The sequence below is a fragment of the Nostoc sp. EspVER01 genome, from assembly GCF_034530635.1.
GTDB lineage: Bacteria > Cyanobacteriota > Cyanobacteriia > Cyanobacteriales > Nostocaceae > Nostoc.
In genome coordinates this window covers 1-55,922 of the sequence record NZ_JAVRCS010000039.1, presented here as the reverse complement: position 1 = coordinate 55,922, position 55,922 = coordinate 1, and the positions used below count along the sequence as shown (strand labels likewise).

The following is a 55,922-nucleotide window of genomic DNA, read 5'->3' as shown; positions in this document are numbered from 1 at the left end:
ACCTGCAAACCCTCGACCTGGGCAGTAATCAACTGAGCAGTCTGCCACCGGAAATCCGAGAAAATGGGGTTAGAGCAATTCTGAACTTCTACAGGCAACAACTAGAACAAGAAACTGATCGCCTTTATGAAGCTAAATTAATCATTGTGGGAGAAGGAGGTGCAGGTAAAACTACGCTAGCCAAAAAAATTCAAGACAATCAATATACGTTACAACAAGATGAAAATACCACCGAAGGCATTGATGTTATTCAATGGAAGTTCTTGCTTGACAATAATAACAGAGAATTTCAGGTCAATATTTGGGACTTTGGTGGTCAAGAAATTTACCATGCTACCCATCAATTTTTCCTCACAAAACGCTCTCTTTATGTCTTGGTTGCTGATACTCGCAAAGAAGACACAGATTTTTACTACTGGTTAAATGTGGTTGAGTTGTTGAGCGGTAATAGTCCTTTGTTAATCGTCAAAAATGAAAAGCAGGAGCGCAAACGAGAAATAAACGAGCGGGAGTTACGGCGCGAATTCACTAATTTTAAGGAAACACTTACTACAAACCTGGCGACTGATCGCGGTCTGCCAGAAATATTAAATAAAATTAAGCATTATATTGCTAACCTACCTCATGTAGGAATAGAACTTCCTAAAACCTGGGTTAATGTGCGAGAAGCTTTAGAATGTAATCCTCACGAATATATTAGCTTGCAAGAATATCTAAACATCTGTCAAAAACATGGTTTTACTAAACAGGAGGACAAACTCCAACTCAGTGGCTATCTGCATGATTTAGGTGTATGCCTTCACTTTCAAGATGATGATTTGCTAAGAAAAACCGTGATTCTCAAGCCCATTTGGGGTACAGATGCCGTTTACAAAGTCTTAGATAATCCCCAAGTCATTAAAAAACTGGGTCAATTTGAGCGCAATGATTTAGAAAACATTTGGCATGAAGACAAATATGCCGATATGCGACCAGAACTATTGCGGTTAATGATGAAATTTAAACTGTGCTATGAAATTCCTAGTAGTCCCGGCACTTATATTGCACCTCAATTACTCTCTGTCAACCAACCTGATTTCAATTGGGATGAATCCAATAACCTAATCCTGCGTTATAAATATGACTTCATGCCGAAAGGTATTCTCACCCGCTTTATAGTCGAAATGCACTCCGATATTGAACAACAAACCCTAGTTTGGAAAACAGGTGTTGTTCTCAGTAAATACCAAAGCCATGCTGAAGTGATTGAACACTACAATCAACGAGAAATAAAAGTCCGTGTCGCAGGAAACCGCAAGAAAGAACTGCTAGTAGTTATTACCAATGAACTAGACAAAATCCATAATTCTTACGAACGCCTGAAATATCAAACACTTGTTCCCTGCAACTGTGAAAGCTGTAAGAATAGTCAAACGCCTTATTTTCACAGCCAAGACGTGTTGTACAAATTCCGGGAAAATAATCGCTACCAAATCCAGTGCCAAGATAGCGGTGATATGGTAGATGTCCGTAGACTGATTGACGATATTTTACCAACTCCACCAAGTTTGGAAATACCCATGTTTGAACCCATAACCAGAAATCTAGTTTTCATTAGCTATAGTCACAAAGATAAAAAGTGGTTCGATGACCTCAAAATTCATCTAGAACCATTAATTAGAGAACAAAATCTCAACCTCTGGGATGATACCAAAATCAAGCCTGGTGCTGTGTGGCGAGATGAAATCAAGGCAGCTTTGGCAGCTGCAAAAGTAGCAGTATTGCTGGTAAGTCCAAACTTCCTAGCGTCAAGCTTTATTAGTAAAAATGAGTTACCACCTCTGTTAGAAGCAGCGAAAGCAGAGGGAGTCAAAATTCTTTGGATACCTTTGCGTGCTAGCAACTACAAGGCAACAGCAATTGAACAATATCAAGCAACATACGCTACCGATCGCCCATTAAACACCATTGTGGCAGGAAGACGAGATAAAGCTTGGGTAGATATCTGCGAAAAAATCAATGAAGCAGCACTCCTTCGGTAAAAGAACCTCTCCCTGCCTTGAACTTTAGTTCAAGTCTGTCCCTCTGGGAGTCGGAGAGGGGCGGTTTTGCGTAGTAAAACTAGGGAAAGGTTTCTTTTGGGGAAGCGATCGCTGCGCCAACGTCTTCTCTTCGAGACGCTGCGCGTAGCTTGCTTCCACGAAGTGGTACGACGATCGCAGGTAAACTCTTAGTTATCGGTTAAAACTTCATCCAAGTCGAACATAACCTCACTAATTTTCGAGCGTGTATCTGCCAAGGCAGGAACTTTGACTTCTGTTTTGGCTTGTAAGTCAAAGTCATACCACTCGTTACGCCATTGCAGACGAAACTTCAAACGTGTCCAGTTAGGTGGAAGGTTGGGACAGGCAACGGGGCCAAATTGAGTCATCCGAATGCCGCCAAATCCAAAAACTACCGCTTGCCATACTCCTCCAGCACTGGCAGCGTGAATTCCTTCGGCTGCATTTAGTCTCACATCCTCTAAGTCTACCAAGGCCGATCGCAGAAAGTGGGTATAAGCTTCGGTTGGTTGATTGAGGTCGCAAGCTAAGATAGCGTTAATGGCTGGGCCTAATGAAGAACCAAAACTGTGGTCGGTGCGTTGGTTGTAATAGTCCCAGTTGGTGGCGAGGGTGTTATAGTCGTAGCAATCGCGCAGTAAATACAAGAGCATCAATACATCTGGCTGTTTGAGAATCTGCTTTTGGCTGGTGGCTTCAATTCCCAACAAACCTTGCAGAGATTTGCTACGCGGTTCGTAATCAGCGAGGTTAACGTCTTCTAGCTGGAAAAAGCCTTCAAATTGCTCAATTAAACCAGTTTGAGCATCTTCGTTGACAAATAGACGCTCTTGGATTTCTGCCCAATGGTGCAGACGCTCTGTGGTTAAGTTGAGTTTTTGCACTAGTTGTGCCGATGTTTCAGGATAAGCTTGTTTGAGCCAATCCCACAGTGCCAAAGCTGACTGCAAATGCCACTGTACCATGAGATTGGTGAAGGCATTATTATCGACGCGATCGTGATTTTCATCGGGGCCAATTACATCTAGGATGTCATAACTGTGGCGCTCTTGGTTCCACTGCACCCGACTTTCCCAGAACACAGCTGTATCAAGAATAATTTCCGCGCCATAATCACGCATCCAGTCGTCATCGTTGGTAGTCTGCCAGTAGTGCAAAATTGCATAAGCGATATCTGCGGTGATATGCACTTCAATGTCACCGCACCAGATGCGGATTAATTCACCGTTGGGAGCCGGAACCCAACGCGGAGTTACTTCATCGCCAGTAGTGGCACTTTCCCAAGCATACATCGCTCCTTGATAACCAGCTTCTTGAGCTTTGCGTCTGGCTCCTGGTAGGGTGTGGTAGCGGTAGGTGAGCAAGTTACGCGCTAGGGCTGGTTGAGTTAAGGTGAGGAAAGGCAGGATGAATATTTCTGTATCCCAAAAGATATGTCCGCTATAGGCAAAACCGGAGAGGGTTTTGGGAGGAATGCTCACGCTGTCATCGTGACGCGGTGTTACCGCTAGTAATTGGAAGAGATTGTAACGGACGCTCAATTGAGCCAAGCGATCGCCTTCTATTATAATGTCACTGTCTTGCCACACTTGCTCCCATGCAGTAATGTGAGCTGCCAATAGGGTAGTATATCTGGGTTCATCAGCAAGTCGTTGTAAAGCAGCAGCAATGGGGATTTCTGTCTCTCGTGAAGTAAACAGGGTGACAATCTTTTCTACAGTTACCGTTTTTCCGGGATATAACTCTAAGGTGGTTGTCAAAGTGGGAGAACTTGAAGCATTTTCGACGTTCACGCGTGCAGTCTCGTCACCATCTACCACTAACTTAGCTGCCATCCCAAGTTGAATATTTGAGTGGAGAGTTTTACTGTTGAGCCAGATAATCTGATTTATGCCACCTTGGTTTAAGGTTCGCCAATGTTTAACGCCTTGGGTATATGGTTCGCTATCAAATCCGGCTTCAACGGTAATTTCACCCTCAAAGTCTACCGATGTAATTTGAGCGCGAATCGCCAAAACGTGTTGGTCTGCTAAACTGGTGAAACGCTCGAAGTGAAAATCTAGGGTATGACCACTAGGACTACGCCAGCGTACATCACGGCTAACTAAACCTAAGCGTAGATCGAGCCGACGTTCGTAGTTAAGAATTTCACCACTGTCCATACTAAAGCGAACGCCTGCAACTTTTACCACCAATGGCAGCCAGTTGGGACAGTTGACTAGTTCGGTGTGAGCAATTGTCACATCATCATAAACACCGTGGATGAGTACGCCTGGAAAATCCTGTGGATACCCTTCCTCAAATGTACCCCGCACTCCTAACAACCCATTACCAAGAGTAAAGACGGTTTCTTTGTGATGTAACTGCGTCGGATTAAACTCCGTTTCAATAACGTTCCAGTCAGTATTGTCAATTAATTGCTGATTTTCTTGAGAATTGTGAGTGGATACGTTGAGCATGAGTGATAAAACCTATGTCTTGGGGGTTGCTGTGGGCAGAATGCAATAAAATTAGGAGCAATCTTTAAGTGATTGACTCCTTTTCTTGAGCGCCTAGACTGGAAGATTGTCTGAACGCCAAAAAACACGCTTCTGATAACAGTAACGCTTCAAATTTCATCTGTCTACAGTTAGATTTATTCAAAAATACCAGTTATAACTCATAAATCTGAACTAGCTACGAATTGATTCGGCTTTTCATCAATTTCTTTCATATTTATAATTAAGACAAAAAAGCGATTTATCGCTTTTTTGTCTTTGTGATGGACGTTAGTCATATTTTGGCTGGTAAAATCTACAGTGCAGTTAAGTAACGTTTTGTTCTTTTACCAAAGAATTGGGTCTAAAGCCCCGTCGTTCTACGACGGATTTTTCTTGATTATGTACAAGAACTCATAAATGTCACCATTGTGGGTTTGTTTTAGACAGAGACTGGAACGCCGCTCGGAACATACTTGGACTTGGACTTCGTACCGTGGGGCACACGGGAACGCTTAACGCCTCTGGACGACCTCTGCATTGGTGGGGAAACTCCTCAATCTAAGCCGAGTCGTGGAAAGAGGAAACCCAAAGAGTAATCTTTGGAATCCCCGACCGTTTACGGTGGGGAGGATGTCAACAGAAGTGGTATATTGGCACTTGACCCGACCGAGTACAAACTATGCATAAGCCCACAGGACAGCAAACTAGAGGTGTTGTACTCAGTAATACAGGACAGGAAGGGAAAGTGGGCGAATGAATAAAAATACTGGGCAAGGTAATGTTTTTTCTTTGTTTAAAGGCGTACCTCTAAGTCGCATTTTGGTAGCGTTGTTTCTGCTGCAAATCTTGCTAGCTGTGGGATTGACTGCATACTTATCAATCGGCAATGGGCAAAAGGCAGTCAATGAGGTAGCTAGCAAATTACGTCATGAAGTTGGCAATCGAGTTGAGCAGAATTTACAGACTTATTTAGCAACGCCGCGTCAGGTACTACGCAGTAATCAAAATGTGATTAACATGGGGTTGCTGAAGATAGAAAATCTTGCAACCTGGGAGTCATACTTAATAGAGCAATTAAAGATTTTTCCCGATGCGTTGGCAATAACTGCCAGCAATGAACAGCAAGAATATTTAGCGGTAGAGAAGCTCAACGATCGCCAATCTTTACTTAAAAAAGCCGATAAGTCAACTGGGTACGACCTCTACACTTACAGAATTGACTCTCAAGGTCAACGTACTCAATTACCAGAGGTAATCAAAAACTATGATGCGCGATCGCTTCCTGATTATCTCACAGCAGTTATCGCTAAAAAATTTAGCTTTAGTCAGATTTTTACACCCCGCACTGAACCAACACTCTTAATTAGTGCTTCTCTTCCCATCTATAACTCCCAAGGGGAATTACTCGGAGTCAACAGCACTCTCACTCACTTATCACAAATTGGGGATTTGCTACAAAACATCAAAGTTGGCAAATCTGGGCAGATTTTTATTATGGAGCGATCGGGGCTATTAGTTGCAAGTTCTACAACCGAAGAACCATTCCGCTTCCAAAATGGTAAGCCCATTAGGTTGAAAGCTTCCCAAAGTGGCAATTCTTTGACTAAAGCAACTGCTCAATACTTAAAAACTAAATTTAATAACTTTGACCAAATTCAAAGTTTACAACAACTAGATTTTTCCTTTGACGGCAAACGACAATTTTTAGAAGTTAGACCTTTACAGGGCGAACCAAATGTCAACTGGTTGATAATCGTAGCTGTCCCAGAAGCAGACTTTATGGGACAAATTAATCGCAACATTCAAACTACCATTTTTCTCTGTTTGGGAGCGTTGGGACTAGCGACTATATTGGGGATTGTCACCGCCCGGTGGATTACTGTGCCAATTTTGTACTTCAGCACGGCGACAAAAGATTTAACTGATTTTACCAACAGCGAAGACTCAGTGGTGAAATTACAAGGCATTCAAGAACTAGAGGTGCTGGGTGAAGCTTTGAATGAAATGGCGCAAAATTTACGCCAAACCTTTACTACACTGATTAGCAAAAATAAAGATTTAGAACTGCAAGTTAAGCAGCGAACTCAAGAATTACAGCACGAAGTTGAAGAACGCTATAATAGTGAACAAAAACTGGGGCAGCATCATCAAGTACTCACAGAATTGGCAAATCACAAAGTGGTTTTTGAAGGAAATTTAGAAACCGCATTCAAAGTTATCATAGAAAAAGTAGCCAATGTCTTAGAAGTAGAGCGAGTGAGTGTATGGTTATTCAATAGTGAGCGCACCAAGCTACAATGCATAAGTCTCTATGAACGTAGCAATCAAAAACATTCAGCAGGTTTTGAACGCAATCTTACAGATTATTTAATCTACTTTAAAACTCTAGTGGCTTCTCGTACCATTGCCGTCTCTGACACTCGTACCGATCCACGGGTACAAGAATTATGTGATAAATTGCTTGAACCAAATAATATTGTATCCCTAATTGATACCAGTCTTTGGGTTGGGGGGAAAATGGTGGGAACAATATTATTTGAACAGGTTGATATTCCCCGGAAATGGGAACAGAGTGAGCAAAACTTCATTAGCTCAATTGCGGAAATTGTCGCCCTAACTTTAGAAGTATGCGATCGCAAACGCGCAGAATCCGCTCTACGTGAGGCTAAAGAAATCGCCGAAGTCGCAAATCGTGCTAGAAGAACCTTTTTAGTAAACATCAACCACGATCTGAGGAATCCTTTAAACTCAATTTTGGGAATCACAGAGGCACTCAAAGATCAAGTGTACGGCCCTGTAAGTGAAGAACAGCGCCAATCGCTAGATATGCTCGAATCTAGCGGTAAGAACCTATTAGAATTAATTAATCAAATCCTTGATGTTACTGACACCGAATCTAGCAAAATAGAACTGCAATTAGCTGCTACTTCAATTCAAGGAATATGTGACTTCTGCTTGAGTTTTGTCAAAGATTTAGCCTTCCAGAAAAATATCCGGCTGAGGGCACAAATACCTGAAGAACTCGAACCAATCCAAGTCGATGAACGCCGCATTCGCCAAGTATTTATCAACTTATTGACTAATGCAATTAAGTTTACTAAAGAAGGAGGCGAAGTCTGGATTGAAGCCCAGCCAAGTTCTACCAATGAATATATCTTTATCAGTGTGGTAGATACTGGTATTGGGATGCTTTCTGATGACCTTTTTAAATTATTTCAACCTTTTGTGCAAGTTGAAACTGCCTCTAACCATCGTTCTTCAGGCACGGGTTTAGGATTAGTAATGGTGCAAAAAATTGTCGAGTTGCATGGTGGAACTGTCCACGCCGAAAGTCAGTTAGGCAAAGGTAGTCGATTTACTGTCAAGCTTCCTTGGAAAAAGGCGGGATAATCGAGAGTCTAAGAGGTTGTTTGAAAAGTGTTTGGCTATGATTTTAAGTACTTCTAGATCCCCCCTAACCCCCCTTAAAAAGGGGGGGAACTGGAATTAAAGTCCCCCTTTTTAAGGGGGATTTAGGGGGATCTAAAACTTTTTGTTACCGAGAAGAGGACTTTTCAAACATCCTCTAAGCGATGTGACGATAAGTATTAAACGGTAATCCAGTGCGTTGCTTCACATCAATCAATGATTTATACTCACCTCGTTGCTGCCTTTCGGCAACAATTTGTTGTGCGATCGCGCCATCTAATCCACAGGTAATTAATTCATCAGTGGAATATGTGTTTAATCGTTTCCAAGAAAAATCAGCTTCTTTTTTGTAGTTGTAGCTAAAAGTAATCAGTGGTGTAATTCGAGTTATTTGCTTTTCAGGAACTCCGGCTATTTCTATTAACTCTTCTGCATGAGTAAAAACATATCCCTCATTCAGCAATGATTCAATATTATTTGCATAAACTATCGGCAGCCCTAAATAATTAACTAATTCGTGTTTAGAGCATTCATTAATATCTATTTTATCACGAGTCCTTGCAACTAAATTTGCTAGCTCTTGTTTTTCAGGAATTGGTAAATTCTTTGGATAGGTTTTGACTAAATAAGATTTCTTGAGATAGAAGGCAGCACCAATTTGAGCCATCCAGACAGCAACCGCTAAACCATTTGCCGATAAAGCTAAAGCTAAAATAGAGGTGCTAATTCCTATAACAATCCAACTTTTAGTCTTAGATTTATAACCTGCATAGGCAATGGCAAATCCCCCCAATGTCGGAATTAATGATAACCACACCCAAGCAGGAGTTTGTTGAAACCAAGATTTAGATTGTGACACGGTAAATCAACCGATGATTTTAATTTACAAAGATTTCAGAAGCTTTTGCCGCTTTTCTTCATACTCTTCTGCGGTAATTATCCCAGAATCAAAAAGATTTTTTAAATCAGCTAATGCACTAGTTGCATCTTTTGCAGATACGGCTCCACCTGTGCTTGCTATGCCTTGATTATACTTTGTATTGAATTCGGTATCTGACATCAAAAGTAAGATAAAGAACTCAACAAAGGCTATTAAAGATGGAATACAAGTCCAAAAAAACAATAAGTACAAAATACCTGCTACATTTTGTCCTAAATAAAACTTGTGAATTCCCAGCCAGCCACCAAAAAAGCAAAGTATAATTGCTGTAGATTTAGTCTTCATAACGTTTACTTCCTTAATTAACTCTAATAAATATCTATTGGCATACAATATAACCAAACTTTTTGACCTTTTTTTGATTATTTATCTATTTTGCTAGTGAGTTTTGCCGTCAAAAAATAAATGACGATTATACATAGCTGACATTCCATCAAGACTAAATATCCTTTAACTATGTAATTTAAATCTAGATTGGAATTGAAATAAAAAATCAGAGAACCAATTGCTAGATATGAAACTAAACGCAACTGAGGTAATTTGAGGTTTAGTCTTTGGTTATTTAAGTCGCTCATTAGTGGATAAAGTTATGTTGAGCAATATTTGCTGATAAACAATCTATCGGTTATTACCGATTATTACAAACTTGTTTGGTTTAACAGATATTGACTGTTATTTAAAGCTAATCTTAGTTAATTTTTATCTGTTAAACCTCACGAATTTTACCGACTTTACTTATAGTTACATCAATAGAGTTACGTAAAGTTTCTGATGACTAAAGTAAAATACACAGCCGAAAAAATTACTTATGAAATGTTTTGGCTAGCTGTCTCATTGATTCTGGCTTCTGAGAGGATGTTTGAAAAGTCTTTTTCTTGGTAACAAAACATTCTAGATCCCCCTAAATCCCCCTTAAAAAAGGGGGACTTTGAAAGGTTTCGCTCCCCTTTTTAAGGGGGGGGTTGGGGGGATCAATAAGTGCCTAAAATCACAGCCAACCACTTTTCAAACAACCTCTGAATTCTGACTCCTGAATTCTTACGTGCAGATTTAAGTCTGAAGCGTTTTTATACAGTTGTGGCACTCTTAGTATTTACTTCCTCTGAAGTCGCTTTCAAGCGTGTTGCTGTGCTTTTACGGATGCGATCGCTTTTGCGAACACCACCTGCCATCTGATACTCATAGCTGTCTTTGCCGTATTTAAAAGCAACTCCAAGGAGCATTTTTTCCGTCAAGTCGCTCAAAGTTGTTTCCAAATCCTTCATCTCATTTTTGTAAGAGTCAATCAAAGCCAGAGTAGTATTATAAGCTTCTATTTTGCTACGATACTGCTGAATTATTTGTGTGATATTTTGCAAGTTGCGAGCATCCCCAAAATCCATACTCGGATCAATTGCTTTGAGTCCAGACATTCTCAATTCAGCTTTTTCTAGAACGCGATATGTACGCTTTTGACGAGGCATAATTATCTTATTTATATTGTGTTCTAGAACTAGCTTGCCTTACTTCAGCTTAAATTTGGTTGAGTAAAATCCACAAAATTGGTGTTTAATGTAACGATAGACTCAGCAATATCCACTAAAAATATGATGTTTGTAACGAAAATTGTAGTGGTGGTAACTAAACTCGTAACATTGTAACGAAAATAATCATGTTTGTAACAAAAATCGTAGCGTTAGTAACTATACTCATTATTTTAGTAACAAACTCGTAATATTGTAACGAAAATAATCATGTTTGTAACAAAAATTGTAGTGGTGGTAACTAAACTTGTTATTTTAGTAACTTAAAGCGCGATGTTAGTGGCGATGTTTAGTAACGGCAATTGGTTTCAATTCAAAAAGCGTAGATATCACACGCAATATATTGAGAAAGTAATGCTGAACTCTGCAAAATCTGTAACGCTGAGTAGAATATAGGTTTTTTAAGTTAATTACGGAATTTAGAACAGGAATGATATTGATTAGCGATCGCTTGTATCATTGCGTTAGTGGAGTGATTAATATATCTCAACGAACTTAGGTGCAATCGCTGTTCAATTAATACTGTGCTAGTTTAAGAAAAATAGTGCAAAAACTTAATCAGTATGACCAGTGCGATCGCTATCCTGTGACACTGATAATAAAAGTAAACGACTAAAAAAGGGAATGCGGTTGTATCTGTTGGCATCCCTGGTTTCATCCTGGCATATCTCAACGGACTTAAGTGCGATCGCTAAAAAAATTAACCAGATAACCTAACTTCTCAATAAATGCCAAAGCTATAACTTGTTAAGACCTAAAACAGCCAAAATAATTGACACGCTAAGTATATACGCAATACAATTATTATAGTTGAATCTAACAATAGAGTTAATCAAAATACTTTTCCCAGAGAATAATAGACAAGCAATATTCAAATAATTTGGATAAAACAAATGAACGCCAAAATTATTGCTTTCTTAGGGATTACGGCAGCCTTTGCAAGCTTAGGAAGCCAAGTTTACGCTCAATCACCAGCATCAAACTCAAATCCCGGACAATATAGATTAAGTGGTGATTCTCTACTTGGAATCGATAAGAAAACAGCCCAAGATGACTTTAGGAGTTTTTTTGAGCAAACTAATCCAGCAAGTCTTTCCAACAATAATAGAAGAGAAAATAATAAAACTCCAGCCAAAATCCGCTTTAACGAATCATTATCACAGCCAGACACTTCAGTTTTCTTAACACCGGCTCAGTCAGACAGTGACAATGATGGATTGCAAGTACAGTTAGATATAGGGAGAGAATAAGCAAGTATAAAGGCTGAGGTTGTAGTTTTAATTAATTATGCCTTGCCCAAAATCTTTGCTAATAATCTTTTAAGTTTCAATTAGTAAGGTAAACAAGTTCGTAGTAAGGACTTTAGTCTTTAATTTTTTAAGCACTAAAGTCCTTACTACAAACTTTTCATTACTAGCTTAGATATTGTACTAGGCACAATTACTCTTCTATTTCTACTTAAATCAAAACAGCTTTAATTAGAAAACATCGTTCAGACAACGGCAGTTTTAGCCAATCATCCTGTCTCCTCTACCAGAATAAAATTTTGCACCTGACTTAATCTGCCTTCCTGAGTCGATAATTATGCAATCGTTTTGCAGTAAAATTAATCGTCAAGATAAGAGGAGGGCTTTGAGATGACTCGTGTCATCATTGTGCGCCACGGTCAAAGCGGTTATAACACCGAGCGGCGTATCCAAGGACGCACTGATGCGTCAACATTAACCGAAAAAGGTCGTAATGATGCAAGTCTTGTAGGCAAAGCCCTCAGCAATATCTTATTTAATGCGATTTACAGCAGTCCCTTACAACGAGCGAAACACACAGCAGATATTATCCATAATGAGTTAGCTACTCATGCTAAACAATCTGCTGTAGTTCAAGTTTCTGATTTGCTGCTAGAAATCGACCTACCTTTATGGGAGGCATTGCTAACTTCTGAAGTCAAGCAAAAATTTGCTGAAGACTATCGCACTTGGCATCAACACCCCGACGAACTGCGGATGCTCCTTAATGATGCACAGGGGACAAGAGAACATTTTCCCGTTCTTGCTTTATACGAACAAGCACGGCAGTTTTGGCAAGAAATTTTGTCCCAACATCAAGGCGAAACCATTCTCATCGTGGGACATAACGGAATCAATCGCGCCCTGATTAGCACAGCGTTAGGCATCCCTCCCAGTCGCTACCACTCAATACAGCAATCTAACTGTGGCGTCACCGTATTAAATTTCGCTGGAGGATTGGGCGAACCAGTCCAGCTAGAATCCTTAAATCAGACGCAACACACGGGAGAAACTCTACCCTCATTGCGACCGGATCATCAAGGAGTACGATTGTTGCTAGTGCGTCACGGTGAAACCGACTGGAATCGCCAAACCCGGTTTCAAGGTCAAATTGATGTCCCCCTCAACGACAACGGTAGAAAACAGTCGCAAAAAGCAGGTGAATTTCTTCAAGAAGTAGCAATTGATAATGCTTACAGTAGCACCATGCTGCGCCCTAAAGAAACAGCAGAAATTATCTTAAAACAACATCCGAATGTAAAGTTAGAATTGCAAGATGGTTTAAGAGAAATCAGTCATGGTCTTTGGGAAGGAAAATTAGAAACAGAGATAGAGCAAGAGTTTCCGGGAGAATTGCAGCGATGGCGGCTGATACCAACGCAAGTACAAATGCCTGAAGGGGAGAATTTGCAACAAGTCTGGGAGCGCAGTGTTGCAGCTTGGCAATCAATTCTGCAAGCAGCATCAAATAATCAATTCAAAACTGTATTAGTAGTAGCCCATGACGCTACTAACAAAACCTTGCTTTGTCACATTCTGGGTTTATCGCTGGAAAACTTCTGGAGTTTTCGCCAGGGTAACGGTGCAGTAAGTGTCATCGACTATCCTGCTGGAATCGATGGTTTACCAGTACTGCAAGCGATGAATATCACCTATCACTTTGGTGGAGGCGTACTAGATAAAACAGCAGCGGGAGCGTTGTAAAAAAGTTAGGAGTTAAGAGTTAGGAGTAAAAAATTATGAGTAATGAATAAAGTTAGAAGCGATGAGCAAGGAATAAATAACTCATAACTCATAACTCATAACTCCTAACTCATAACGCCTAACTCCTAAATTTATTCTTAACTCATAACTAAAGACTTTTATGACTGAACTGCTGCAAAAAGTACGAGTGATTGACCCTGTTTCTGAAATCGACGAACTCTTTGATGTGCTGATTGCTGATGGTTATATCCGGGAAGTGGCTTCGCACATTTCTGACATCAGTTCTGATACTCAAATCAGAGATTGTCAGGGATTAGTTCTCGGCCCTGGATTAGTGGATTTGTACAGCCACTCTGGCGAACCTGGCTTTGAAGAACGGGAAACCCTCTCGTCTTTCTTACAAGCTGCTGCTGCTGGCGGCTTTACTAGAGTTAGCATTTTACCCGATACATCCCCAGTTATTGATAACCCTGCGCTTGTGGCACAGTTGCAGCAGAAGAGGGCAGAGGGGCAGAAAAGCAGAGGAGCAGAAAAGAGTTTGTCTCCCCTGCACCCCTCCTCCCCTGCTCCCCTGCTTCATATCTGGGGTGCAATCACCGTAGATGTTGCTGGGAAGCAGATGACGGAATTGGCAGATTTAGCGTCGGCTGGAGTTGTGGGTTTTACTGATGGTAAACCTTTAGAAAATTTGGCGCTGGTGCGGCGAGTGTTAGAGTATCTCCAGCCGTTGGGTAAACCAGTCGCATTTTGGCCTAGCGATCGCCAGTTAGCAGCAAATGGTGTAATGAGAGAAGGGACAAATGCTCTCCGTTTTGGTTTACCCCCAATTCCCGCCAGCGCTGAAACAACTGCGATCGCAGCTATGCTGGAATTGGTGGCAACCATCGGCACACCAGTCCATATCATGCGTGTCTCCACAGCTCGCAGCGTGGAATTAATCGCCTCAGCTAAAGCCGCTGGTTTACCCATCACCGCCAGCACCACCTGGATGCACCTTTTACTTGATACTAAAGCAGTTAAGAGTTATCACACCAGCCTGCATTTAGACCCGCCTTTAGGTAATCCCAGTGATATGGCGGCGTTGCGTGCAGGGGTACGCACGGGTGTAATCGATGCGATCGCGATCGATCACACACCCTACAGCTACGAAGAAAAAGTCCAAGCCTTTGCCGAAGCGCCTCCAGGAGCAATTGGTTTAGAATTAGCACTACCTCTTTTATGGCAATATCTCGTTGAAACTGAGGAATTTACAGCTTTAGAATTATGGCGGGCATTGAGTACCAATCCAGCAGAGTGTTTAGGGCAAAAAGTAAGTGCGATTCTACCTCATCAACCAGCGGAACTTACTTTATTTGATCCTCAGCAAACTTGGAAAGTTGAACGGAAAAGTCTTTATACACTTTCACAAAATACACCTTGGTTAGGACAACAGTTGAAGGGTCATGTTGTGCAAATCTGGTGTTAAAAAAACGTACTGAAAACTACTGAATATACAGCACTTCCAGCTATTATGCAATACAGCCAGCCAGGGAATAGAATTCCCTGTCTAATGGTGCAAGTCCTCTAGAAGAGGACTAGAAAAACTTGGGTTAAATTCAAGAATCTCCGGGCTGAAGCCTAGAGAGTGTCAAATCAGGCTATTGACACGATGGTATCGAGGTATAATTTTTTTGAAACGCGATCGCGTTTGTATTTATAACTTATGAGTCATCCTTCTTGCCTCACGATCTTGCTGATTGATGATTGCGCTGAAGATCGAGAAGCATATCGTCGCTTTTTGGAGCAAGACAGCCTGTATACCTACCGCACTTTGGAGTTTGAGACACCAACGCCAGCACTGAAATGGTGTCAACAGGAGATACCAGATATCATTTTGCTGAATTTTTTGTTACTCGATGGCGATGGGCTGAAGCTTATTCAGCAGTTTCGAGAATCCCATAGCAATACTCAAACTGCTGTAATTATGCTGACAGGACAAGGGGATGAAATTACTGCTGTCCGTGCAATGACAAGTGGTGTGCAAGATTATCTGGTTAAAAAGAAACTCACGGCTGAAGTTCTTCAAGGTGCAATTCATCATGCCATTGAACGGATAGATTTGACTCGACAGTTAAAACAAAGTCGGGAACAACAACAACTGATTGCTGCGATCGCCTTACGGATTCGTCAGTCTCTTAAACTAGAAGAGATTCTGCGTACCATAGCAACAGAAGTACGGCAGTTTTTGAAAGCAGACCGAGTAGTTGTCTATCAATTTCAGCCGGATATGAGCGGTACAATTGCGGCAGAGTCAGTGCTTCCAGGTTGGACAGTGGCTTTGGGACAGCAGATTTTGAACACCTGCTTTCAACAGGGAGCCAGAAGTGATTATTGCCAAGGGAAAAAACGAGCAATCGACGATATTTATCAAGCTGGCTTAACGAATTGTCATTTGCAACTTTTAGAACAATTTGAAGTCAAAGCCAATTTGGTAGTACCTATTTTAGTCAAAGAGCAATTATGGGGATTATTAATTGCTCACCAATGTAGTGCATCTCGCCACTGGCAATCAGTAGAACTAGATTTGTTGGATCAACTAGCGGTGCAAATAGCAATTGCCATTCAACAGGGAAGTTCTTATGAGCAACTACAGGCAGAACTGGCAGAACGCCAACGGACAGAAGCAGCGCTCAAAGCCAGTGAAGACAAACTTAAGCTTACCCTGAATTTTGCTGGTATTGGCTATTGGGAATTGAACCCAATCACCAATCAAATATTTGCTAGTGAGAACGCAATTCGCTGTTTTAGTTCCGATCTGAGTGATGTGAACTGGACTTATGAAAAGTGGCTTAATCAGTTATATCCAGAGGATCGAGAATGGGTTGAGCAGGAATTGAGGCAGGCGATCGCCACACAAACCGATTATGCTGTGGAATATCGAGTTGTCTGGCAAGATGGCAGCATTCATTGGGTATCGGCAAAAGGACGGGGAGTTTACGACGCAACCGGACAATTGCTGCAAATGCTAGGCGTGCTAATGGATATCACAGAACGCAAGCTCTCAGAGGCGGAGCGGCGACGCACCCAAATGCTGCGAATTGAATTACGTCTTTTAGAACAGATACTCGAAGTAGTTCTAGCAGGTTACTGGGACTGGGATATTCCCGGCAATCAGGAGTACTTGAGCTTAACCTTCAAGCAGATGTTTGGCTATGAAGATCATGAGTTGGCAAATACACCTGAGAGCTGGCAACGCTTGATTTTTCCAGAGGATTTACCAGGTGTTTTGGAACTTTTTGAGCAACACGTCCAAAGTCGTGGACAAATCCCCTTTTACAATGAGGTGAGATACCGACATAAGGATGGTTCTATCGTTTGGGTCATTTGTTCCGGTCGTGTTATTGCCTGGGATCGAGACGGCAATCCCTTGCGGATGATTGGTTGCCATGTTGACATTACACAACGCAAACAAGTAGAAGCTCAATTATTAGCGCTCGCTAATTTGCAACAAGCTATTTTAGATGGTACTGACTATGCCATTATTTTTAATAACTCAAATGGCATCCAAATTTTCAATGCAGCTGCTCAGAAAATGTTAGGCTACACAGCAGATGAGGTTATTCAGCAAATAAATCCAACTACATTTCACGACCCAGAAGAACTCAAACAAAGGGCAGCAGAACTCTCGTTAGAATTGGGTAGGGAAATTACACCCGGAAAAGATTTTTTTACTATCGTCACTCAAGACGGAAGCACTTATGAAAACGAATGGACTTACATTCGTAAAGATGGCTTTCGTTTCCCCGTATTTCTGTCGGTGAAAATCCTTCAGGATCTAGAAGGACAGAATATCGGATTTTTGAGTATTGCCAAAGATATTACTCAGCAAAAACAAATAGAAACAGCCCTTCGAGATAGCGAACTCCGTTATGCACATCTGGCAGAAGCTGCTCCTGTAGCTATTTTCCGGCTAGATGCCGTTGGTAAATGCATCTATGTCAACGATCGCTGGAGTGAGATGACTGGCAGACCAACACAGGCAGCATTGGGGGTGGGGTGGATACAGGCTTTGTACCCAGAAGACGGAGAGCGTTTGGGGAGGGAATGGTCTCTAAAATTTGAGCAAGGATATGTAAATCCAAAGGAATTTTATCAGAGTGAGGGTAGGCATCTACGCCCAGATGGCAGCATCAACTGGTTTTATGTCCAAGTGTTACCCGAAATCAACACTAACGATACCATTATCGGCTACATTGGCACACTGACAGATATTAGCAAACGCAAACAAGCAGAAGAGCAACTGCATCAACTCTCCGAACGGCTAACTATAGCAATCGGCTCTGGAGGATTTGGTATTTGGGAATATGATTTCGTCCAGGCAATGCAGATTTGGGACGATCGCATGTACGAACTGTATGGATTGAGCAGCACTGATTTTAATGGTTCTTTTGATGCTTGGTTAAACTGTCTGCATCCAGACGATCGCCTTTATATGCTAGGAACCATAGAGCAAGTTCTGCAAGGAAAGCAAGAATATAATGTCGAGTTCCGCATTGTCCAGCCGAGTGGAGAAATTCGTTATCTGAAAGGCTATGGTATTCTCAAGCGTGCCCAGCAGGGTGAGCCTATACGGTTAATTGGGGTTAATTATGATATCAGCGAACGCAAACAAGCCGAACAGGAACTCATCCACAATCGGGATTTGCGAGAAGCAATTTTTAACGAATCTGCCGATGCGATATTTTTGGTCGATCCGCAAACCCTGCTCACCCTGGATTGTAATCGGCGGGCGGTAGAACTGTTTGAAGCGGTTGACAAAGCTGAATTGATCGGTATCAATGGGCAGGTACTCCAGCAGCGTCCATTCACTACCAGCGAAACGGATGCGATCATCAGAGATATGCAGTCAAAAGGTTTATGGAGCCGAGAGATTGAATATATTACTCTTCAGGGTAGGATTTTTTGGGGAAACATCGCAGCGAAACCGATTACTATCGCCGGACGTACCATGAATCTAGTACGGATCACTGATATCAGCGAACGCAAGCAAACTGAAGCACAACTGCGACAGACTAACGAGCAGCTTGCTAACGCCAATATGGAACTTGCCCGCGCCACTCGCCTCAAAGATGAATTTCTCGCAAACATGAGCCATGAACTGCGAACACCTCTTAATGCGATTTTGGGTATGTCAGAGGGCTTACAAGAAAGTGTATTCGGCTCCATTAATGAAAGACAAGCAAAAGCGATCGCTACTATTGAGCGCAGTGGCAGACATTTACTAGAACTAATCAATGACATTCTAGACTTGTCTAAAATCGAATCTGGCAAACTGGAACTGCAACTAAGTGATGTTTCTGTTAAGAGCCTGTGTGATACCAGCCTTGCTTTTGTCAAACAGATGGCTTTGAAAAAAAGTATTCGTCTTAGTACTCATATTTATGACAATATTGGCAGCATCCAAGTAGACGATCGCCGCTTGCGTCAGGTACTCATCAACCTGCTAAGTAACGCTGTCAAGTTTACGCCAGAACGGGGATGTGTAACGCTAGAAGTCCGGCTAGAGGGAGCAGGGGGGCAGAGGGGCAGGGGAGCAGGGGAGCAGAGGGGCAGGGGGGCAGGGGGAGGGGGGGAAGTAGATTCTGCCTCGTCTTCCCCAAATCTTTGCTTTCATATCACTGACACCGGCATCGGTATCGCCCCTGAAGAAATTGGCAAGCTGTTTCAGCCTTTTATCCAACTTGACAGCAGCCTTAACCGCCAATACAGTGGCACCGGTCTAGGTTTGGCACTGGTACAAAAAATTATTAACTTACATGGAGGAACCGTCTTAGTTAACAGTGAAGTTGGAAAGGGAAGTTGTTTTACCGTCCGCATTCCCTACCATCGCAGCGACAATCTTCTAAGAACGCAGGTAACTACTTCATTACCCAGCTATCCCTTACTTGTTGAAAATGCTCAAGTTTTGATTATCGAAGATTCTGTGGCGGCGGCCGATCAGATTACTCGTTACTTGAGCGAGATGGGAATGCAACCCATCATCTATTCTCAAGGTGAAGGAGCCGTAGAAGAAGTTTTGCGAGTTCAACCTGCTCTAATCATTCTCGATCTGCAACTACCAAACCTATCGGGTTGGGAGGTACTAAATCAACTCAAGATCAACCCAAAAACTAAAGATATTCCAACGATCATCATTTCAGTTGTGGATGAGCATAGCAAAGGACTGGCTCAGGGAGCGTTTGAATATCTGGTCAAACCCATTACCCGCGCTCAACTTCAAGTAACTATAGAGAAACTACAACATCCTGCCCGTTCTAACTCGCCAAATTTAATTGTAGTGCCAGAAGTCTTTCTGGACGATCCTTTGATTTTGCTGGCAGAAGATAATCAACCAAATATTGATACGATGTCCGCCTATCTTGAAAGTCGAGGGTATCATCTGATTTTGGCAAACAATGGACAACAAGCTATCGATCTTGTCAGAGTTCAACGCCCTGACTTAATTGTGATGGACATTCAAATGCCGGGAATGGATGGGTTAGAAGCAATCCGCCGCATCCGTAACGATCGCCAATTTGTGCATATTCCCATAATTGCACTAACGGCATTAGCTATGCCCGGCGATCGCGAAACTTGTTTAGCAGCTGGGGCTAATGAATATTTGACCAAACCCATAAAACTTAAACAGCTTGTAACCACAATTCAACAACTTTTAGGAAGGTAGTGAAAATTCTCGATGGATAGTCAACCCTCTATTTTAGCGATCGATGATGAACCCGATAACTTTGATGTTATTGAAACTTTGCTGGATGGTGAAAACTACCAGCTATACTACGCTCCTAGTGGTCAACAAGCTCTAAACCGCCTCGATAGTTTTCAGCCCGATCTGATTTTATTAGATGTGATGATGCCCGATCTTGATGGGATGGAAGTCTGCCGACGCATCAAAGCCGATCCACAATGGCAAGCAGTGCCGATTATTATGGTGACAGCATTAACCGATAAAGAAGATTTGGCTCGATGTCTGGCGACGGGTGCAGATGACTTCATTAGTAAACCCGTTAATGGTGTGGAATTACGAGCCAGAGTTCATTCCATGTTAAGGATTAAGCAGCAGTACGACAGTATGCAAGTATTGCTCAAACTGCGAGAAGACATGGTAAACATGATTGTGCACGATCTGCGAAATCCACTTACCAGTATTGTTTTAGGCGCAGAGATTTTGCGGTTGTCAGGTTTGTCACCTGAACAACAGCAAGGCAAAGTCGATCAAATTTTAGTTGCTGGACAACAACTGCAATCGTTGATCGATAGCTTGCTAATCATGGCAAAGCTGGAATCTGGGAAAATGGTTCTCAACTATACAGAAGTAGACCTTTGTGCGCTGTGTATGTCAGCATTGGGAGATATTGAGGCGATCGCTAATCAAAAGAACCTGACCCTGATACGTGAACTACCCGAACCTGGTGGCATTTTTGCAGTAGATGCAGTTATCTTTCGTCGAGTGTTGGATAACTTGCTCTCCAATGCCATTAAGTTCTCCCCGTCCAAGTCTCAAGTTACCCTACGGGGAGAGTATTTAGCAGCAGGTGGTGTAAAAGTGCAAGTCGCTGATTCTGGTTCGGGAGTAAGTCTGGAGTTACGACAAATCATTTTTGAGAAGTATGAAATTGGAACTCCGATACCAGAAATTTCGCAAATTGGTTTAGGATTGGCTTTCTGCAAAATGGCGATCGAGGCACATTCTGGTACAATTACCATCGAAGATAATTATCCAAATGGTAGTGTCTTCACTGTACTACTCAAAAATGAATAATTAACTCTCAATTTACTGCATTTAAGAATTTATAGTATGCCCTTTCTGCTAATGTGACATCTAGCATGAATGGATTGTCATTACCTTGAAATTTAGCGATCGCACGACATTAACATCTAACATGACAAGCCCTTTAGTGAGAATAGAGGCACATCCACAGGAAGCAAAACGACTAATAGGAATAAATTACGAACACTTTTTAGCATTAGTAAGTTTAGCAGAAGAAAGACATAAGGAGAAACAAGTTGAAATCGAAAAAAATAGAATTCGTATCATTGCTAATATCTGTGAATGGAAACCACAGATGTCATAAAAAGAAGGAATATGTCTGTATTTAGTATATCTCAGACAAAAGCCAATTTTTGAGATGTTGGGGTTACTGTTTGATGTCTCTAAAACGAAAGTACTAGTTATCTTTGGGAATAAAAATAGCTTTATGCTCCTCATAAGCTAGCAATACTGACCCTGAAATAAAACGTAAATAAAAATGTGCCATATTTTTCATTTAATTCCACTTTTTTCTAAGTAATTCGATGTTTATCTCCCGTAATTTCCCCTTATAGCAAAGTTAAATGAAGTATTTTTTGTTCTTCAAGCTGCTGCACAGGTAGTAAGATAACATCACCTTGACGAATTGGTTGCATGGTTTTGCTTTCCTGACATGGGTACAAACCCCACTTCGCTTTTGCTCTCAAGTTTGATTTAATTTTGGCACAAGCTTTATTAGAGTGGGGCATTGTGTATTAGACCTGCCCTGAAAATAAGGCAGGAGGCAGGAGGAAAATACATTTTCATTGTTCCTTATGAGCGCAGCTCATGGAGTCTCTTGCAACAATGTATTTTTGCACTCTTAGGGAAAAGGGTAAAGCTTAAAGGGAAAGGATTTTGAGTTTCTTTACCCTTTTCCCCCGCCCCTTATCCCCGGAGGAGACCCCACCTTCCCCTTTACCCCGACAAATGCCAAGAAGTCTATTGATTGGGCACAAGAGGCAGAGGGGCAGAGGGAAAAACTGACTGCAACTTACTTCTTCTCTGCTTCCCACTCTCCACTCTCCATTCCCCAATTAAAGAATATTTTGAAAACTGTAGTCGCCAATTATGCGTTAGATAAGTTAAAGATTGAAATAGCTGGAAATTCAGACCCAGCGTATCCTCATTTATCCTCTGGGACAGACTGGGCATTAAGTTCAGCGGATTTTCTCCCAAGCAGGCAGTTTATGTGAGGATTAAATCACTGCCCTAAGCGTGACCATTTATCTTGACAATTTGCAAAAATTACCTCAACTTGACTGTTTAGCTTACTAGCTCTTCTTTTTATTGAAATTTCCATGTCAACTCTCGTCATCGTCGAATCTCCAACCAAAGCTCGTACCATTCGCAACTACCTGCCAGCAGGCTATCGGGTGGAGGCGTCTATGGGTCATGTACGTGACCTACCCCAGTCGGCTAGTGAAATTCCTGCTGCCGTCAAAGGGGAATCATGGGCGCAGCTAGGGGTAAATGTGGACGCCGACTTTGAACCGGTATATGTTGTCCCGAAAGACAAAAAGAAAATCGTCACCCAGCTCAAAGATGCCCTCAAAGATGTAGATGAACTGATTCTGGCAACGGACGAAGACCGGGAAGGTGAAAGCATTAGCTGGCATTTATACCAATTGCTGAAGCCGAAAGTTCCGACTAAGCGGATGGTGTTTCACGAAATTACCCAAGAGGCGATTAAAAAAGCTCTGAAAAACTGCCGCAATATTGATGAGCAGTTGGTTCGCGCCCAAGAAACGCGGCGGATTTTAGATCGGCTTGTCGGCTATACTCTGTCTCCTCTACTATGGAAAAAAATCGCCTGGGGATTATCTGCTGGGCGAGTGCAATCTGTAGCCGTGCGGCTTTTAGTCACTAGGGAACGCCAACGCCGCGCTTTCCATGAGGGTACATACTGGGATTTGAAAGCTAGTTTGTCAAAGGAAAAAACCCCCTTTGCTGCCCAGTTGGTGACACTGGGAGGAACCAAAATCGCTAACGGCAGCGATTTTGACGCCACGACCGGACAAATTACCGCAGGTCGCAATGTCTTGTTGCTCAATGAAGAACAAGCGGTAGCCCTCAAAGAACGCCTAACCGGGAAAACCTGGAATGTTAACGACATCGAAGAACGCCCTGTGACGCGCAAACCGTCGCCACCGTTCACCACCTCGACGTTGCAACAAGAATCTAACCGGAAACTACGCCTTTCAGCCCGTGACACAATGCGGGTTGCCCAGAATTTGTACGAGCAGGGGTATATTACCTATATGCGGACAGATTCGGTACATTTGTCAGATCAAGCGATCGCAGCTGCTCGCAGTTGTGTAGAAAAGCTTTACGGTCAACAATACCTTAGTCCCCAACCCCGGCAATACACCACCAAATCCAAAGGCGCACAAGAGGCGCACGAAGCAATTCGTCCAGCGGGTAGCAGCTTCCGCACCCCTCAAGAAACTGGTTTGGGCGGTCGAGAACTTGCCCTTTACGATCTGATTTGGAAGCGGACTGTTGCCTGTCAAATGGCTGATTCCCGGCAAACTCAAATTACCGTGCAATTGCAAGTCGAGGATGCTGGATTCCGTTCTTCTGGCAAACGGATTGAATTTCCAGGATACTTACGTGCCTACGTTGAAGGTTCAGACGACCCAGAGGCAGCACTGGAAGACCAGGAAGTAATTTTGCCGAATCTGAAAGTGGGCGATCATCCCAATTGTACAGAGCTAGAAGCAGTTGGGCACGAAACCCAACCGCCAGCTAGGTACACCGAAGCTTCTTTGGTGAAAACATTAGAAAGCGAAGGTATCGGTCGTCCCAGTACCTACGCCAGCATCATTGGCACAATCATCGACAAGGGTTATGCCCATTTGGTGACTAACGCTCTCATTCCCACCTTTACTGCTTTCGCCGTCACCGACTTGCTGGAAAAACATTTCCCAGACATTGTTGACCCCAGCTTCACCTCGAAGATGGAGCAAACCCTCGATGACATTGCCACCGGTGAAGCGAAATGGCTGCCCTACTTGCAGCAATTCTATCTGGGAGATAAAGGGCTAGAAACCCTGGTAAAAGAACGGGAAAGTCAAATTGATGCCACCAAAGCTAGAACTGTAGAACTTGAGAATCTAGATGCCAAAGTCCGCATTGGTAAATATGGTCCTTATATTGAAGTCGAAAATGGTGAAGGAGTTATCACCGCTTCAATTCCCAAAGACCTAACGCCAGCTGACCTCGACCCCAAGCAGGTAGAAGTATTGCTGCGGCAAAAAATCACCGGCCCTGACCAGGTAGGCCGCCATCCCGAAACTGGCGAACCAATTTATGTAAAAATTGGTGCTTACGGGCCTTATGTGCAATTGGGTGATAAAACCGACGAAAACCCCAAACCAAAACAAGCCTCCCTACTCAAAGGTGTCACTCCAGAAACCGTTACCCTGGAAATGGCTGTTGGTCTGTTGGCACTACCCCGGACATTGGGAGTTCATCCAGTTACTGGCGGCAAAATTCAAGCAAGTTTGGGACGCTTTGGTCCTTATGTGGTTCATGACCAGGGTAAGGAGGGAAAAGACTACCGCTCCCTGAAAGCTGCTGATAATGTATTGGCAATTAGCCTAGAACGTGCATTGGAATTGCTATCTGAACCAAAAAAGGGGCGCAGTTCCAGCAACAGCAAGTCCAAAGCAGCCTTACGCGAATTGGGTACGCATCCAGAGGACGGGGAAACAATTAACATCTACGATGGCCCCTATGGCCCTTACATCAAGTATGGCAAAACTAATGTCAGTATCCCAGAAGGTCAAACGGTAGAAGATATAACCCTAGCTGAGGCGTTGAACTTGTTAGCAGCTAAGGCATCGACCGGAAAATCGACTCGCAAAACAAGTAAATCAACGACTTCCAAATCTAAGTCAACAGCTAAATCCTCAACGACCGCTGCAAAGAAAAAGGGTACAGAAGGCTAGTGGTAAGTCAAACAATTTTGGATTTTAGATTTACGCTAGCGTAGCGTTAGCGACGGAGGAGTGTCTTTTAGATTTATTTCGCTCATAACGGGCGAGGCATAAAGCCTAAAATTCTCTTAATCCAGAATCTAAAATCTAAAATTCCTACTCAATAGTCTATCTAAAGTCCAATTTTTAACTCTTGACCCTTGATATCCATCCTTGATAGGATACAGTTCAGTAGGTTCAAGTGTGATACTCTAAAAAGTAAGGGAAAACACAACGCTAAATTTTAGAAGTGGCTTATGTCCCAAATGCGGGATTGTGTATCAGCCCGATTGGAAGCCAGAGGTGCGAAAGTATGTTTTTTTCTGCGTACCTGTTAATCAAAAATTGAGGTAGTATCTCAGGAGCGGTCAGTTCATGGACTATATAGAAAAGGTGCTGGAAAAGCTTAAGGAATTAGCTCGTAGGCTAATTGAAAGCCTATTAGGGCCAGAGGCTGAACCGGAACCGGAACTGATTCCGATTCCTGTAAATGATCGCTCGCGCCGTCGCCACTAACCCCACAGTGGTAAACCCGACGTTGCAACCCTTAAGTATTCTGGCACTGCATGGGCCAAACTTAAATTTACTAGGACAGCGAGAACCAGGAATTTATGGTTCGTTGACACTAGCCGAAATTAACCGCCTGTTAGAAGAAGAAGCATTCAAATTACAGGCGAAAGTTTTTCCTTTGCAGTCAAATAATGAAGGAATTTTGGTAGATACTATTCATGGCGCGTTAGGGCAACATCAGGGAATTCTGATTAATGCAGGAGCGTACACCCACACAAGTGTGGCATTGCGAGATGCGATCGCTGCTGTTAATTTGCCCACGGTGGAAGTACATCTGAGTAATATTTATCGCCGGGAAGAATTTCGCCATCATTCTTATATCGCCCCAGTTGCGATTGGCCAAATAAGTGGTTTTGGCGTTCAAAGTTACTTATTGGGCTTACAAGCTTTGATAGATCATTTAAGAGTTAGGAGTTAGAAGTTAGGAATTGGTAGTTGGTAGTAAAGTCAGGAATTAGTAATATTTCATTAACTCCTTACTTTTAACTACATAATTTATGCGTTACTCTCCTATAAGTCGGTTTAAAGGAACTTTGCTCGGAGCATTACTGGGGGGAAGTTTAGCTCCTAGTGGTAAAGTACACTTTGAGAATTACCTAGATTTAGGCAGAATGGCGGTTCTGGGTATCCAGAGTTTGATTGCGTTAGGTAGGTTAGATTTAGATGATTGGATAGAGCGTCAGCAAGAAGAATCTGCTCATTCAGCCGCAACTGATGACATCTCAATAAGAATAATTATTGCCACATTACCAGTAACACTCTTTTTTCACGAAAATCCAATTAAGCTCCGACAAAACTTGCTGCGTGTACTAAAAATCTGGGAGGATGATCCAGTAGTCAGGGATGGAACACTAGCAGTAGGATATGCGATCGCTCTTGCCCTAAATGAAAAACTCGACCCTCTAACTCTTATCCCACAAACAATTTCTTTTATCGGAGAAACACCGACATCAATACCAAAAAAATTATTAAGAGTCCAGAATTTATTAAAGCAAGGGGTTGGATTATCAACGGTGCAAGCTGAGTTTGCTAAAGAAGAAAAGCTCAGTAACACTATTGCTATGGCATTTTACTGCTTTTTGAGTACCTTAGAAGACTTTCGCCTGACAGTTTTACAGGCTACTCACAATGACAATCCTCAAGTGCAAGATGCTACGCTTCTAAGCTCACAGGCTACAGGTGCAATTACTGGTGCTTTATCGGGAGCATATAACGGTACAGGTGGAATTCCTGTAAATTGGCAAGTCTTGCTCTTGCGGAGCAATTCTCCAGTATGGGGACTAACTAGCTTTTCCCAAATGTTAGAATTGACCGATGCATTTGTGGGAGTGTGGTCAGGAGTGTATAATCTTACCTTAAACCCAAAAGAGTTAACAGAGGAGGGATGTGAGGTGGCTTTGCTTTCAGTTTACGCAGCTCCTCGCGTTATTCGGTCGCGTTAATCTTAAATTAACCAAATAAGGGGTTAAAGGTAGGCAAACTTCCGCAACAGTTGTATTAGTCTCATATACTAGAATTTTTCAGTAAACCCTTGGACTGATTCTGTAGCTAGGTATTGTGGCAAATCAGCAATAAAAAAGCCCCGCCACCGACTTGCAGCCGCAGATCGAACTTTCCTGATGATTGTCTTTTTTTGAACTATCAAAGTCGGCAATTGCAGGTAGAGATAATGAAAATGCATAAATTTTTGCAGTTCTTGAACCAGCAATTGACTCACTGGCGGCGACAGTACAAAACACTACGCCGAAAGGGAAAATTAATGAGAAGTCCCAAAGGTAAAACCCATAGAAGGGAACTTCTAAGGACTATGCTCAAGAATGTATTCCTGTTTTTATCAAAAACCAATGAGAAAAGCGAACGCCGAAAACAAGAAAGAGCGCTAAGGTTAAAGGCAAAATCGGTTAAAACTAAGAGTAGTATTTATGCAGTTGGTTTAGATTGGGCATATAAACAGCGTTACTCAGTGATTTTAGCGATCGCTGTAGTGTCCCTCACAGGTATTATTGGGCATAAATTATACAATCAGACTCAACTTCAAGTAGGACATCCCGCACCCCAAACGATTACAGCACCTTACACAGCTAGCATCGAAGATCAGAAAAAAACCGAAGCCGAGCGCAAAGCCGTCAGCACAAGCTCTTTACAGGTGTTGATGCTTGATGCGCGAATCAACGAAAAAATCAACGAAAATTTGCAACAACTTCTAGATGATGGCAACGAAATTCGCGCTGTTGCTGGAGCTTTTCCTTTTTTCGATCCTGTAGTTTTATCCATCTCTACCCAACGTTACCTCCGCTCTTGTTCTGAGTCGGAATGGCAAGCACTGCTATCGGCTGTAGAAAATAGTAAAAATCAGCAGCAGAAGGGAATCGGACAAACCACCCCAGCTGCACCCAATCAGAAACGCCAGCCGCGCATCATATCCAAATCTGATTCCCAGAATCTAGAAAAGACACAACCAGTAGATTTTTCTCAAAACACTGATTTTACTCAAGCTGTAGCAGAACTAGAATCTTACCGCCTCACAACTTCTGAGAAAAGCTTGTCCTTAGTGATTGCCGAAATTTCCCAAACACGTCAAAGATATATCCAAGCCACTGCCAAACTTTTAAAGTTAGAGACTGTTAGCCCCGAAGCAGTATATGAAGAATCTCTACTTTTGGATTTATCAGATGTGGAATGGGAAAAAACCCAAATGGGAATCCATGAAAGTATAGAGCGGATTCTCACCCAAGGCATCCCACAAGGACTGCCAAAAAATATCTTGCAAGATGCGGTGAGTTTACAATTACAGACCTTTGTACCAGAATCCGCTGAAACTTTGGCAAAAAATCTGTTGTTAGCTGTACTCAAGCCGAATCTGCAAAAAGATGAAGAACAAACCAGACAAAATGCTCAAAAGGCGGCGGCTGGTGTGCCACCCGTGATGGTGAAAGTACGGCAGGGTGAGGTAATTGTCAAAAAAGGAGCGCAGATTACTGCATGGAACTTTGAGGTGCTGGAGCATTATCGCCTGATTCGCCGGGAGGTAAAGTGGCAGGAGTTGGTGAAGTTAGGAGGTGTGATTGCGATCGCTATTGGCATTTTTGTCTGGGTAGAACGCCATATTGAGTACGAATTGCGACAACGCGATCGCCTGTTGGTGTTGTTGCTAACTCTGAGTGTGCCAGCAGTAATCGTCATCGGATTGCCCTATACCACCTGGAGCGCCCTTGGTTTATTGTTGGGAAGCTTTTACGGCCCCACTTTGGGGTTGACAGTTGTCGGCCTGCTGTGGCCGATATTAGGCATTAGCTTGGATATGAGCAAGGCTGCGCTTTTAGCTGGTGTTGGGGGAGGAATATTAGGTAGTTACATTGCCCAACGATTGCGATCGCGTGAAGAGTTGGCTTTATTAGGTGTTGCGATCGCCTTAACTCAGGGTGGTATTTACCTGCTTGTTAAAATCTTAATTGGTCAAGTATTTGGTTCAACCTGGTATATTGTTTTCCAAGAAGCGGGATTATTTGCCTTATCCGGCTTAGGGTGGAGTATTGTCGCCTTGGGTTTAAGTCCTTATCTAGAAAAAGTTTTTGATTTAGTTACCCCAATCCGTTTAGCAGAACTGGCGAACCCTAACCGCCCTTTATTAAAACGACTTGCGACTGAAACTCCGGGAACTTTTCAACATACGTTGCTTGTGGCTACTCTTGCTGAAGCTGCTGCCAAAGAATTAGGATGCAATGTTGAACTAGTCAGGGCTGGGACACTATATCACGATATTGGCAAAATGCACGACCCTCTTGGCTTTATTGAAAATCAAATGGGGGGGCCGAATAAACATGATACTGAGATTAAAGATCCTTGGAAGAGTGCAGAAATTATCAAAAAGCACGTAACTGAAGGGTTAGTAATGGCGCGTAAACACCTTTTACCTACGGCGATTCAAGCTTTTATTCCAGAGCATCAGGGAACGATGCTGATTGCCTATTTCCATCACCAAGCCCAGCAAATGGCTCAGTCAGATCCAAGTTTAACTGTAGATGACGCAGACTTTCGTTACGATGGGCCAATTCCCCAATCACGGGAAACCGGAATTGTCATGTTAGCAGATTCTTGCGAAGCGGCGCTGCGATCGCTGCAAGCATCGGCTAAATCTGTGGGAGAGAAGCGATCGGTTAAAGATGTCTCCACTGAACAAGCTTTAGCAATGCTGAATAATATTCTGCGTGCCAAATGGCAAGACAATCAACTCGTTGATTCAGGACTAAAACGGGAAGAGATGTCACAAATTGCTCAAATATTTGTGGATGTTTGGCAGCAATTTCATCATAAACGGATTGCTTATCCGAAGTTGAAGGCTAGTAGCACTGCACGGAATTTGTAATTTAACGATTTCCAAAATACTGAATTTTTATTTTCTAACTTATCAATCTTAAAAACTGAAGAAATTATGCCTGCGATCACATTTACTGATAATGTTGTTAACAGGTTTTTTAGAATGTGATGTAGTTGATCCTAGATTTATGCTGAGTGCCCAAATATAGCAGTCGCCAAAGCCGTTAGGACAGTTTGCGGGAAACGCGTCTTCAACAGCGTACTTTGTGATTTTATTGCTGTCCTAAGCTCCCTGTCCGTTGCTATAAATCAGTATTGAGGATTCAGCAAGGGCATTTTCCTGAAAATTGCAGATAAATTTTTACGAAATATCTATTTCTGGAGTTGAAGAATTATCTTAGTCAATTCAAAACATCACTTATAAAATACTTAAAAACATGACATCAAAGCCAGAAAAAGAGCGTGAACAGCAAATAGCATTTCTTAGTGAAACTATCAAAAAGTACCGTCATCACTTACCTAAAGAACGGAAGCCTAATATTCTTATCTGTGGAAAAACTGGCAACGGAAAGACATCTACTATCAATACTCTTTTTGGGCAAGAAGTTGGTAAAGTTGGTCATTTCAGTCGTGGCACAGACACTGATGAGGTTTATGAATGGGAAAGTAATGAGGAGAATATTAACATTGTTGACCTTCCTGGACTTGGTGATTCGCCAAAAAATGATAAAATTTTCAAAGAAATTTATCGGCGGCGAATTAAAGAAGCTGACGGATTTATTGTCATTGTCTGCCCACCAAGACCAGCAGAACTAGGTACACTAAAAACTGTAAATCTACTTATTAGTTCTGGAGTCTCTAGTAAGCATATTATTTTCGGTTATAACAAATTATCGGACATCAGGTATCAAGATAATGGTAAACTTTCTCAAGTTGAAATTGATGGGCTAATTGGCTCAACAAGTCCTAAACATACTCAGGCGATTGTAGATGCTAAGAAAGCATTTCTAGAAACTCTGCAAAGAGAAATTCCATGTGCTTCATTCTCTGAATATCAAATCATTGAGTATGACTCTCTTTCGGGTTGGAATCTTCACAAAATGCTCTTGGCTGTAGTTGAAATGCTCCCTTTCGAGGCACTAGTAAAGTTAAATCGAGCAAGAGAGGCAGCAGAAAGACAGGCAATAAAAAAAGAAAAAGATAGATTAAAAGAAGAAAGAGAATTTATACGACAAGAAGAAGAACGCCTAAAACAAGCTAATGCACAATCATTACGGGAAAAAGAAGTTCTAAAGCAACGGAGAAGACACATTGAGGAGAGGGAAGAAGCAGTAGAGAATTTCAGTAATCAGGGAGAACAGTTTAACACAAGTATACTTAATGTAATTATTAGTGGAGTTGAAGCAGTAATCACATTAATCGATCCAAGTGCGGGCGCAACTATAGGTGCTGCCCGGAAAGTTATTACTAGTGTTGGTAATGTTGCGAGTAAGGCTTGGAACGCAGTCAGCTCATGGTTCAGATGAAGTGGCACATGAAGTTCGCTATCATAAAGAGGGCAGTGGTATAGCAATCCAATTTGATTTTTGAAAAAATCTTGTTACGCAGCATTACCTCAGAGAAACGCTTGTGGTAAGTCCGTTACAATTTTGATACCGCAAGCGTTTCTTAATTTTTGCTTTTTACTTGTTAACAACTTACCCTTTGGGTTTTGCGATAATCTCAAGGCTTCTCTAAATTTAGGTTACTCCAAACGCTTGCTTTAGATGCGATCGCTTGATAGTAGCTAGAGTTAGTTAATTTGAGCATTCCTAAGCGATCGCTAGATTCAGTTTTAGTGAGTCAAGCTTTATCTTTATCAATAGCCAGTACAATTTCTTTTCGGGGACGACCGCCCTTTGTACCATTTAGTCGAGATGCCTCAGATTTTGCAGAAGAAGTTGAGCTTCCACCCTTTCTGGCAAGTTCAGCCATCCATTTTTTAGTTCCAAATATTCCATTCATCAAAGCAGGAATACTCAAATCTACATCTAGGGTTTTCCAGTGTAATCCTTCACCAGAAGGTGTTACCTCTACTTCTGTTAAGTCCTTGACCGAAGCACCTGCTAGCCCTTGCCCTGCATCTGAAGGGAACCCAAACATACATTTGTTGGACAAGATAACTATAATCATTCCTAAATAAGCGTCATAAAATGCACGAGTAGCCCGTGGTTCAGATGTGGCGATAGTATCTGAGTTTGCTCTGGCATTGGCTAGCTTCTCTTTTAATTCTTCTGTAGCAGCAATCTTCTTAACCATGATATTCTCGCCACTTTTTTAGTAGTTCCAATTGGTGATCCGCAACTAACTGTAAAGCTTTCACCGCATCTTTATCACTCATTCCTGGGGATACCCAAACCCACTCTGGAGCTAGGTTTTCATCTCCTATATTGATTTTTGCCTCTCCGCCCCCTTTAAAAACATGGACATGAGCAGGAATATGATCGTTAAGGTAGATACGAACCTCAAAACCGCCTTTTCTTAAAATTGTTGGCATTTAATATCTTAATTTTATCAGATATAACCTAAGCGCTTGGGTTTATCAATAGATTGAGTACCCAATATTCAATCCCTAATCCTCACTACGTCGCACACCAGCCAAGATAAAATTAACTGCTGCTTGAGTATGCTGCTCAATCATTTCTGGACTTAGCAGTTGCAAATCGGGTCTAGTATGCTTGATGTTTTCGTAAGCGTTGAAGTATAAATTACAAACCCCAATAATATGCAGGGTGGTGAAAAATGGATCGAGTTGACGGAAACAACCTTCCGCCATTCCCCGCTCTAAAATCTTGATGAGATAGCTAAAATTTTCTTGCCAATTCCCCTCTTTAAAATACTTCCCCTGATTTTGGTTTGCTTCTTGGAACCAAAGCATTCCTCTGTGCGGGTGAGCAGCTTCATAAGCGATCGCTTCTTTGACTAGCAGTTTCAAAGCTTCCTCTGGTGGGAACCGATCCAAATTTAGCTGCCCAAACCCTTCGTGCATTTCCACCGCCGGACGTTGCAGAACAGCTTGATATAGTCCTTCCTTGCTCTGGAAGTAGTAGTAAATCATCGCTGTGGTGACACCTGCACCTCTAGCGATCGCCCCTGTCCGCGCCCCTTGAAGTCCATTTCTGGCAAACTCCGCTTCCGCCGCATCGAGAATCTGCTTTTTTGTCGCTTCTGCATCGCGCACCTGGCGCGGCTTTTTAGATGAGAATTTTGACTGCGTTGAACGACCCACGTTACTCCATCATCATAACGAAAATATATTAACTAAAAACTTGGTTAGTAGTTGACATATAAGATGAAATTTATTAAATTAATACTCACTAACTAAAAAATTAGTTAGTTATCAAAATTATCCATGCAGTAGCCAAAGTTAGCCGAGCAAATGCTCGGTAGTATTAGTCTATTGCAGACAAGACTTTAGTTATCCCAATTTACATACCAAAAAGTGATGTAGAACAGGCGACACCAGCTTGTCTACAACTTTTAAGTTTTAAGATTGCGTTACCTTTTGCTAACGCATCTAGCGACTTTTCAAAAAATTACCAAGATTTTGGAGGGAAAATGGAACCAATTTTACCTGGTGCGCCTTGGTTAATCACGCACAAATCTACATTGGGAGTGAATAAACCAAATAAAATCACATTAAATGGACAGGATTATGTTATTTGGCAAAACCAAAAAGGCGAAGTGTTTGCCCTTGATAACATCTGTCCGCACATGCAAGCACCCTTATCAGACGGCTGGATTTGTCAAGAAAGAGATACTATCACTTGCCCTTTTCATGCACTAGAATTTGATGGACAAGGCAGACTACAGCAAGGAGATAAAAAAGACACTCAGTCAATTACAAAGCCATTAGAGTTCATTATTAGCAATGATTGTATCTGGACTTATGCTGGATTTGAGCCAAGATTACCCATCCCAGATTTGCATCAAAAAATTGTCGATGAATACGAGTTCCTTGGAGTAACTGGGGATAAAAGTATTCAGGGTGACTTTTTGAGTAACCTGATGGTTAACTATGACTATAATCACCAAAATGGTACTCATAAAGAACTATTTAAAATTACATCTTGTAATGTAAGTCATTTTGAAGAAAAAGGATACTATTCCACAGTTAAACAAGAACTGACAAGAGCCAACAACACGCTAGAAGAAATTCTCAAAAATCCTATTTTGGGAATCTTCCCTAAAAAGCTTGCTAACACACTCGAATATGCTTTTCCTTCAACTACAGCTTTTTTTGCTAAAACGCCTATTGGTGATATAGCTCAAATTCATATTCTCTACCCTGAAACAGAAAAAATCACCAAGACGTTTATTTTGATGTATGCCAAAGTCGTCAATCCTTTGATGAAATTTCTGTTTAAAAACTCAGTTTTACAAGCAGCGGCTACAGTTATTGATCAGGATACAAGTGCTGTCGAAACCTTGTATCCTCGACAAAAACCAAAAATCAGATTGCCAAATGAAGAGATTATGTTCTACGCAGAAAAACTCTACCACAATTGGTAATTTTGATTTGCAAAGCCTAACTGCCCTTTACAATTAAACTGTAGCTAATTCCTGCTGGAGGTACTCAAATATGCGGCAGCTAAAATCAGCCGATGAAATGCCTGGTAGTTATGGCTTGCCCATCTTGGGGGAGACTTTAGAAATATTTCGGGATTTAGAACTGTATCTATGGCGAAGATTCCAGCAGCATGGTTCAGTTTTTAAGACGAGCGTCATGGGATACAAACGTGCTTATCTAATTGGCCCTGATGCTAATCGGCTGGTGCTGGTAGAACAAGCTGAAAATATGTCGTCGCGGATCGGTTGGTATTTCTTAGCATCAACATTTGGCAACAATATTTTATTACAAGATGGGGAAGAACATCGCCTAACTCGTCGCTTGATGTATCCAGCATTTCATGGAAAAGCGATCGCTACATATTTCGACACCATCCAAAATATTGTGCAGGACTTCCTCAAAGATTGGGGAGAGCGAGGAACGATTCCTTTAAATTCTAGTTTCCGCCAGCTTACCCTAATGATTGCGACTCGCCTGTTCTTGGGAAGTCAGAACAAGACCGAAGTTGAGCAAACCAGTCAGTGGTTTACACAACTGCTAGATAGCAGTATGGCGATATTCAAATTGAATGTCCCTTTTACTTTATATGGTCGTGGTCAAAATGCTAGGGGTAAGTTAGTGGCTTTCTTACGTGAAGCGATCGCCCAACGTATCAAGCAGGGTAACTTAGAAGAATCAAAAGATGTTTTAGGATTACTGCTAGCCGCTGTTGATGAAGACGGCAATAAATTGAGCGAAGCACAGATAATCAATGAGGCACTATTATTACTATTTGCTGGACACGAGACGACAGCCTCCTTGCTGACTTGGGTAATATTTGAACTAGGTAATCATCCAGAGTGGCGAGAACGACTGCGCCAAGAACAATTAGCAGTTGTGGGAAATAATCCTCTTAACCTATCCCATCTCAAACAACTTCCACAGTTAACTAATGTGCTCAAAGAAGCAGAACGGCTCTATCCGCCAGTGTATGCCTATAATCGTGGCGTCCTCAAGGATATTGAGTATGGAGGCTATCGCATCCCTGCTGGTTGGTTTGTGACTATCTCGCCGATGTTGACTCACCGTTTACCAGAACTGTACACAGATCCCGATCGCTTCGACCCCGATCGCTTTGCACCACCTCGTGAAGAAGATAAGAAACATCCTTTAGCACTACTGGGTTTTGGTCATGGTTCGCACAGTTGTTTAGGCATGGAATTTGCCCAGATGGAAATGAAAATTGTGCTTTCCACACTGCTTCGCCATTACGACTGGACAGTAAAACCGGATTATTCTGCGATCGCTCCAGTTCGTCAACCTTCTAAAGTTAAAGATACTCTACAAGCATATATTGAGCCTTTGAATAGCAAGCTAAATTCCTGACATGATATAAAGTTCGATTCGGGGTATAAACCAAAAGTTAAGTATAAATTATACAGTTTTCAGGCAGTGTTATACCATTCAGTTTTTAGGGAATCCTATATCTGAAACTCTATAAATAATACTTGCCAGTTAAAAGGTATGAAAATCACAGGGACTATCAAGAGTATTAGTATCCGAGAAGGTAAAGCAGCTTGTGGCTTCATTACTCCTGATACAGCTATACCTGGTCACGAGGGGGACATACGTTTCTTCGCAGATAAACTGATTGGAATCGCGATTCAAGATTTAGCAAAAGAGAATTTAGTAGAATTTATTGTTAAAGAATGGAATAAAAAAGATGGCACTATAGAAAAAGTTGCTGAAGAAGTATATTTTTTGCATGAGTCTAACAGACTAACAGGGGTTATTAACTGGCTAAATAAAGAAGAAGGTAGAGGTTTTATTAAACCTGACAAACCTTTAAAAAATCAAGATAAAGATTTGCTATTCTTTCAGCAAGATTTAGAGGAAATTGCAATCGAAAATCTTTGTAAAGGAGATAAATTAGAGTTTACATTACAAAATATAAATTATAAAGATGGAAGAGTCGTAAAAGCTGTTAAGAAAATTCGTTTACTTTTTTCAAGTTTACCTAAAGCAACGGTATCTTTGAAAAAGAAAACTATTGATAATAATATTGACCCTTTAAATATTAAAGATATCAAAGCAAAAATTAGTTCATGTTTTGGTAATTGCATGAAGCTTTCAGACTCAGCAGAGTTTGAGGATTATGTATTTATGGTTCTCAGGCTTCTCGGTATCCATAACTTGTATCAATATGACAAAAAAAATCAAGCTGGTAGAGCGGATGGTTTCTTTATAATTGGAAGCCTTGCAGTGATGTATGATTGCACATTAAGAAAAAATTTTGATGAATACAAAAAAGACCAGATTGAAAACTATGTAAATAAATTAAAAAATTCTCAAATGACAATTGATATAAGGCTTACAGATGGCGGGGGAAAGAAAAAGACTCTCCAAATTCAAGGTAAAAATCGTCAGGTTTGGATAATTACCCAAGAAAATACTAGAGAATTATATGATGTTGATGGTATTCGTATTAAAGAAATTTCAGTACAAGATTTAATTCAGATATTTAATAAAAGATTGTACTCAGATGCATTTGAAGAAGATGATCTATCTGCACACCTTGCAGTAATTGATAAAACTTGATTTTAGTTGTTTATGACACTTACTCCAATTTCTATACTGGGCTAGAAGCTAATTTCCATAGATGGTTAACACACTAGGTTGACCAAGTGCTACGCTACAGTTAGCAAGATTAAGAGGCAACTATGACTGCCCTGATTCTAAACCTCAGTCCCACCATTGAACTAACAGATGAGCAGTTCTTCCAACTGTGTCAAAATAATCGAGATTTGCGACTTGAGCGCACCGCAGAGGGAGAATTAATTATCATGCCACCAACTGGATGGGAAAGCGGAAATCGAAATAGTAGACTGACACAGCGTTTAGGTAATTGGGCTGACGCCGATGGTACAGGACTGGCTTTTGACTCTTCAACGGGTTTCAAACTTCCCAATGGCGCAAATCGCTCTCCTGATGCATCCTGGGTGAGTCGCAAGCGATTAGAAGCTCTAAATCCAGACCCCGCCAGATTCCTACCAATGGCACCCGATTTTGCCGTAGAATTACGCTCTGCTTCAGACAGCTTAAAGACTGTGCAACAAAAAATGCAGGAGTACATTGATAACGGTGTGCGTTTAGGATGGTTGATTGATCCGCAAAACCAACAGGTGGAAATTTATCGCCCAGGACAGGATGTTGAGATCCTGCGTAGGCGTAGCCCGTCGGAGACATCGCCTACTAGCTTATCAGGAGAGGATGTATTACCTGGGTTTGTACTAGATTTAACACAGATTTTGAGTTAAGCGATCGCTCAATTTCACTCATTTCAAAATCGGCAGAACTTGCAACTCTAATTTAATACAAATTTGCAGAAAATTAATATTGACTTAATACTAAAAAGACTGTTTGCAATAACCCAATAACAAAACCTAAAACACCACCTAAAGTCACAATCGCTTGCAATTCGTTTTTGACAATTCCCTCAATTGCAGCTTCTAAATCAGCCGGTGAAGTTGATTTTACCCGGTCAACTATCACTTCATCTATCGATAAAATTGGAATCACCTGCGCCACAATTGCTTCTAAATCTTTTTCCAAATACTTCTCTAAAATTAGAGCCAATTCTTGACTCATGACTTCTAAAGAAGTACTGACAACTGGTGAAGTACTAACACGATTCAGTAGTACTACAGCAATATTTTCCCAATCAACAGAATCAGTTAATCCTTGTAAAAAATCGCTGCCACTATTTTGCAGGTAATGACGGACACTTTCACGGGTGGTTTTTCGGAGTTGGCGAACCGTCCCCATTGGCAAGTTTTGTAATGATAAATTTTGCAGCAATTTCCGAATGCGATCGCGGATCTGCAAATCTTGAGTCAATTCCTGCAAGCGACTATTAGCAGCCTCTTTTTCATCCAAACAAAAAGTTCGTAGGCGTGTCAGAGTATTACGTAAGCCAAACAAATTTGCTACTACCCAATAAGTACCACTGGTTTTTTCGCGGAAGCCTTCATCGATAATTTGAATGGTGCGATCGGTCAAGAAATCAACTATCGTTTGGCGGAGCAGATCCGGCGGTAAAACTATTTGCAACAACCAATCAGCAAGCCGCGTAGCTTGTTCTTCACTCAGTTGAAATTCCAGCAATATCTGGTCAAAAATTTGATTGATCTGCGCTTCTAAAAAATCTTCACGCCGCGCTAAAACCTTGAGCAATCGTGGCAAAGATTCCCCTAGTAAATCCCGCAAAATTCCCGCTACAATTTTGGCACTCTTCTCGTTTTTATCTGTTTTGATTTGTTCAATCGCTAACCGCAACAACCAGAAAATTGCTGATTGCACGCGTTCTGTTTGCAACAAACGGCGTGCCAGATTTTGCAATTCTTGTGGTGTCAACAGTGACCCCATGATTGTATTAGAAATGTTCTTAGCCAGACGTTCCTGATTGCGGGGGATCAATCCAGGGGTAAAGGGTACTCTTCGTCCAGCGATATAAATTGCTCGGTAAGGACGGAACAACATTTTGATGGCTATATCATTTGTGAAATAGCCAATAATTCCACCCAGTACCGGGGGAGACACATAAAGCCAAAGATGAGACCAGTCCAAGGGAAGAATTTAAAAAGTTAGGAGGTTAGAGCTTAGAGTTAGGAGTTAGGAGTTAGGAGTTAGGAGTTAGAAATGATAAATTTTAAATGAGAATTTATCACTACTCATAATTCATAACCCTTCGGCAGGCTCAGGGCATCGCTTTTAACTAATAACTCCTAACTTACTAAGCACTAGCACTCCCATCATACCGTTCGCAATGGGGTAGTGTGTGGCAACTGCAAAACCAACTTGATGAGCTAACTCTATTTGCTCTTTACCGATGGGAAAACGATCTAAGCTGGGACTGATGTAAGCATATTCTTCTTTTAAGCCTAAATAACTGGCAACTGGCACTACAAAACTGTCCAGATACAACTGCTGAAAAGCGCGTAGCTGAGGATTACTCGGTCGATGAAAGTCTAAAATTGCGGCTTTAGCTCCCGGTTTCAAAACCCGGTATAGCTCTTGGAGACTGCGGGGAATATCTTTAACATTTCTTAAACCATAGCCCATTGTTGCGGCATCAAACTGGTTATCGTCAAAGGGTAAATTGAGGACATCAGCTTCTACCCAGCTAATAGCGGGTTGGGGGTACTGCTTTTGGGAGCGTTCTTTAGCGTTTTCTAGCAGGTTTGGGGAAAAATCCACTCCATACACCTGTCCTGTTGCTCCGATACGCCGTGCCAAACGTAAAGCTAAATCACCACTACCGCAACACAAATCTAATGCAGTATCTCCTGGTTTAGCTGCACTCCATTTTACTGCCATTTCTTTCCAGATTCGATGCTGTCCCAGACTCAACCAATCGTTTAATTGGTCATAAACTGGAGCAATACGGTTAAAAATGGACTGAATTTCGTTAGTCATTGGTCAATAAGTCATTGATCATCAGTCATTCGTCATTTGCCAAAGATAAAGGACAAATGACTAATGACAACTACACAATACCTTAATGAGAGTGACTACTAGTCAGAGCGATCGCCACCAGTTGTGCTGATAAATTAATTAGCACTAATTCATCTTCTCGCAAAGTGCAAGGTTGTTTCCACTGGAGCGACAATACACCCAAAAGTTGATTGCGGTAGCTAATTGGGATCACTAAATGTGCTTGCACACCCGTATTTTGGTAGTGAATCGCATCAACTAATTTAGTGTCTTTAAGTACATTTAAGGAAACTTGCATTTGTCCCGTGGCGATCGCTTCCCTGGTTAGTGGATCTTGAGATAGCCAATTTTCTATTGTACCTGTGTCGCTGTAAGTTCCTTGAGTTGCAACCAGAGTATTTCCATCTGTAAGTTGTAAAATACAGCCGTCTGCTCCAAAAGTTTCACTCACAGCTCTAGCAATGGGAGCGAGAGTTTCTTCTAAGCTAGAAGCAGCTTGAGTTACCTGTACCAAAACACTCAGCAGCGCCATTTGAGCATGAGCACGGCGTAATTCTTCTGTACGTTGCTTGAGCAAGTCATAGGTTTCGGCTGCTCTTTGTACCACTGCCTTTAGTTCCCCTGGGTCCCAAGGCTTGGTGATATATTTGTAGACTTGCCCAGCATTAATTGCTTCTACCAAGTCTTCTATATCAGTAAATCCAGTGAGAATTATTCTTACTGTATCGGGAAACTGAGGTACAGTTTTGCTGAGAAATTCAGTTCCTTTCATTTCTGGCATCCGTTGATCGGAGATAATCACCGCTACCTCCCCTTCTGTTGCCAAAACTTGTAGAGCGTTCACCCCACTATCAGCTTTCAGAACATTAAAGTCGCGTCGAAATGTGCGATAAAGTAAATCTAGATTATCTGGCTCATCGTCAACTACTAGTATTTTCAGCTTTTTTGGTCGTTCGAGAGTCATAACTTGAGATTGGACTTTATCAATTTCGAGATTGGGTTTATCCATAAGATTTTCCTTTAAATATTCACTCTCTTGTTATATTCCATACCAAGTTTAGTTGAGAATAGCCGAAGAGCGCCAAGGGTTTATACTGAGTTATTTTGCATATTTGAGAATGCTAATAGTGAGCGCTACAGAGAAAATTTATTTGCCCAAATATCTGAATTAAAAATGTTGCGCTAGAAAAACCAACTAAATTAGCGAAACTATGGCAGTTTTGATCGTGGATGAGGTGTAGGTCTGGGTATAGATTAAAATAAGACTTGCTCATGAGGTATTAATTAACCTCTCAAGTTGAAGCTCGCACTCCGATTATGACTGATTTACCACCCAACACTCAGAATCCCGAAGATAATGCTAACAATGATGTAGCACAAGAGTTATTCCGAAAACTGAGGCAAAAACAAGGCAACTGGGTGGAATGGGGAGCCGCGATCGCCTCGTTGCTAAAAACCGGTTTCAACCCCCAAGAAATTTTTGAGGCGACTGGATTTGAGCCGATTCAACAAAATCAGGTGGTTGTTGGTTCTCAAGTTTACAATTCTTTGGAAAAGTTTGGAGTATCGGCAGAAACGCGATCGCACTATACTACACGTGGCAGCGATGTTTTATACGAGCTACGTTTACTTACTCAAGAAGAACGCGCCGCCGCCGCCGAACTAATCTTCGTCCACAATGTTGATGCTGATGAGGCACGAGATATAGCAAAAGCCCTGAAAGAGTTCTCTTATTACCGCACTTTACCAGAAGGATTTTCTGCCCATCCTGGGGATGCTGTTGCTCACCAAGTTTGGAAACTGGCACGCCAAAATGCAGATTTGCAACAGCGATCGCGCCTAATTGCCAAAGGTTTGCGTTTTGCTCACACGCCAGGTGCAAGGCAAAAAATCGAACAGTTACTAACTGATTTTACTACCGTTCCCCAGCGTCCAGCGCCAATTTTACCGTTTTACCGCCTGGAATTTGAAGAACAGTTACCCCGAATCTTGCCTGTAGTAGGCGAGTTGCCATTATCACGGCAAGACTTGCAAGCTGTGCCCATACTGACAGAAATTGAACCATTTCGCCTGGTTAAGTTTTCTGGAGAGCAAGCTTGGGTTCCCTTACCAGGTTGGCAAGTGCTATTGGCGGCAGAAGATCCAGTAGTGATTTTAGCGAATAGCGATCGCTTCCCCATCCAAACCCAAAGCCAAACAGGGCCAGTCGTAGTTGTGATAGATCGTGCCCAACGAGAATGGGATGCCTCCAGCTATTTTGTCGTTGAAAATGGTGGTGAATTAGATTTTCAATGGTTTGAAACTGAGCCAGAAATTCCTTTATTAGGACAAATTATTATCATCGTGCGTCCTAAGAAAATTCTGGATGAAGAATTAACTAAGGATTCATGGCAGATTGACGAATAAATTCAATTTTAGACGAGCTAACTGCGTAACACTCCCACGCCAGAAGGTGTGGGAGTGTTGAAGATTAAACTAACTGGAGCAAAAATTTCAACAAGGTTGAGTTAAGGAAAATCGGAGGTTGGCTTGAAGAACTAAATCCAACATTGTTTGGTCATTTGTTGGGTTTGTCTTGATACCATTACTAGATAAGCAAGCTACGCAGTTTACGGTTTTTGAAGCTAAGACCAACCGTATTGCAGCAACTATATTATGAGATCAAAATTATTAAAAAATTAAGTATTTTTCTTATTATTTTAAATTTTACTGTATTTTCATATCTTATCACCGCAATTAACTATTGAGAAAAAATTCCTATTTTTTTCAATTTAGTTTCATCACAAAATAAAGGCAATAGATTTTCTGTTGACAGCAATGACTTAAACATTGTGTAACGTAACTATCACTCATTTGTAGCGGAACAAGGAATTTTCCAAAAATGTCTCTCACAAAACGTTGCTTGGCAGAATTTATCGGCACATTTTGGCTTGTTTTAGGTGGCTGTGGTAGTGCTGTTCTAGCCGCAGCCTACACAGCAGATGCTGCAAAAATCAGCGAGAATACTTCTTTTCCATTAGGTATTGGATTAGTAGGTGTATCTTTGGCATTCGGGCTTACTGTCCTTACAGGGGCTTATGCTTTTGGTCATATTTCTGGTGGTCATTTCAATCCAGCTGTTTCCTTTGGACTGTGGGCAGGTAAGCGCTTTCCGGGGTCTGACTTACTACCTTATATCGCCTCTCAAGTAATCGGTGCAGTTGTTGGTGCGGGCATTATCTACCTGATTGCTAGCGGCAAAACTGGATTTGCCCTAAGTGGCTCCAACCCACTGGCTACCAACGGTTACGGTACTCATTCTCCAGGTGGTTACACGCTGTTTGCTTGCTTCATTAGTGAAGTTGTGATGACTTTCATGTTTCTGCTGATTATTCTGGGGGTGACTGATAGCCGTGCTCCTAAAGGATTTGCACCACTGGCAATTGGTTTTGGACTCACTTTAATTCACCTGATTAGCATTCCTGTAACCAATACCTCGGTTAATCCTGCCCGTAGTACTGGAGTTGCTCTATTTGCAGGTGTAGAACTCTTTTCACAAGTTTGGCTGTTCTGGATAGCTCCGATCTTGGGAGCTATTTTAGCAGGATGGTTGTACGCAGCCGTCTTTAGTGAATCAACTGTGGATGAACGGCAAAACGTCAAAGAGCTAGTGTAAAAGTCATTTTCTGTACAATTTGCCCCGGTATTTCTAGCTTTTATCGGCAGTTCATCAATGTTCAGTTGAAGTTGCGTAGGTGCAATCCACATTATATTGGTGTCAACTTAAGGCGAAACAACTCGTCCGTCGGGAATTGAAATTCCCGCCTCATAGATAAAGTCATCTGAAGATGACTAAATATCGCCAAAAATCTCCAGTCTACTTCAGCAGACTTAAGCTATTAGCTTGAAAATTTATTCCCTGGCGGGTGACAAAGCCAACAGTTAAGTTATTTCCAGCTTAAGTTGACACCAATGCCCACATTAGTCATCGCTTGACATTTCGTTTTGAGATTCCTTAATAATCCTCCGACTTAGAGAGCAAATGAACCAAGCAAAGTTTGTTTTGTCGGGGGATTATTAATTTTATTTCTAGCAGAAACGCTTAGATCGCCGTCTTAGTGCTTGACAGGATAATTAAGTGTATATACACTTAATTTATGCAAGACCAAACTACTCAATTAGCTCTACTTAAAAAAGTTGCAGCTACCTGTACCTGTTTTAATCTCCGCAAAGCATCTCGCACAGTTACACAACTTTTTGATGAGATTTTGCAACCAAGTGGGGTTTTGGCTAACCAGTTTACCTTGCTGACTGCAATCAACTTAGCTGGCTCAGTAACAATCACGCGCCTAGCTCAAGAATTAGTTATGGATCGAACCACGCTGACACGTAACCTCAAACCACTAGAAAAGCAGGGATTGCTCCAGATTCAGCCAGGACAGGATCAACGGATGCGGGTGATCAGTTTAACAGATAAAGGACAAGCCGCTTTGTCCGAGGCTTTACCTCTATGGGAAGTAGCCCAAACTCGTGTATTAGAACAATTAGGGCAAGAACGATGGAGTACTTTGTTATCAGGTTTGTCCGATACTGTATCCTTGCTGCATAAAGGCTAATTTTTTTCTCAAAAAGGTGTATATACACATATTTCTGAATTAGGAAACCTCTATGTCTAAATTTGACGATCATCCAACTGTCAGACAGTATCGCGAGCAAAGCACTATCGATGATTCCACGATCGCTTCTCCTTTAGATGCTGATTGGCTACGTAGTTTGTGCTTGGAGCTAGGAGCGGATGATGTTGGCTTTGTAGAGATTGATCGCCCAGAGATTGCTGCTCAACGCCAGGATATTCTTGTAGCTTTTCCACCGACGAAGACACTAGTTAGTTTCGTGTGTCGCATGAATCGGGAGAATGTTCGTAGTTCAGAGCGATCGCTAGCTAACGTAGAATTTCACACTACAGGCGATGAAGTCAACCAAATTTCTCATGAGATTGTTGCTACCCTTGAACAAAAAGGAATTCGAGCTTTAAATCCAGCAATGGGTTTTCCAATGGAAATGGATCGCTTTCCAGGGAAAATTTGGGTTGTTTCCCACAAACCTGTAGCTGTAGCCGCAGGTTTAGGTCACATGGGGATTCACCGCAACGTTATTCATCCCAAATTTGGCAACTTTATTTTACTAGGGACGATTTTGATCGAAGCTGAAGTAACTAAATATAACAGACCAATTGACTATAACCCCTGCCTGGAGTGCAAATTATGTGTAGTAGCTTGTCCAGTGGGAGCTATTGGTGGTGATGGACATTTCAACTTCTCAGCTTGTTACACTCACAATTATCGAGAGTTTTTGGGAGGATTCACCGATTGGGTAGAAGATATTGCCGAAAGTAAAAGTGCCCATGACTACCGTCAAAAAGTGAATGATTCGGAATCAGCATCAATGTGGCAGAGTCTTGCTTTCAAATCAAACTATAAAGCAGCTTATTGTGTAGCTGCTTGTCCAGCTGGGGAAGATGTAATTGGTCAATTTTTGAGGAATAAGAAAGGCTTTGTTAAAGAAGTAGTCCAACCCTTACAAGATAAAGAAGAAACTATTTATGTTGTTCCAGGTTCCGATGCCCAAGACTACGTAGCGAGAAGATTTCCACACAAAAAAGTTAAGCAAGTTAGCAACAGCCTTCGCCCTAATTCTATTCAAGGGTTTCTTTCCGGGTTGCCTCTGGTATTTCAAAGGAATCAATCAGTAGGACTGGATGCTATTTACCACTTCACATTCACTGGGAAGGAACAATGTCAGGCGACAGTCATAATTAAAGATAAGACAATTCAGGTGGAAAATAGTCATATTGGAACAGCCAATATTCACATTTCTGCCGACAGCTACACCTGGCTTCAGTTTCTAGCCAAGGAACAGAATATTGTTTGGGCGCTAATCAGGAGGAAGATCCGCGTTCGAGGATCGTTACGTTTACTTCAGGCTTTTGGAAAATGTTTTCCCTGATGAATTACTGTAATCGAATATTTACCAAGTTTTTGTCAGGTTTTGTAGTAAGCACTTTAGGAGTTAAAAAATAATGCCTGAACTTCTAACTACGAAATAACTTACTAATCCAATAAAACTAGACAGACTACTATCAACAATTTAGTAATTTGAGATTAATAATCACCTAATACCAATTTTTTATGAAGCTGCATAGAATTCGATCCCCCCTAGCCCACGCCAGTCGCTCCACTTGGGGAGACCCCAAGACCGCGCTGGCTCCCCTTAATAAAGGGGGAACCGGAAAAACATCTATCAAAGTCCCCCTTTTTAAGGGGGATTTAGAGGGGGATCAAGATATGTGCAACTTCACATTAAATTGCTATAAAATTATTTATATATGTGATTTTGAATTAAATCCAAAATCTCAAATCTCAAATTTTATAAGAAGAATTCAGAACTCAGGAGTCAGAATTCAGTATGAATTCTGTACGAGTGGGTGATGAATATTGGTTAAAACCTCGCCCCTGGTGGGCGAAACTAGGATGAAATTTTTTTCACTAATTTAAAACTCTATCCCTTCATGGGTAGAGTATTCTGAATTCTGAATTCTGACTCCTTTTTATATGTCCGACTCTAAATTTACTATTCCTGTTGTTCAAGAATTACTTGACTCAGAATTGTCTGAGCGATCGCCTATTCCTTCTTTGCAGGAAAAGATTCTCAAAATCCGCAACAGTCTTCGCCCTGGACAGCAGCAAATGGCTGATTGGCAATCTGGGCCTTTGGCTATTTCAGCCGTTCCAGGTGCAGGCAAATCTACTGGGATGGCGGCGGCGGCGGCGATCGCGATCGCCCGTCAATATGAACGTTCATCTTCCCGCCGTCAGTTGGTAGTCGTTACTTTTACTCGCTCCGCTGCTGCCAATATTAAAGCGAAGATTCGGAAATTTTTAAGAGATGATTTACGTCTACCCCAGACGGGCTTTTTTGTCTATACCCTACACGGTCTAGCGTTGAACATTGCCAACCGCCATTCTGATTTATCGGGTTTGCAGTTAGAAAATGTCATATTAATTACACCAACCCAAAGTCACCGCTTTATCAGAACTGCTGTAGAACAATGGATTGTAAATAATCCAGATGTATATTTGCGGTTATTGGAAGGTCATCAATTTGATGGAGAAGAGACAGAAAGGTTGCGTCGTCAATCGGTGCTGCGAACAGAAGTATTACCAGAGTTGGCTAATACGGTAATTCATGAAGCAAAAAGTTCTGGGATATCGCCAGAATTGTTGCGGGAGTGGAGTAAACAAACCACAGACGAATATGCAATTTTAAGTGTAGCGGCGGGGTTGTACGAGCAATATCAAAACTTGATGCGATCGCGTGATTTTATCGATTACGACGATATGATTTTAGCCGCACTACGCGTTTTAGAAAACGACAGTGCCCGTCACGTTGAGCAAAACCAAATATTCGCGGTCTTTGAAGACGAAGCCCAAGATTCTAGCCCTCTTCAGACGCAGCTATTAGAAATTTTGGCAAGTAATGGGGGAGAGGCAGGGGGCAGGGGGCAGGGGGCAGGGGGCAGGGAGAGAATAATAACTCCTCAATCATCAGTCATCAGTCATCAGTCAACACTCAATTTAGTGCGAGTTGGCGATCCTAATCAAGCAATTAACTCTACCTTTACTCCAGCCGATCCGATTTATTTCCGGCAATTTTGTGAAGAGTGCGATCGCATCGAACGATTGGCAACGATGGATCGAGCTGGTCGCAGTACTAAAATTATCATTGAAGCCGCTAACTTTTCCCTCAAGTGGATCAATAATCAGTGGTTAGCAAAAACCAAAACCAACAACAAACAACAGATTCCTGATAACCGACAAGTACCATTTCGCTTGCAGACAATTCGCCCTGTGGAAGTTGGCGATCCGCAAGCTAACGCTAACCCCGCACCCGTAGGACAAGGATTAGAACTTTATACACCGCGCGATATTCATCACACCGTTGAATTGTTATCTCAAAGGGTGATTGAGTTATTTGGTGAAGATCCAACAAAAAATAGCGCAGCGATTTTAGTCCGAGAAAATCGTCAAGGACGATGGTTAGCAGAAGCTCTGACACCTGTGTGCAAAGAGCATAAAATTACACTTTATGATGTGGGAGAACGCGATCGCCGTTCCCATGTTCCCCAAGAAATTTTGGCATTATTGCAATTTTGCGATCGCCCCCACTCCCCCGATTATCTCAAAGCCGCCCTAGAAGCCTTAGTCCAGCGCCAATTAATTCCTACTCAAGACCTCAACGCCCTTGCTAGTCTACCAGAAGAATTTTTGTATCCTAGTCCACTAGCAGCACCCCAATCAGAAACAGTACAAAAAGCTGCTCGTTTGTGTCGCAATTTACTTCGTGCCCGCTTAGAACTGCCTCTTTATCAGCTAATTTCCTTTCTCGCCTTGACCTTAAATTACGATCAAGCAGAATTGGCAACTGCTGACAAACTCGCAGAACGGGTTAACCAGCAGATAGCTGGCAATAGTTCAATGAGTGGGATGCTTTCAGCCTTAAGTGAAATCGTCAGTTCTGAACGGTTTGAACCAGTGGAAACCGAGGATTCGGAAGAACGTTACACCCGTCGTGGTCAACTGACGATTATCACTATGCACAAGGCTAAAGGGCTAGATTGGGACTATGTGTTTCTTCCCTTTCTCCACGAAAACTTGATTCCTGGCAGATTTTGGGTTCCTCCCCAAAGCCAGTTTTTAGGCGACTTTACCTTATCAGAAGTAGCCCGCGCTCAAATTCGCGCTACTCTCCACGAAGAATCTACCATACCGGATGTTAGTCAGGCATGGGAGGTGGCAAAGAATTTGAAAACATCTGAAGAGTATCGTTTACTCTATGTTGCCATGACACGAGCAAAGCTGCTGTTGTGGATGTCTGCGGCGCAGAAAGCCCCCTTTACTTGGAGTAAACCGGACAATTTACAAGAACAAGCGCCTTGTCCGGTGTTTCCAGCATTAAAACGCCAATTTCCTGAATGTGTGGTGAATTTAGCGGCAATGAGCAAACAAGTATAAGGGATGGGACATTGGATATTGGGCACAAGAGGCAGAGGGAAAAAACTTACTGCAACTTCTCCTCTGCTCCCCCGGTTGCTGAGCGTAGCCGAAGTTATGCTTTCCTCTCCCCCACTCTCTATAAGGAAACTGAATTAAGAGTGCAACGTCAAACAAATTATGATTCAATTGCGATATTATCCAATACTTCTTGGTTAGGCATCTTTAATTTGGAATTGGGTTTTGGGAAAAGGTTACTGGGTTTGGGTTAAAGCTTTTTTCTTTTCTCTTTCCCCCTTAACCGAGAAGTATGGGATATTATCCGTTCAATTTTTAACAATCAATATATATTATGAAATCAATCACCCAAGCATCTGCCGTAATTAAAAGCACCTTCAAGTCACCCAGAGGAATTTTCTTGACGCTGGTGTTGACAAGCTTGCTATCTTGTGGGTTCGGACTCATTGAAAATAATTCCGCTGGTGCTATTCCTTACCCAGAAGGCACTCAAGTATCCCAATCCCAAGCAAACGAGTTACCGAAAGCGATCGCTAATAAAATTTTACGAAATGCGTCCAGGAATTCCGGCTTGCGTAAACGGGAATTAGAGATTACCCAAGTCACATCAAAAACCTTTAGTAATCCCTGTCTGTTCAAATTTGGAGAAGTTTGTACTAGGGAATACAACCCCATTGAAGGCTGGGAAGTAGTTGTCAAAGTCCGCCAAGATTCGTGGACTTACCATGTCGATAAATCTGGAAGACAAATCATTTTAGATCCCAAAGTGAGTACTTCACAAACATTGCCGAAGGCGATCGCAGATGCAATTTTGAGCGATGCCTCAAGCCGTTCTGGGGTGGGAATTACTGATGTAAAAATTACTCAGGCTACACCAAAAACCTTTGGAAATCTCTGCCAATTCAACTTTGGCGAAGTCTGCACCCAGCAGTACGACCCCGTGGAAGGTTGGGAAGTGATTGTTAAGGTTAAAGAGCAATCTTGGACTTATCATGTGAATAAATCCACTTCGCAAATAATTTTAGATCCCAAAGCTAACGCCACTGAAAAAAGTTAAATAAATCAATGGCTTTGGCTTTTTTCCATATCCTCATTCCGTGCTTTGACCATCAAAGCACGGATATAGTCATTTTTACCATTGGTATAAGCTTCGCGATCGCTCCGAAAACTTGTAGCCAAGTCGCGTTTTAGAACTTCGTAGCGATCGCCGTTGGCTAAATCCTTTATTTAATTGCAGTTATAGCAATTTTAATAGTATATAATAATGGATCGTGTCGAATCAAAGCCAGACCATGCCTAAACTAAAGACTCGTAAAGCCGCGGCAAAACGATTCCGTGCCACCGGTAGCGGTAAAATCGTCCGTCGTAAAGCGTTCAAAAGCCACCTTTTAGAACACAAATCTTCTGACAAAAAACGTGGTATGCGTAAGAGTGCGCTTGTACACGAACGCGACGAACTTAACGTGCGCTTGATGCTCCCATATTTGTAAGTATTTTAGGAAATAAGTTATGACTCGGGTAAAACGCGGTAATGTAGCTCGCAAACGCCGCAATAAAATTCTCAAACTAGCTAAAGGTTTTCGCGGTTCCCATTCAACTCTGTTTAGAACTGCCAACCAACAAGTGATGAAGGCGCTACGGAGTGCCTACCGCGATCGCAAAAAGAAAAAGCGCGATTTTCGTCGCCTCTGGATTACCCGCATCAACGCTGCTTCCAGGCAACACGGCTTGAGTTACAGCCAGTTGATCGGTAACTTGAAAAAAGCTGATATCCAACTAAATCGCAAGATGTTGGCGCAATTGGCAGTCCTCGATCCAGCTAGTTTCGGCAAAGTTGCTGAATTGGCACTTCAAGCTAAAGGATAAAGGTGGTGAGGGATGTATAACAGATGTAACAGACGGCAAGCAATTACTCGGTTACATCTGGTATTATCCGCCACTATCTTTTGGATTTTTTGCTTTTCTTTAGTAGGGACGGGATTAACTGCATCTGCTGCCGAAATGTCAGAAATTCAGCAGCGGGGCTATTTAAATGTTGCCGTTAAAGATAACTTGCGTCCCTTGGGATTTAAAGATGCCAACGGGAATTTACAAGGCTTAGAAATTGACTTGGCCAAGCGTTTGGCAGTTGACTTGGTTGGTAAAGCCGAAGCTGTAAAATTTCAACCTGTAGCGAATCGCGATCGCCTGTCTGTAGTTTTAGACAAGAAAGTTGATTTTGCGATCGCTAGAGTCACAGCAACCGAGTCACGCGCCCGCATAGTTAGCTTCAGTGTTCCCTACTATTTGGATGGCACTGTATTAGTTACAAAAGATGCCTCTGTGCAGCAGTTGAATGATTTGGCAAAACAAAAAATTGCTGTACTCAACAACTCCAGTACCATTGCTCAAGTGCGGTACTATCTGCCAAACGCCGAGTTAGTAGGAGTGGATTCCTATAAAGAAGCGCGAGAGGAAATAGAAAATAATGCTGCTGTAGCCTTTGCCGCAGATGCTAGTGTTCTAAGCGGTTGGGTGCAACAATATCCTCAATATCGGTTACTGCCAACTAAGTTATCAACTGAACCCTTATGTGTAGTAATGCCCAAGGGATTGCAGTACGATGAGTTTAGACGAAATGTGAATCAAGCGATCGCTCGTTATTTAGAAAAAGGTTGGCTCCAGCAACGCTCTCAATATTGGGGTTTACCGTAAATTGGTCATTAGTCATTAGTGAATAACAAATGACAAAAGACAAATAACAAACTTTATAATATTTGTATTTGCAGCAATGGATAACAGTCTAGCCGTTGTTTATCTCTCAATTTTGGTGGTTATACTCACAATTGCAGCCGTGAGTGTGTTTCGCCAGATTTTCAAAACTCGCAAGGTTGAAGGCTCTTTTGCAAGATTGCGAAAGAAATTAGAGAAAGAAAAGGGTACGACTCAAGAATATTATGAGTTAGGCAGTATTTATTCAGAAAAAAAAATGTACTCTCAAGCGATCGCGCTACTTCAAAAAGCTCTCAAAGCTGCTGAAGAAGAGGGAGAAGAAGATATCGCCCCCATTTACAACGGACTCGGCTATATTTATTTTACCCAAGAGCAATATGACTTAGCAATTCGTCAGTACAAAGAAGCTCTCAAATCTAAACCAGATTACGTAACAGGATTAAATAATCTCGGTCACGCCTACGAGAAGAAAAAATTAACGACTCAGGCGTTACAAAGTTACGAAGAAGCACTCAAATTGGCTCCAAATAACCCTATTGCTAAACGTCGTGCTGAATCTTTACGCCGTTTGGTTTCTGCGTAAGATAATGTCCAGGTAATTAAGCATAATACCCGGAACCCCACCCCGCCATAGCTGTGCTTTAGCAGGGTGGGGTTATTTTATTATAATTAATTTCGCTTTAGCCGCTTAATTTATCGGTTTTCAATCTTAGGCTTGGAAATAGATAACTATAAGTCTTTTGTAAAAATGTAAAAGATGATTAAGCGGCTAAAGCGTTTTTTATGGCTATCTATTGCGATCGTTTCCATCATTTCTATCTCAATCGGATTAATGGAAACATTGATAGCTCAACAGCCTTCTATTTCACATCCTCTCACTTCGCTAACTGAGGTAGAAATTAGCACAGCTGTTTTAGTCATTCAAAAAGAAAAAACTTTGAGCGAAATGGCAGCTTTTCCACTTATTGCTTTACAAGAACCAGATAAAAAAGAAGTTCTAAATTTTACACCGGGTAAAACTTTTGGGCGAAAAGCTTTTTTGGTAGTCTATGAACGTTCAGAAAACAAAACCTTTGAGGGTATCGTTGACCTGACAAGCAAAACCTTAAGTTCTTGGAAAGAAATAGCGTCTGTGCAACCTGCGATCGTTAATTCAGAATATGAACTAGCAACTCAGATCGTTAAAGCCGATCCCCGATGGCAAAAAGCGATGCAAAAGCGGGGAATTAACGATTTTAATCAGGTCAAAATTAGTTGGTGGTCTCCAGGAATCCTCAGTCAGCAGGAAGAAGCAACAGGCAATCGTCTTTGTCGCGGCTTATCTTACTACAAAGGTAAAGGCTGGAACTATTACGGTAGTCCCATTGAAGGAGTCTTAGCAACAGTCAATTTGAACACAGGTAAAGTTGCCAGTTTTATTGATAGAGGAAACGTCCCTTTCTCTAAAGAAAATTGGAATTATGATACCAAATCCTTGGGTAAATTACTGTCACCACTTAAAGCATTGAAGATTCTCCAAGCTAATGGTAGAAGTTTCCAGATCAAAGACAATGAAATTAGCTGGCAAGGTTGGAAGTTTCGCTATTCAATGCATCCTCGTAATGGATTAATGCTTTATCAAGTGACGCATAAAGACGGGGAAAATATTCGACCAGTTTTATACCGCGCTAGCCTCTCCGAAATGGTAGTACCTTATGGCGACCCTAAGCCTACTTGGTCGTTTAGAAATGCCTTTGATGTAGGGGAATACAACTTAGGTTTACTAGCAAATACGATGGAATTAGGTAAAGAAATTCCTGAAAATGGCTTGTTACTAAATGCTGTATTTGCGAATGAGCAGGGAGAACCTTATCAAATACCAGGGGTTATCGGTATCTATGAGCGCGATCGCGGAATGCTGTGGAAACACTATGAGTATAATACTCAGCGTAATGATGTCCGTCGCGGTCGAGAATTAGTGATGAAGATGACGGTAGCCATTGATAACTATGATTACAGCATCAATTGGATCTTTCACCAGGATGGGACTTTGGAAGTCCAAAATGAATTAACGGGTATCGTATTGACGCAGGGAACGGCTGCCCAAAAGCAATCTGATGATGATTCCTATGGTCGATTAATTGCTCAGAATATCTTTGGAGTAAATCATCAGCACTTTTTCAATTATCGCCTAGATTTCGATGTCGATGGTCAGGCGAATTCTGTGATGGAAATGAATGTGAAAGCTTTACCGATGGATGAGAAAAATCCTTTAGGAAATGCGATCGCACTTTCAGAAACCCCACTAGCCAAAGAAACGGCTGCTGTGCGCGATTTGGATATGAAAAGCAGTCGCGAATGGATGATTGTTAGCGCAGACAAAAAAAATGCTCTCGGTGCTGCACCTGGATATATGCTGATGCCTGAAGGAAACTCGATATTTTTCCCTGTGGAAGGCTCAAAAATCCGCCAAAGGGCAGAATTTGCGACTCATCACGTATGGGTAACAAAATATAAACCTACTGAACTTTATGCTGGCGGCGATTATCCCAACCAAACTCAACCCGGACAGGGTTTACCAAAATATATTGCAGACGATGAAGCCTTGATGGGTGAAGATATTGTACTGTGGTACACAATGGGCGTAACTCATATTCCGCGATCGGAAGATTGGCCTGTGATGCCTGTTCACCGAGTTGGCTTTAAGCTAGTCCCTAGAGGATTCTTTAGCCGGAATCCAGCGATAAATTTGCCAGAGTAAAATATTTGTTGGCTCAAGTTTCCTTACTAAAAGGCAGGAGTTAGGAGGCAGGGGGCAGGAGGTTAGGAGTATCAATTAAAACTTTAGTTCTGGGTTTAGAGCCACGTTTAAAGAAAAAATTATACTCAGACGTGCAGCGCGTTCGCACAGCGTCTCGCAGAAAAGTATAAAGCATCCTTGCTTCAATCCCACTATAAGGGTGGGTTCCTCCTGCCTTCGACCTCCTGCTTCCTGAATTCAGGTTTTTTTCATGTCTAAAGGCGGTAACTTGAATGCTGATAGACTTATATAGTTCAAATACTGGCACTAGTTAAAATAGGATATCTAATGAACTTTCCAGAAATTAATATTCCCGGTGATGGAACACTGCACGCTCGTTTAATTACTTCCTTGGGTGAAATTGTAGTTCGTTTAGAAGAAGAGCGAACTCCTAACACTGTCAAAAATTTTGTCGGTCTAGCAACCGGAACAATCGACTGGAAAGACCCTAAAACGGGTCAATCTGGTAAGGGAACTCCAGCTTACGATGGAGTTCGCTTTCACCGGGTCATCCCTGATTTTATGATTCAGTGTGGCGATCCTCTGAGTCGTTATCTAGATACAGCTAACCGATGGGGTACTGGTGGGCCAGGATATCAATTTGAAGATGAGTTTCATCCTGAATTGAGACACACTCGTGCAGGTATCTTGTCGATGGCGAATGCCGGACGCGGTACTAATGGTTCGCAATGGTTCATTACAGAAGCACCAACACCTCACCTTGACAACAAACACAGTGTTTTTGGTGAAGTTGTCCAAGGTCTAGATATAGTTAGCAAAATTGCTAATGTGCCTACAACTAGAGATCGTCCAAATCAAGAAGTGGTGTTACAAAAAGTAGAAATTTTTCGGCAGTAATTAACACCTCAGTTTGTAGTAAGCACTTTAGTGCTTAGAAAATAAGGACTAAAGCCGCATTTCTCACTAGCTCAAGGCGTTTGATGGAGTAGAGGAGAAGTAATGAGTAATGAGTAATGAGTAAGAAGTTATTACTTATTACTTATTACTTATTACTTCTTACTTCTTACTTCTTACTTATTACTTATTACTTATTACTTCTTATATCATGTCCGCTTGATTGCTTATTAAACCCGAAGAACCCCACCCCCGCCAAAGCTACGCTTTGTCTCCCCTCCCCGCAAGCGGGGAGGGGATTAAGGGGAGCCAGTGCGGTCTTGGGGTCTCCCCAAGTGGAGCATCTGGCGTGTGGGGTGCAATGACTGTGGTTAGC

44 protein-coding genes and 1 pseudogene are annotated in these 55,922 nt (G+C 41.9%); 32 read left to right on the top strand and 13 right to left on the bottom strand.

Going from position 1 to position 55,922, the window contains the following annotated elements:
- Positions 1 to 2,021 (top strand): COR domain-containing protein (locus RMX69_RS24605; protein ID WP_322639002.1); only part of this gene is annotated, 2,021 nt, incomplete at its 5' end.
- Positions 2,022 to 2,045: 24 nt separating this feature from the next.
- Here the strand turns inward: RMX69_RS24605 and RMX69_RS24600 are convergent.
- Together RMX69_RS24600 and RMX69_RS24595 are read right to left on the bottom strand one after the other, a co-directional pair.
- Positions 2,046 to 2,180 carry a hypothetical protein gene (locus RMX69_RS24600; RefSeq protein ID WP_322639001.1) on the bottom strand — a complete coding sequence of 45 codons (135 nt, stop codon included), beginning with the start codon at positions 2,178 to 2,180 and terminating at the stop codon, positions 2,046 to 2,048.
- 29 nt (positions 2,181 to 2,209) lie between these two features.
- Positions 2,210 to 4,501, bottom strand: a complete 2,292-nt coding sequence (locus RMX69_RS24595; RefSeq protein WP_322639000.1) for a glycoside hydrolase family 65 protein — start codon at positions 4,499 to 4,501, stop codon at positions 2,210 to 2,212.
- Positions 4,502 to 4,919: 418 nt separating this feature from the next.
- Between RMX69_RS24595 and RMX69_RS24590 the strand changes: the two are divergent.
- A pseudogene (locus tag RMX69_RS24590) lies at positions 4,920 to 5,118 on the top strand (zinc ribbon domain-containing protein); the annotation flags it as partial.
- A 157-nt stretch (positions 5,119 to 5,275) separates the two neighbouring features.
- The gene (locus RMX69_RS24585) at positions 5,276 to 7,912 is read left to right on the top strand and encodes an ATP-binding protein (RefSeq protein ID WP_322638999.1); all 2,637 of its coding nucleotides are present in this window, start codon (positions 5,276 to 5,278) and stop codon (positions 7,910 to 7,912) included.
- 175 nt (positions 7,913 to 8,087) lie between these two features.
- On the opposite strand, the gene RMX69_RS24580 is transcribed toward RMX69_RS24585, so the two are convergent.
- From RMX69_RS24580 to RMX69_RS24570, 3 genes are all read right to left on the bottom strand, one after another.
- Positions 8,088 to 8,789, bottom strand: coding sequence for a helix-hairpin-helix domain-containing protein (locus RMX69_RS24580; protein WP_322638998.1), 702 nt, complete (start codon positions 8,787 to 8,789; stop codon positions 8,088 to 8,090).
- A gap of 24 nt (positions 8,790 to 8,813) precedes the next feature.
- Complete coding sequence (locus RMX69_RS24575) at positions 8,814 to 9,155, bottom strand: NINE protein (protein WP_289795573.1); 342 nt, start codon at positions 9,153 to 9,155, stop codon at positions 8,814 to 8,816.
- A gap of 782 nt (positions 9,156 to 9,937) precedes the next feature.
- Entirely contained in the window at positions 9,938 to 10,333 is a 396-nt protein-coding gene (locus RMX69_RS24570; RefSeq protein WP_289795572.1) for a hypothetical protein, read from the bottom strand.
- A gap of 953 nt (positions 10,334 to 11,286) precedes the next feature.
- Here RMX69_RS24570 and RMX69_RS24565 point away from each other — a divergent pair.
- The 7 genes from RMX69_RS24565 to RMX69_RS29515 all read left to right on the top strand — a co-directional run bounded on the left by RMX69_RS24565 (position 11,287) and on the right by RMX69_RS29515 (position 21,632).
- Positions 11,287 to 11,643, top strand: a complete 357-nt coding sequence (locus RMX69_RS24565; RefSeq protein ID WP_322638997.1) for a hypothetical protein — start codon at positions 11,287 to 11,289, stop codon at positions 11,641 to 11,643.
- A 387-nt stretch (positions 11,644 to 12,030) separates the two neighbouring features.
- Complete coding sequence (locus RMX69_RS24560) at positions 12,031 to 13,383, top strand: histidine phosphatase family protein (RefSeq protein ID WP_289795570.1); 1,353 nt, start codon at positions 12,031 to 12,033, stop codon at positions 13,381 to 13,383.
- Positions 13,384 to 13,543: 160 nt separating this feature from the next.
- Complete coding sequence (locus tag RMX69_RS24555; protein WP_322638996.1) at positions 13,544 to 14,848, top strand: dihydroorotase; 1,305 nt, start codon at positions 13,544 to 13,546, stop codon at positions 14,846 to 14,848.
- A 237-nt stretch (positions 14,849 to 15,085) separates the two neighbouring features.
- Positions 15,086 to 20,086 carry a PAS domain S-box protein gene (locus RMX69_RS24550; RefSeq protein WP_322638995.1) on the top strand — a complete coding sequence of 1,667 codons (5,001 nt, stop codon included), beginning with the start codon at positions 15,086 to 15,088 and terminating at the stop codon, positions 20,084 to 20,086.
- A 12-nt stretch (positions 20,087 to 20,098) separates the two neighbouring features.
- Positions 20,099 to 21,178 carry a hybrid sensor histidine kinase/response regulator gene (locus RMX69_RS24545; RefSeq protein WP_322638994.1) on the top strand — a complete coding sequence of 360 codons (1,080 nt, stop codon included), beginning with the start codon at positions 20,099 to 20,101 and terminating at the stop codon, positions 21,176 to 21,178.
- Positions 21,179 to 21,299: 121 nt separating this feature from the next.
- The gene (locus RMX69_RS24540) at positions 21,300 to 21,491 is read left to right on the top strand and encodes a hypothetical protein (RefSeq protein WP_289795565.1); all 192 of its coding nucleotides are present in this window, start codon (positions 21,300 to 21,302) and stop codon (positions 21,489 to 21,491) included.
- A 9-nt stretch (positions 21,492 to 21,500) separates the two neighbouring features.
- The gene (locus RMX69_RS29515; RefSeq protein WP_409878196.1) at positions 21,501 to 21,632 is read left to right on the top strand and encodes a hypothetical protein; all 132 of its coding nucleotides are present in this window, start codon (positions 21,501 to 21,503) and stop codon (positions 21,630 to 21,632) included.
- Between the two features lie 103 nt (positions 21,633 to 21,735).
- On the opposite strand, the gene RMX69_RS24535 is transcribed toward RMX69_RS29515, so the two are convergent.
- A complete protein-coding gene (locus RMX69_RS24535) occupies positions 21,736 to 21,915 on the bottom strand; it encodes a hypothetical protein (RefSeq protein ID WP_322638993.1) in 180 nt (59 codons plus the stop codon).
- 591 nt (positions 21,916 to 22,506) lie between these two features.
- On the opposite strand from RMX69_RS24535, the gene topA reads away from it, so the two are divergent.
- The 6 genes from topA (at position 22,507) to RMX69_RS24505 (ending at position 31,598) form a co-directional block, all read left to right on the top strand.
- Entirely contained in the window at positions 22,507 to 25,158 is a 2,652-nt protein-coding gene (gene topA, locus RMX69_RS24530; protein WP_322638992.1) for a type I DNA topoisomerase, read from the top strand.
- A 402-nt stretch (positions 25,159 to 25,560) separates the two neighbouring features.
- Positions 25,561 to 25,701 (top strand): hypothetical protein, encoded by a 141-nt coding sequence (locus tag RMX69_RS24525; protein WP_012410890.1) that lies wholly within the window; start codon positions 25,561 to 25,563, stop codon positions 25,699 to 25,701.
- On the top strand, positions 25,676 to 26,173 hold the full coding sequence (gene aroQ / locus RMX69_RS24520; protein WP_289795563.1) for a type II 3-dehydroquinate dehydratase: 498 nt from the start codon (positions 25,676 to 25,678) through the stop codon (positions 26,171 to 26,173). The genes RMX69_RS24525 and aroQ overlap by 26 nt, the downstream gene beginning before the upstream one ends.
- A 79-nt stretch (positions 26,174 to 26,252) precedes the next feature.
- Positions 26,253 to 27,197 carry an ADP-ribosylglycohydrolase family protein gene (locus tag RMX69_RS24515; RefSeq protein ID WP_289795562.1) on the top strand — a complete coding sequence of 315 codons (945 nt, stop codon included), beginning with the start codon at positions 26,253 to 26,255 and terminating at the stop codon, positions 27,195 to 27,197.
- Positions 27,198 to 27,424: 227 nt separating this feature from the next.
- Positions 27,425 to 30,121, top strand: a complete 2,697-nt coding sequence (locus RMX69_RS24510; RefSeq protein ID WP_322638991.1) for an HD family phosphohydrolase — start codon at positions 27,425 to 27,427, stop codon at positions 30,119 to 30,121.
- Positions 30,122 to 30,509: 388 nt separating this feature from the next.
- Positions 30,510 to 31,598 carry a GTPase family protein gene (locus tag RMX69_RS24505; RefSeq protein WP_322638990.1) on the top strand — a complete coding sequence of 363 codons (1,089 nt, stop codon included), beginning with the start codon at positions 30,510 to 30,512 and terminating at the stop codon, positions 31,596 to 31,598.
- Between the two features lie 316 nt (positions 31,599 to 31,914).
- On the opposite strand, the gene RMX69_RS24500 is transcribed toward RMX69_RS24505, so the two are convergent.
- From RMX69_RS24500 to RMX69_RS24490, 3 genes are all read right to left on the bottom strand, one after another.
- Positions 31,915 to 32,370 carry a DUF2442 domain-containing protein gene (locus RMX69_RS24500; RefSeq protein WP_322638989.1) on the bottom strand — a complete coding sequence of 152 codons (456 nt, stop codon included), beginning with the start codon at positions 32,368 to 32,370 and terminating at the stop codon, positions 31,915 to 31,917.
- Complete coding sequence (locus RMX69_RS24495) at positions 32,363 to 32,608, bottom strand: DUF4160 domain-containing protein (RefSeq protein WP_322638988.1); 246 nt, start codon at positions 32,606 to 32,608, stop codon at positions 32,363 to 32,365. Before RMX69_RS24495 ends, RMX69_RS24500 begins: the two co-directional genes overlap by 8 nt.
- Before the next feature lie 75 nt (positions 32,609 to 32,683).
- Positions 32,684 to 33,340 carry a TetR/AcrR family transcriptional regulator gene (locus RMX69_RS24490; RefSeq protein ID WP_322638987.1) on the bottom strand — a complete coding sequence of 219 codons (657 nt, stop codon included), beginning with the start codon at positions 33,338 to 33,340 and terminating at the stop codon, positions 32,684 to 32,686.
- Positions 33,341 to 33,669: 329 nt separating this feature from the next.
- Here RMX69_RS24490 and RMX69_RS24485 point away from each other — a divergent pair, with 329 nt between their 5' ends.
- The 4 genes from RMX69_RS24485 (at position 33,670) to RMX69_RS24470 (ending at position 37,977) form a co-directional block, all read left to right on the top strand.
- Complete coding sequence (locus RMX69_RS24485) at positions 33,670 to 34,623, top strand: Rieske 2Fe-2S domain-containing protein (protein ID WP_322638986.1); 954 nt, start codon at positions 33,670 to 33,672, stop codon at positions 34,621 to 34,623.
- Positions 34,624 to 34,693: 70 nt separating this feature from the next.
- Positions 34,694 to 36,046 carry a cytochrome P450 gene (locus tag RMX69_RS24480; RefSeq protein WP_322638985.1) on the top strand — a complete coding sequence of 451 codons (1,353 nt, stop codon included), beginning with the start codon at positions 34,694 to 34,696 and terminating at the stop codon, positions 36,044 to 36,046.
- Positions 36,047 to 36,184: 138 nt separating this feature from the next.
- Positions 36,185 to 37,258 (top strand): hypothetical protein, encoded by a 1,074-nt coding sequence (locus RMX69_RS24475; protein ID WP_322638984.1) that lies wholly within the window; start codon positions 36,185 to 36,187, stop codon positions 37,256 to 37,258.
- Positions 37,259 to 37,380: 122 nt separating this feature from the next.
- Positions 37,381 to 37,977 (top strand): Uma2 family endonuclease, encoded by a 597-nt coding sequence (locus tag RMX69_RS24470; RefSeq protein ID WP_322638983.1) that lies wholly within the window; start codon positions 37,381 to 37,383, stop codon positions 37,975 to 37,977.
- Positions 37,978 to 38,050: 73 nt separating this feature from the next.
- Here RMX69_RS24470 and RMX69_RS24465 read toward each other — a convergent pair whose 3' ends face one another.
- From RMX69_RS24465 to RMX69_RS24455, 3 genes are all read right to left on the bottom strand, one after another.
- Positions 38,051 to 39,286: a DUF445 domain-containing protein gene (locus RMX69_RS24465; protein ID WP_322638982.1), complete on the bottom strand. Its 1,236-nt coding sequence runs from the start codon at positions 39,284 to 39,286 to the stop codon at positions 38,051 to 38,053.
- Between the two features lie 144 nt (positions 39,287 to 39,430).
- Positions 39,431 to 40,135: a bifunctional demethylmenaquinone methyltransferase/2-methoxy-6-polyprenyl-1,4-benzoquinol methylase UbiE gene (ubiE, locus tag RMX69_RS24460; protein WP_322638981.1), complete on the bottom strand. Its 705-nt coding sequence runs from the start codon at positions 40,133 to 40,135 to the stop codon at positions 39,431 to 39,433.
- Positions 40,136 to 40,217: 82 nt separating this feature from the next.
- Positions 40,218 to 41,162, bottom strand: a complete 945-nt coding sequence (locus RMX69_RS24455) for a response regulator (protein WP_289795550.1) — start codon at positions 41,160 to 41,162, stop codon at positions 40,218 to 40,220.
- A gap of 308 nt (positions 41,163 to 41,470) precedes the next feature.
- Between RMX69_RS24455 and RMX69_RS24450 the strand changes: the two genes are divergently transcribed.
- From RMX69_RS24450 to RMX69_RS24425, 6 genes are all read left to right on the top strand, one after another.
- Positions 41,471 to 42,559: a RuBisCO accumulation factor 1 gene (locus tag RMX69_RS24450; protein ID WP_289795549.1), complete on the top strand. Its 1,089-nt coding sequence runs from the start codon at positions 41,471 to 41,473 to the stop codon at positions 42,557 to 42,559.
- Positions 42,560 to 43,034: 475 nt separating this feature from the next.
- A complete protein-coding gene (gene aqpZ / locus RMX69_RS24445; RefSeq protein ID WP_289795548.1) occupies positions 43,035 to 43,808 on the top strand; it encodes an aquaporin Z in 774 nt (257 codons plus the stop codon).
- Positions 43,809 to 44,289: 481 nt separating this feature from the next.
- Positions 44,290 to 44,748 carry a MarR family winged helix-turn-helix transcriptional regulator gene (locus tag RMX69_RS24440; RefSeq protein ID WP_289795547.1) on the top strand — a complete coding sequence of 153 codons (459 nt, stop codon included), beginning with the start codon at positions 44,290 to 44,292 and terminating at the stop codon, positions 44,746 to 44,748.
- Positions 44,749 to 44,800: 52 nt separating this feature from the next.
- Positions 44,801 to 46,138, top strand: coding sequence for an SCP2 sterol-binding domain-containing protein (locus tag RMX69_RS24435; RefSeq protein WP_322638980.1), 1,338 nt, complete (start codon positions 44,801 to 44,803; stop codon positions 46,136 to 46,138).
- A gap of 605 nt (positions 46,139 to 46,743) precedes the next feature.
- A complete protein-coding gene (locus tag RMX69_RS24430) occupies positions 46,744 to 49,203 on the top strand; it encodes an ATP-dependent helicase (RefSeq protein ID WP_322638979.1) in 2,460 nt (819 codons plus the stop codon).
- Between the two features lie 331 nt (positions 49,204 to 49,534).
- Positions 49,535 to 50,257, top strand: a complete 723-nt coding sequence (locus RMX69_RS24425; protein ID WP_322638978.1) for a hypothetical protein — start codon at positions 49,535 to 49,537, stop codon at positions 50,255 to 50,257.
- A gap of 5 nt (positions 50,258 to 50,262) precedes the next feature.
- On the opposite strand, the gene RMX69_RS29510 is transcribed toward RMX69_RS24425, so the two are convergent.
- Positions 50,263 to 50,427, bottom strand: a complete 165-nt coding sequence (locus RMX69_RS29510) for a GrpB family protein (protein ID WP_354666171.1) — start codon at positions 50,425 to 50,427, stop codon at positions 50,263 to 50,265.
- Between the two features lie 65 nt (positions 50,428 to 50,492).
- Between RMX69_RS29510 and rpmI the strand changes: the two genes are divergently transcribed.
- From rpmI to RMX69_RS24395, 6 genes are all read left to right on the top strand, one after another.
- The gene (rpmI, locus tag RMX69_RS24420; protein ID WP_094350284.1) at positions 50,493 to 50,690 is read left to right on the top strand and encodes a 50S ribosomal protein L35; all 198 of its coding nucleotides are present in this window, start codon (positions 50,493 to 50,495) and stop codon (positions 50,688 to 50,690) included.
- 19 nt (positions 50,691 to 50,709) lie between these two features.
- Complete coding sequence (gene rplT / locus RMX69_RS24415) at positions 50,710 to 51,066, top strand: 50S ribosomal protein L20 (RefSeq protein ID WP_289795542.1); 357 nt, start codon at positions 50,710 to 50,712, stop codon at positions 51,064 to 51,066.
- Between the two features lie 12 nt (positions 51,067 to 51,078).
- Positions 51,079 to 51,894 (top strand): transporter substrate-binding domain-containing protein, encoded by an 816-nt coding sequence (locus RMX69_RS24410; RefSeq protein ID WP_322638977.1) that lies wholly within the window; start codon positions 51,079 to 51,081, stop codon positions 51,892 to 51,894.
- Between the two features lie 76 nt (positions 51,895 to 51,970).
- A complete protein-coding gene (locus tag RMX69_RS24405; protein WP_289795540.1) occupies positions 51,971 to 52,495 on the top strand; it encodes a tetratricopeptide repeat protein in 525 nt (174 codons plus the stop codon).
- Between the two features lie 174 nt (positions 52,496 to 52,669).
- Positions 52,670 to 54,652, top strand: coding sequence for a primary-amine oxidase (locus RMX69_RS24400; RefSeq protein WP_322638976.1), 1,983 nt, complete (start codon positions 52,670 to 52,672; stop codon positions 54,650 to 54,652).
- A gap of 327 nt (positions 54,653 to 54,979) precedes the next feature.
- Entirely contained in the window at positions 54,980 to 55,549 is a 570-nt protein-coding gene (locus RMX69_RS24395) for a peptidylprolyl isomerase (protein ID WP_289795538.1), read from the top strand.
- Positions 55,550 to 55,922: the final 373 nt, after the last annotated feature.

Coding starts and splice junctions, on each gene's coding strand:
- RMX69_RS24525 (WP_012410890.1), top strand. CDS start 25,561: ATGGACTATATAGAAAAGGTGCTGGAAAAGCTTAAGGAATTAGCTCGT.
- RMX69_RS24430 (WP_322638979.1), top strand. CDS start 46,744: ATGTCCGACTCTAAATTTACTATTCCTGTTGTTCAAGAATTACTTGAC.
- ubiE (WP_322638981.1), bottom strand. CDS start 40,135: ATGACTAACGAAATTCAGTCCATTTTTAACCGTATTGCTCCAGTTTAT.
- aroQ (WP_289795563.1), top strand. CDS start 25,676: ATGATCGCTCGCGCCGTCGCCACTAACCCCACAGTGGTAAACCCGACG.
- RMX69_RS24515 (WP_289795562.1), top strand. CDS start 26,253: ATGCGTTACTCTCCTATAAGTCGGTTTAAAGGAACTTTGCTCGGAGCA.
- topA (WP_322638992.1), top strand. CDS start 22,507: ATGTCAACTCTCGTCATCGTCGAATCTCCAACCAAAGCTCGTACCATT.
- RMX69_RS24510 (WP_322638991.1), top strand. CDS start 27,425: ATGAAAATGCATAAATTTTTGCAGTTCTTGAACCAGCAATTGACTCAC.
- rpmI (WP_094350284.1), top strand. CDS start 50,493: ATGCCTAAACTAAAGACTCGTAAAGCCGCGGCAAAACGATTCCGTGCC.
- RMX69_RS24540 (WP_289795565.1), top strand. CDS start 21,300: ATGACAAGCCCTTTAGTGAGAATAGAGGCACATCCACAGGAAGCAAAA.
- RMX69_RS24560 (WP_289795570.1), top strand. CDS start 12,031: ATGACTCGTGTCATCATTGTGCGCCACGGTCAAAGCGGTTATAACACC.
- RMX69_RS24410 (WP_322638977.1), top strand. CDS start 51,079: ATGTATAACAGATGTAACAGACGGCAAGCAATTACTCGGTTACATCTG.
- RMX69_RS24400 (WP_322638976.1), top strand. CDS start 52,670: ATGATTAAGCGGCTAAAGCGTTTTTTATGGCTATCTATTGCGATCGTT.
- RMX69_RS24575 (WP_289795573.1), bottom strand. CDS start 9,155: ATGAAGACTAAATCTACAGCAATTATACTTTGCTTTTTTGGTGGCTGG.
- RMX69_RS24495 (WP_322638988.1), bottom strand. CDS start 32,608: ATGCCAACAATTTTAAGAAAAGGCGGTTTTGAGGTTCGTATCTACCTT.
- RMX69_RS24555 (WP_322638996.1), top strand. CDS start 13,544: ATGACTGAACTGCTGCAAAAAGTACGAGTGATTGACCCTGTTTCTGAA.
- RMX69_RS24405 (WP_289795540.1), top strand. CDS start 51,971: ATGGATAACAGTCTAGCCGTTGTTTATCTCTCAATTTTGGTGGTTATA.
- RMX69_RS24455 (WP_289795550.1), bottom strand. CDS start 41,162: ATGGATAAACCCAATCTCGAAATTGATAAAGTCCAATCTCAAGTTATG.
- RMX69_RS24550 (WP_322638995.1), top strand. CDS start 15,086: ATGAGTCATCCTTCTTGCCTCACGATCTTGCTGATTGATGATTGCGCT.
- RMX69_RS24440 (WP_289795547.1), top strand. CDS start 44,290: ATGCAAGACCAAACTACTCAATTAGCTCTACTTAAAAAAGTTGCAGCT.
- RMX69_RS24450 (WP_289795549.1), top strand. CDS start 41,471: ATGACTGATTTACCACCCAACACTCAGAATCCCGAAGATAATGCTAAC.
- RMX69_RS24565 (WP_322638997.1), top strand. CDS start 11,287: ATGAACGCCAAAATTATTGCTTTCTTAGGGATTACGGCAGCCTTTGCA.
- RMX69_RS24435 (WP_322638980.1), top strand. CDS start 44,801: ATGTCTAAATTTGACGATCATCCAACTGTCAGACAGTATCGCGAGCAA.
- RMX69_RS24505 (WP_322638990.1), top strand. CDS start 30,510: ATGACATCAAAGCCAGAAAAAGAGCGTGAACAGCAAATAGCATTTCTT.
- RMX69_RS24485 (WP_322638986.1), top strand. CDS start 33,670: ATGGAACCAATTTTACCTGGTGCGCCTTGGTTAATCACGCACAAATCT.
- RMX69_RS24545 (WP_322638994.1), top strand. CDS start 20,099: ATGGATAGTCAACCCTCTATTTTAGCGATCGATGATGAACCCGATAAC.
- aqpZ (WP_289795548.1), top strand. CDS start 43,035: ATGTCTCTCACAAAACGTTGCTTGGCAGAATTTATCGGCACATTTTGG.
- RMX69_RS24470 (WP_322638983.1), top strand. CDS start 37,381: ATGACTGCCCTGATTCTAAACCTCAGTCCCACCATTGAACTAACAGAT.
- RMX69_RS24585 (WP_322638999.1), top strand. CDS start 5,276: ATGAATAAAAATACTGGGCAAGGTAATGTTTTTTCTTTGTTTAAAGGC.
- RMX69_RS24595 (WP_322639000.1), bottom strand. CDS start 4,501: ATGCTCAACGTATCCACTCACAATTCTCAAGAAAATCAGCAATTAATT.
- RMX69_RS24570 (WP_289795572.1), bottom strand. CDS start 10,333: ATGCCTCGTCAAAAGCGTACATATCGCGTTCTAGAAAAAGCTGAATTG.
- RMX69_RS24425 (WP_322638978.1), top strand. CDS start 49,535: ATGAAATCAATCACCCAAGCATCTGCCGTAATTAAAAGCACCTTCAAG.
- RMX69_RS24475 (WP_322638984.1), top strand. CDS start 36,185: ATGAAAATCACAGGGACTATCAAGAGTATTAGTATCCGAGAAGGTAAA.
- RMX69_RS24480 (WP_322638985.1), top strand. CDS start 34,694: ATGCGGCAGCTAAAATCAGCCGATGAAATGCCTGGTAGTTATGGCTTG.
- RMX69_RS24500 (WP_322638989.1), bottom strand. CDS start 32,370: ATGGTTAAGAAGATTGCTGCTACAGAAGAATTAAAAGAGAAGCTAGCC.
- rplT (WP_289795542.1), top strand. CDS start 50,710: ATGACTCGGGTAAAACGCGGTAATGTAGCTCGCAAACGCCGCAATAAA.
- RMX69_RS24535 (WP_322638993.1), bottom strand. CDS start 21,915: ATGCCCCACTCTAATAAAGCTTGTGCCAAAATTAAATCAAACTTGAGA.
- RMX69_RS24395 (WP_289795538.1), top strand. CDS start 54,980: ATGAACTTTCCAGAAATTAATATTCCCGGTGATGGAACACTGCACGCT.